Genomic DNA, 57,517 nt, shown 5'->3' with positions numbered 1-57,517 from the left:
GGGCTTACGGGCCGGCCAGGTTGCCGACCCTTGAGCAGGGCCGGATCAGCCTGGCCAAAAAAGCAAGATAACCTCGTTTTGTCAAGAATTAAGTTGCAAAGCGGTCTGGCCGGCAAAGCGGGCCGTTGCCCCCAGTTCTTCCTCGATCCGCAGCAATTGATTGTACTTGGCCACCCGATCGGTGCGGGAAGGCGCCCCGGTCTTAATCTGGCCGGTGTTGAGAGCCACGCTCAAATCGGCGATGGTGGTATCCTCGGTTTCGCCGGAACGGTGAGAGATCACGGCCGTATAGCCGGCTCGCTGGGCCATGCTGACCGCGTCGATGGTCTCGGTCAAACTGCCGATCTGGTTGAGCTTGATCAAGATCGAGTTGGCCACTCCCTGCTTGATTCCTTTGGCCAGAATAGCCGTATTGGTGACAAAAATATCATCGCCGACGATCTGAACCTGGTTACCCAGTTCCTCGGTCATGGTTTTCCAGCCGGCCCAGTCGCCCTCTGCCAGCCCGTCTTCTATGGAAACCAGGGGATATTTCTTGACCCAGGAAGCATAAAGCTTGATCAGTTCAGCGGCTGTTTTCTTCGGTTTTTGCTCGGCGGCCAGGACATAGCACTTGCCCTTGGCATCGTAGAGTTCGCTGGCGGCCACATCCAGGGCGATGGCGATATCCTGGCCGGGGCGGTAGCCCGCCTTGACGATGGCCTCCAACAGCGACTCCATCGCTTCTTCATTGGACCTGAGGTTGGGGGCGAAGCCGCCCTCATCGCCCACCGCCGTCTGGTGTCCCGCTTTTTTGAGGACCGCCTTCAGGGTATGGAAGGTCTCCACTCCCATCCGCAGAGCTTCTTTGAAGCTGGGGGCGCCCAGGGGCATGATCATGAATTCCTGCACGTCGACATTGTTATCGGCATGGGCCCCGCCGTTGAGGACATTCATCATCGGAACCGGCAGCACCTTGGCGTTGACCCCGCCCAGATAGCTGTAAAGGGGCAGGCCCACATCCTCGGCCGAAGCCCGGGCCACGGCCATGGAAACCCCAAGGATGGCGTTGGCCCCAAGCTTCTTCTTGTTGGCGGTACCGTCCAGTTCCAGCATAATCTGATCCAGCAGGACCTGCTCGGTGGATTCGAGGCCCACCAGGGCCGGACCGATCACGTTGTTGACGTTGGCCACCGCTGTTTCCACCCCTTTGCCGAGGTAGCGTTTCTTACGGGTGTCCCGCAGTTCGAGGGCCTCGCGGCTGCCGGTGGAGGCGCCCGAGGGAACCAGGGCCCGGCCGCCGACTCCCGTGTCCAGGTGAACCTCGACCTCCACGGTGGGATTGCCCCGCGAATCAATTACCTCACGCCCCAGAACTCCGATAATTTCACCCATCTCCTTCTCCTTGGTATTTAACTGCTTGTTTTTGCAAAATTAAGACGTTCCGCTTCTCGGACCGCTCAAATCCCACCACCTGACCGGCAGCGGCGGGAACTGCGAAGCAAAGCGTAAATCGGTCAGATCCTCGGGGATCAAACAACCCGGGCTCAGGGGTTTTAGCCAATGGCCGCGGCCATGCCGAAAATCGGCAGATACATGGCGACCACCAGGCCGCCGATCATCCCGCCCAAAAACACCATCATCAAGGGCTCGATCGAAGCGGTTAAATTATCCACCGCCTGATCCACCTCTTCATCGTAAAAATCGGCGATCTTGATCAGCATCGTATCCAAGGCCCCGGAGGATTCACCGACATTGATCATCTGAACCACCATCGCCGGAAAAACCCCGGTCTCGGCCAAAGGGTCCGCCAGGGGCCGACCTTCACTGATGCTGTCGGTCACCCGAAAGACCGCCTTTTCGACCACCTTGTTGCCGGCGGTGCGGGCCACCACTCTGAGGGATTCCAGGATCGGCACCCCGCTTTGCAGCATGGTGCCCAGGGTCCGGGAGAACTTGGCCACCGCCACCCGGCGCAGCAGGGTGCCGATGACGGGCATACGGAGCATTATTTCGTCGATCTTTTCCTGGCCCTTTTCGGTCCGGTAAACTTTTTTAAACCCGTAAATAGAGAGGAACAGCGCCCCCAGCATATAATGGAAATTGCTCTGGGCGAAGGCGCTCATGTTGACCACCATCTGGGTGGGGCCAGGCAGGGCCGAGCCGAAATCGGCGAACATTTCTTCAAACACCGGAACCACGAAGATCAGCATCACCGCCAGCACGATCAAGGAAATGCAGACACAGATAACCGGATAGGTCATGGCCCCCTTGACCTTTTTTTTGAGGGCCTGGCTTTTTTCCATGAAAGTGGCCAGGCGGGCGCAGATGGTATCCAGGATCCCGCCGACCTCCCCGGCCTCCACCATGTTGCAATAGAGGGTATCAAAAATAGTCGGATGCTTTTTCATCGCATCGGCGAAGGTGGAGCCGGATTCGACATCGGCGCGGATGGCCCGCAGCACCTTCTTGAAGGTGGGATTTTCCTGCTGTTCGCCAAGAATCTGCAGGCTCTGCACCAAAGGGAGGCCGGCATCGATCATGGTTGAAAGCTGCCGGGTGAAAATAACCACGTCCTTGCCGGTAACCTTGGGCTGAAAAAATGCAATATCAGCAAGCAGGTTCTTGGGCGCCTCCTTAAGCATGGAGGCGGTAACCCTCATCCTTTTAAGGTGAGACTGGGCAGCCGCTTCGCTGGGCGCTTCCAGCTTGCCCTTGCGTTTTTCCCCGTACGAATTGATCCCTTTCCAGACGTAAACAGGCATGGTTTCAATCTCCTGGCAGAATTTACCCCGGCCCGACATGCTGGACCGCTCCAAGAACCACCTTGCGATGCAATTGTTTCAGCCCCACCCCCGCCATGGCGCCTGGGGGTGCGGCCATTTCACCTTATAGCCCATGAGAAAAGGAAAAACAAGAAAGTAAACGGTGATTTGCGGATAGGCAACGCTTTTGGTTGACATCTCCCCGGTGATCATTTATATAATCGCGTTTCACGGCTTATCAGACTGATCTTATTACTTCTCGCCCCATCTGTTCGGAGGTTAAAGTTATGGCAAAGGCAGCGGCACAGCAAGACGACACCAGCAAATACAGCAGCGGCCAGTTTCAGGCAATCATCGATAAATGCGAAGGCTGCGGCCGGATCGTGGAAGTGGAAGCCAGCAAGTTCTGCCGGACCTTTGTGGCTCCCGCCGCCAAATGGCGGCTCGGCTTTTGCAATTTCGCCACCCACGTTAAACCGGAAATCGTCGCCGCCGCCGTCAGGGTCAATCCCTTGAAAGCCTCCAAGCGGGCAGCGGCCAAAAGCAAGAAAAAATAATAAGTCCTGCCTTGCTTTCTAACTCTGCAAAAACCGCCTTTCCCCTGGCCGGAAAGGCGGTTTTTTTGTCCCGTTTAGCCTGGCGACGATAGAACCAGCTAAGATGGTGGGTAATCAAATTTAAGCTTTTTTCTTGCCCCCGCCTCCGCTTTTAACCTCGATGCGGCGAACGTCGGCCTTGCGGGGAGCCTTGCGGGGCAGGGTCAGGGTCAATACCCCGTTTTTGAAGGCGGCCTTGACCGCCTGTTGGTCGGCATCACCGGGCAGAGAAAGAATCCGGCGGAACGAGCCGTAAGAGCGTTCCATCCGATGGTAATCCTTTCCTTTCTCCTCCTTTTCCTGCTTCTTCTCCCCGCTGATCACCAGCGTATCATCAACAATCTCGACGTTGACCTCATTTTCATCGACGCCCGGGACCTCGACCGTGATGGTATAGTCCTTGTCGCCGGCGACGATATCAAGCTTGGGCTTCAGGAAGCTCTCCAGGCCCTGCATGGTCGGAAAAGCCGGGCTGCCGAAACCTTTGAAGGCCTCGCTGAAAAGCCGGTCCATCTCCCGGTGCAAATGCATGACGGGATGCTCCCAGGCACCGCCGCGATAGCGTTGCGGCACCGGGGCACCGACGGCCTCTTCCTCTTTCTGGAACCAGTTCCACGGGGCTAGTTTCTTGATGTCCATGGTCCACCTCCTCAGTTTGTTTTGCTCAGCAAGCTGCCTGACAGGGACAATCACCCGGAGAACCCCCCTGCAGGGGGATAATATTGAGATGATAAACCAGTGTAGAGCCAGGTTCAGTTTTTTGTCAAGGTTCTTGAAATTGCTGATTTAAGGTTTATAAAAACCATCGGCGACAGCGGCATCAATCACCGATTTCTCCAGCCGGCCGGACCCTGCCGGCCTGCAAGCCTCCTGGCACTCTGCCTGACCGATCAAGGCGGAATCACTTCCCCAGCCGGCGACAGCTCTGTTGATATCCAGCTAGCTGGTTACTGCCTTGCCGGCCACCAGCTTTTTTTCAACCCCCTCTCTATTGCGGATATTGATATCCAGCCGGCGGAAAGCGATTTCAATCCCATTTTCCTGGAACAGCCTTTCTATTTCCCGGTTGATTTCATCGATCACCTGGTTCCGTTCGGACAATTCGCAGACATGAATCGACAACGCATGATCCAGGGTACTATCTCCGAAGTTCAGGAACAGAACGGTGGGTTTAGGATCCTTGAGCACCCGGGGATTTTTCCTGGCCACCCGGAGCAGCAGTTCCCGGACCTGGTCGAGATCCGTTCCGTAGGCCACCCCAAGCCTGATGGTCACCCGGATCACGTTGTCGGACAGGGACCAGTTGATCAACTGATCGGTGACAAAAGTTTTGTTGGGGACGATGATTTCCTTGCGGTCAAAATCGGTGATGGTGGTGGCGCGGATCCGGATGCGGTTCACCGTGCCGGACAGGTCGCCGATGGTTACCACGTCGCCGATCCGCACCGGGCGCTCCAGCAGGATTATCAGCCCGGAAACGAAGTTGGCGAAAATTTCCTGGAGGCCGAAACCCAGCCCGATGCCGAGGGCGGCAATCAGCCATTGCAATTTCTCCCAACTAACTCCCAGAAAAGACAAGCCGAAGATGAAGCCGATACTGATAATACCGTAACTGAGCAGAGTGGTGATGGCATAACTGCTGCCCCGCTTCAACGGCAGCCGTGACAACACGACAATCTCCAGCAGTCCGGGGAGGTTGCGGGCCAGGGTGACGGTAAAGGCGACAATTACCAGGGCAACCAGCAGATCGGCGGCACTGACCGCAACCAGGGCCGGATTTTCGCCACTGCCGCTGTTGTATTCCCACAGGGTAAAAGATTCCAGATAGGACACGGCACTGAGCAGATCCGCCCAGGTCAGATAGACCAGAACCCCGAACAACACCATGATGCCGAGCTTGGTCAGGCGCAGGGACTGCTGATTGATCTGCTGGATGTCCATGGCCGGAAGGTCTACGAGAACCTCGCCGCTCCCGTTATCCCGGCTTTGCTCCTCCTCGTTTTTGCTCAAGGCCAGTTGATAGGCCAAGCGACGCCCGGCAACTTTAAGATTGCGCACCATGGTTCCTTCCAGCAGTACCCACAAGAACAGAAGGTATAGGGTGTCGATAAAGCGCTCGGCCAACATGATCGAGGTATAGTGATAACCCCAGGCAGTCATGCCGGCCAGAACCCAGGGCAGCATGGTCAGCAGCATGATGGCTCCGGCATACAGGATCCGAGAGTGGTAGAGGGGAAAACTGCACCACATCATGCGACCCAGCAGGGCGCCCAGCAGGATCATGCCGACCAGCATCAGCAGCCGGCCCAATGCGTCATCGCCCATCTGTTCAGGACTGGCGCCGTTGAGGGCCACAATCAGCACCAGCGGCAGCATGACCACGGCCAGCTTGCCGGTAAGGCGCTGGAGATGCTCCACCAGTTCGCCATCCCAGCGAAAATGCCTGACGGCAATCCCGTCGCGAGGCGCCAGAAAAAGATAGAGCAGGTGCAGGACCAACCAGGCCAGCCCCAGCTGCAGCAAGCCATGGCCCAGGGCCGGCATGGCCGGGGCCTGGCCGGAACTCAGCGCCATCCCGGTAGCGGCCAGGACCGCCGGCACCGGGATGACCAGCAGGGCCGTCAGTGCTATGGCCATGGGAGTGTGCCGGACACTGTCGCGGGGAAACTGATCGATATCTTCATTGATGGCCAGCAGCCGCCGGCGCAAAACCGGGCGCCAGCGGATATGGAGGCCGAGCAGGACAGCCAGCAGGATCAACCAGGGCCACTTGGCCGGCAGAGCAGCGCCCAGGATTTTAAGCTGTTCCAGCGGTTGCAGCCTTTGCCATTGCTTGACCAGCTGGTCCGGCAGGGCCAGCAACCAGATCCGGTCAAGGGGCCGGTTGCTGGCGACCCAGAACAACTGGTTGTCTATGGTTTGCTGCAGTTCACGGCTTAACTGCTGAAGCTGGCGCTGGCCGAGTTGCAGGGTCACGGCCTGAGCGAGCAGGTTGTTGATATTGTTGCCCAGTTGTTCCACCAGATTAACGCGACTGGCGATGAGCTGCTCCATGTCGGGCCGCAGGCTATCCTGCTGATCGGAAGGCAGATGGCCGAGCAGGTCTCCCAGGTAGGCTTCCGGCTTGGTCAGTTGATCCCGCAGAGCATTGAGTTCGAACTGGCGCAGCCGCAGATCGGCGACCTGGTCGGCCACCCTCTTGTCGATCCGCACCGCCGGCAGGGTCTTTTTTTGTTGATGGAGAATCCGGGATAAAAGCAGGCTCCCTTCCAGCACGCTGATTTGCTGTTCCAGGGCCAGGTCGATCTGGGTCAGGCTGTCAATCTGCTGCTTGGTCTCGATGTTTCTGCGGGTCAGCTCGCCGACCCAGTTGGTGGTGCGCAGGAGTTCCTCGCTGAGATCCCGGTTCAGGCTACCCTGTTCGCGGAGCAGTTGATGGTTGCCGTTCAACAGCACCTGGGCGCTGGCATCACTGACTGCTTGCTCGGAAAGGCTGCGCCGCTTTTCGTTAATAACGTCCTGCAGGATCGATATTTTCGCATCAATCTCGGCGATCTGGGCGCTCAGCAAATCCCTTTTTTGGGCGGCCAGCTCCTGTAAGGTGCTGTTGGCGGCCAGTTGCTGGCTCAGCAGATCATTGCTTTTCTGCAAACTCCGCCGTTCGGCCCGGAGCATCTCCTGCCGGGCCTCCTGGACCCGACTCTCCGGTTGACGCAGCAAGGCCCGGAGTTCTTCCTCAACCGCCTGTTCGCGGTCCCGGTTGGCCGACACCCTGGCCTGGGTCCGTTCAGGGCGGGTCTGGGCGGCAATGAGTTCACTGTTAACGCCGGTGAGCTCGTTCTGCCAAGCGAACATGCGTTCAACCTTGACTTCCAGCAACCCTTCCAGCTCCTCCAAATCCTGGCGGTTGAAAGTGTTGCGCAGTTGGTCCGGGTCCGGCTTACTGATCCGTTCCCGCAGGCGCTGAATCTCCCGGAGTTGCTGGGGCGCCTCCTCGACCTGTTGACGCAAGGCTGCCTGCTCAGTCTTCAGGTCCCGACTGCGTTGCAGAAAGCTTAAGGTATTCTGATAGCTTTCCCGCAACTCTCCTTTTTCGCTTTCGGCCAGGCTGCCGTCACTGACCGCCTCGATCTTGGCCCTGACGGATTCGATGGTCGATTCGAGGCCGGCTTCCGCTCCGCCAGGAGCGGCTAAGCCAAGCTGACCGACCAGTATCACGCATAGCAACAACCGGCAAAGGCTGGGCTTAAACATAAGATATGATCCAGGAATAATTAGGAAGAGCTTGACCAGGCGGCTTTGGGCCCCGGGGGGAAAACAGGCCCTCGGCAAAACCGCCGCTTTCAGGCTGTCGGTTTTTCGTGTCAGGCGGGAGGAAAAACCGGCGGGGTTTGCATGGCGAGTTTATGCAGCGTCGTCTTGCCGCGCCGGGCCATGACGCCGATGCCGAAATATCGGACCATACACCGCCAGGCAAAAGGTTTGAGCGGGCTGCTTCTGCCTTTAAAAGAAAAACCAGCGTCGCTCCAGGCGGCTCCGGCATTGGTTGTACTGGCGGTCGTAACGTTCGGCCTGGGTCGCAACCCTCCGGGCCACATTCCTGACCTCTGGCTTGTTCTGGTAGGTGCGGCGATTAAACCCCCCATGCCCTTCATGGTAGGCGAGATACAAGCTGTAGGCGTCGTTTGGACGGATATTGCTCCGCCGCTGGCTTTTATGGTTGTACCAGCCGATAAAGTCGATGGCATCCCCGAACCGGTTCCGCCGGGCCAGGGTGTTGCCGCTCTCGCGGCGGTATTCGTCCCAGGTTCCCCGCAAGGCCTGGGAATATCCGTAGGAACTGGACGGGCGGGAGGCGGGAATCACCCCGAAGATTCGGTTGCGGGGCGGCTTGGCCCGGGCCTGGAAGCGGGATTCCTGGTGCATGATCGCCATCATCACCGGAATCGGCGAGTCCCACCTTTTCTCGGCCCGCTGCGCCTGCTTGTGCCAGCGCCGATTTTCTTCAAATATACTGCAAAGATCGCTGGTTCTGGCCGGTGATCTGGTGGCACAACCAGCCAGCAACAGAGCGGCCAGCATCACCAGCAGAAGCAGAAGCACACGGCTGTTCGTCACCATCAGTAACCTCCAGAGCGGCGATGAGATCTTTGGGAGCAAGCCCCCGAAACGCTTATGGCAGGGCGGGATTAAGCGGTGGCGGCCGATCTTAGGTCCAGACTGGCCGGATCAAACGGCGATAAGCGCTCTCCAGCAACCCCGGGTTTTTTATTAAAAAGGTTTATTTTTCTTAATGATTAGCGGACAGCCTGTCAACCGCTAATCGGCCGGGAAAGGCGGCAATAAGCTCGGCCCGGTCTCACTTCTGGCCCAATCCCGCCAGCCGGCTCTTCTGGCCGTTCTCCCGGCAGTTGCCGCCAACCAAACAGGCCGGAAATTCTGCGCCGCCAATCGGGCAAGCAAGATCCAGACTTAACATAACCTGACCCGGCTCCCCGAGAAAAGGTTCCCGCTCATTATAATTTTACATAAAGTATTCGATAAATTAACCCCTATTTGACGGCAACGGTTAAACAGGCGAAAGGACGCCTGTTATGTTGGCAGCCAACTGGGGACGGGCTCAAAATTGGCGGGGCGGGATTTAAAGATTTCGCTGGTGTGTTGGGTACCGATCAAAAAAAACGGCGCCGGAGGGGCCGGATGGCCAGCAGTAGCAAAATGATCAGGGCGGGATATTTAAGGGCCACCGGCAGCAGCTCCCGGGCGGCGCCGATCTGGGCGGAAAGATCAAGGGCTAAAGCGCTGATCAGGGCATCGGTAACCAGGCCGCAGAACACGGCGCTGCCGGCTACCCCGACCAGATAAATCAGCATGGCCCGGGAGCCGAACTCGTTACGGAAGACGGAAAGGGTGGCAATGCTGGTAATCGGGCCGGCCAGAAGCAGGACCAGGGCAGTGCCCGGCGAAACCCCGGCAATGATCAGGGCCGCCGCCACCGGGGTGGCGGCCTGGGCGCAGAGATACATGGGAATCCCGATCAGCGCCATCAGCAGCATGGCGGCGGGACCGGCGGCATAGTGGGCCAGCAGGCCGGGAGGAACCAAGGTCAGCAGTAAGCCGGCCAGGGCCAATCCCAGCAACAGCCACCAGGCAATATCATCCAAAACTTCACTGAAGGAATAGCGCAGGCCGGCAAGCATGGAACTCCACCCGCTCGCGCTCGCCGCTCCCCCCCCCTGCTCTACGATTTTTTCACCGGCGGGGGAGGAAAAACCCGGACCGCTCCCATCTGCCGCCCGACAGCCACAGGAAGCGGAACAGGAAGGAGCGGCCGGGAGCCGATCTTGAGCTGGTGGCGCTACCTCCCCGGAGCCGGGACGGCCGTCAGCGGAGGTCAAACCCACCAACAGGCCACTGACCACGGCGCTGAAAATTGCCGCCAAGGGCCGAATCACGGCCATCAGGGGGCCCATCAGGGCATAGGTTAGCGCCACCGAGTCCACTCCCACCCCGGGGGTGCCCACCATGAAGGCGGTGGTAGCCCCCCGGGAGGCCCCTCCCCGGTGGAGGGCCAGGCCCAGGGGAATGGCTCCGCAGGAACAAAGGGGCAAGGGGGCGCCGATCAGCGCGGCCCGAAAAACCGCCAGCAATCCGGTTCCTCCCAGCCAGCGCACCAGAAGGTGTTCGGGAATCCAGGACTTGATCAACCCCGCCACCGCCAGACCCAGCAGCAACCAGGGCGCGGCGTCCAGGGCGAGCCCCAGAGTATTGGTCAGATACGCACTGATCACGTTCAGCCGGCTTTACGAACCAGGACCGACCAGGCGCCATCCTCCAACTGGGTTTGGGCAAGCACGGTATGGCCTTCTTTTTTCACCGAGCCCGGCACGTTGTTGATGGGCGGGCCGTCATCGAGAATGATTTCCAGCACCTCACCCGGCTTGAGCCCGGCCATGGCGACCTTGGTGTAAACCAGGTTCATCGGGCAATTGACCCCTCGCAGGTTCTTGGTGGCGGTTATTTCGCCTTCGGCTTTCATGGTTGTTTTCTCCCTTGTTATTAGGCTTGCGGTCAGGCGCAGCGGTGCATTTGCTCCCGCCGGGCGGCATCCGGCCCGGGACATGCTTTCAGGCCGTCACCACCTCCAGGGGCAATTCAAGCACTTTACCCTGGTTGATCTTGAAGGCCCGGACCGGATCGTCTCCCCGCACCAGGCTGACGATCACATAAACCATGCCTGGGTCATGGGCCAGGCGGATATCTTCCTCCGAGGGCCGGGCCGGGGTTTCGGGGTGGGTATGATAAACCGCCGCCACCTGCAGGCCCGCCTCCCGCATCTGCCGCATGGCGGCAAACTGTTCGGCCGGGTTCATGGTGAAATGATCGGGGGCGGCATCCTGATTGGTGAGTTCAAAGTGCCGGCAGACCAGCCCTTCCCGGGCGGCCAGGTAACCGCAGGCTTCGTTGGGAATTTCGCGGCGGCCGTGCTCCAGCAGCGCGGTAAGGACCTTTGCTTCGATTTTCAAAGTCATGAATCAACCCTGTTTTTGCATCCAGACTTGCCTCCCGGCAACCGGCAAACAGCGGCCCGGGCCGCAATGTTCAGGAGCGGGGGGCCGGCCGTTTTACCTGAGGGCGCAAGCGGTTTGCTGATAATCGACCAGTTCGGTAATCGTCGGCGCGGTCCCGCAAATGGGACAATTTTCCTGGCGGCGCAACGGAACCCGGCGGAAGGACATGTTGAGGGCATTGAAGCTGAGCAGGGTATCGGTGAGCAACTGGCCGATGCCGGTGGCGTGTTTCAGCGCCTCGGCGGCCTGAATGGTTCCCAGCATACCGGCGATGGCCCCCAGCACTCCGGCCTGGGAGCAAGTGGGAACGGCATCGGGGGGGGGCGGTTGGCGAAAGGTGCAGCGATAGCAGGCCGACTGGCCCGGCACCACGGTCGTGGTCTGGCCGTCGAAACGGAGAATGCCGCCGTGGGAAAAGGGGATACTTTCCATCACGCAGGCATCGTTGACCAGAAACTTGGTGGGGAAATTGTCGGTGCCGTCGATAACGAAATCATATTCCCGGATCACGTCGCGAATATTGTCGGCGCAGAGCAGCATCTGATAGGTCCGCACCTGGACATCGGGGTTGATGGCGGTCATCTTTTCCGCGGCCGAAAGCACCTTCTCCCGCCCCACATCCTTGGTGTGATGGGCGATCTGGCGCTGCAGGTTGGAAAGATCGACCGTGTCGCCGTCAACGATGCCGATGGTGCCGATGCCGGCGGCGGCCAGGTAAAGGGCCGCCGGACAGCCCAGGCCGCCGGCGCCGACAATCAGCACCCGGGCGGCGGCGATTTTGTCCTGCCCCTCCACCCCCACTTCCTGCAGAATGATATGCCTGCTGTAACGTTCCAGTTGTTCGATCGAGTATTCCATAATTTTACTTGCTCCCGATGGCTTGGGCCAGATCCTCTTGCAGATCGGCGAGATCTTCGATGCCGGTTGAAATCCTGATCATCCCCTCCCCCACCCCCATGGCTTGCCGCTCAGCCGGGGAAAACTCGGTGAAGATGGTGGAGGCCGGGTGGATGGCCAGGGTTTTGTTGTCATTGATATTGGTCGCCCGCTTGATCAGGCGCAGCCTGTTCAGGCAGGCGAAGCAGCTTTCCCGGTCCTCCAGTTCAAAGGTGAGAATGCCGCCGTAGCGCCCGGCAAATTGGCGCTCGGCCAGGCGATGGCAGGGATGTTCCGCCAGACCGGGATAATTGACCGCCCTCGCCGCCGGCTGACTCTGCAGGAAACGGGCCAGTTCCAGGGCGTTCCGGCAGCTTTTTTCCACCCGCAGGGCCAGAGTTTCCAGGCCCAGGGTCTGGAGATAGGCATTGTGGGGGGCGAGACAGGCCCCGATATTGCGGGAAACCTCCCGGCGCAGGGCGACCATGAAAGCAAAAGGGCCGAAACCTTGGGCGAACTCCGCCAGCCGGGGAGAACGGGCCCAGGGGAAGCTGCCGTGATCGATGATCAGCCCGCTCACCGATGAACCGCCGCCGGACAGGTACTTGGTGCCGGAGATGATCTCGATGTCCGCTCCCAGTTCCCCGGCCCGGCAGAGATAAAAGGTGGTGGCGGTATTGTCGACGATCAGGGGCACTCCCCGCTCTCTGGTCAGGGCGGCCAGGGCCGCGATATCGGTAACCTCGAGCTGGGGGTTGGTGATGCTTTCGCAGAAAACCGCCCGGGTCCGGTCGTCGATGGCCGCCGCCACCGCCTCCGGGTCGCTCATCTCGACAAAGCGGGTCTCCAGGCCCCAGGGGGCCAGGGTATGGGCCAGCAGCGAGGTGGTGTTGCCGAACAGGGAGCGGGCGGCGACAATATTGGTGCCGGCGCCGGCCAGGGCCATGATCGCGGTGGTAATCGCGGCCATCCCCGAGGCCAGGGCAATCACCCCCCGGCCGCCGGCCAGGGTCTGAACCCGGGCTTCAAATTCGGCCACGGTGGGATTGGTGATCCGCGAGTAGGAATGAGCCGCTTTGCGGCCGGCGAAAGCGGCGGCGATATCTTCGGCGCTGGCGAAGGCAAAGGAGACGGTATCATAGACCGGCGGCCGCAGGGAGCCGTGGGGGTCTCCGGCGGGGCCACCGACGGGGCCATGCACGGCCCTGGTGGAAAATCCGCTCATGCCGGCTTGCCGACCTCCGCGCCGCCGCCCATAAAATAAAGGAACTCGACGTTGTCGCCATCCTGCAGCTGCAAGCTGTCAAAATCGCCCTTGTCAACGAAAGCGCCGTTGACCTGGACCGCCACCATGTCGGGAGATTCCACTTTCTGTTCCACCAGGACCGTGGAGACGTTGATCTCAGCGCCGGGAAAATCCCGCGTCTCACCGTTGACCGTTATCCGCATACCTTAGCTCCATCGGGGCGCCGCTGCCGGCGCAGTTTTTTTAATTTTGATTGGCTTTTGTTTGGCTCTCCCCCATGGGGAGACAAGGGCATATATGCCATGAGCACCGACATTTTTCAAGAAAAAACAGCCAGGAAATCATCCTGCCGGTGCCGGGTCGATTATGGAACAAAGTGGCATGAAGGAGGTTTGCTTCCGCGGGGTCACGGAAGTCCGCCCCGCCGGCCCTGATTCCCTCCCTCAGCCAGCGTCCGCCCTGCCGGGCTGATTCTGGCGAGGTATGGTTTTATTAGCCAGGCCAAACCAGAGTCGGCGTCGGTTGGCCAACGCTCCTGGATCCGGCAAATTATGTCTCCAGCGTCATTTAGGGCCCCCTGACCACAAAATACGGTTTACCGGCAACATCGAACCGGATATGATTCTGAATGTGTCAGGATAACTAACTTAGAACTGGTGCCGCCGCCCATTTAATCGGCTTGACGACCACCAGCCAAAGAGCAACACCCGGGAGAAATCCCGGCCTTACGCGCAGAGAACCGGATTTTTGGTCCCGCGGTCAACTGTTTAGGCGAGGGCCAAGGCTTGAGCCGACCCTCGCGAGAAAGAGGCTGCCATGAAAATCGCCACCGCCCACAGCAGCGAGTCCTCCACCCGGACTGCGGCTCTGGCGGCCTGTAATGATCTCCGGCGCAAGCTCGACGGGCCACCGGACCTTATTTTTGTCCACTGGTCGGTACTTTATGACGGGCAAGAGCTGCGGCGAATTCTGCGGCAGGAATTCCCCTCCTGCCGGATTCACGGGGCCAGTTCCTGCCGGGGGGCCATGACCGAACAGGGGGTAGTATCCCAGGACGGCCGGGGCCTGGCCTTGCTGGGGCTTGCCGATCCGGCCGGGGCCTACGGAGTAAGCGGCGGCGAGTTGGCGGACTCACCGCGGGAAAACACCGCCCGCACCGTCCTGGCGGCAATTAATAATGCCGGCAGGCCGGGGGAAACCCCCGATCTGATCCGTATTTCAGCCACTCCTGGCCGGGAGGACGAAATCATCGCCGGCATCGAAGACGTTCTCGGCCCCGAGGTGCCGATTCTGGGAGGCAGCGCGGCGGACAACGATGTCCGGGGAGATTGGGAAATCATCACCGCGGAGCAGCGTTGGCGGGACGGGGTAGTGGTTACGGTTTTCTATCCCTCGGTCACGGTGGCTTTCGCCTTTCATAGCGGTTACAGCCCCACCGCCAAGCGCGGCCGGGTTACCAAGGGCGGCGGCAGGGTAATTGCCGAGATCGACCGGCGCCCGGCCGCGGAGGTCTACAACCAATGGGGGGATGGTATTATCGCCCATGCTCTGGCGGACCAGGGTTCGGTGCTGGCCGCCACCACTCTCCACCCGCTGGGAAGCATGGTCGGTGAGATCGGGGGGGTTCCCTACTTCAGCCTGGCCCACCCCGCCATGGTTGTCCCCGGGGGCGGCCTGAGCCTTTTCAGCGGGATCAAGGTCGGGGAAGAGGTGGTGCTGATGCGCGGCACCATCGAGACCCTGATCTCCCGGGCCGGCCGGGTGGCCAGCTCGGCCATGGAGGCCGGCAGATTGACCCCGGGGGAAATCAGCGGCGCCCTGGTCGTTTACTGCGCCGGCTGCATGCTGACGGTGCAAGAACGAATCGATGAGGTGGTAAGCTCACTCAACCGGGCGATGCCTGGCAAGCCCTTCCTGGGGGGGTTCACTTTCGGGGAACAGGGTTGTTTTACCGGCGGGGAAAATCGCCACGCCAATTTAATGATATCCGTGATAGTTTTCGGTAAGGCAAGCGATGCGGGCAATGCAGACAGGCAACGATGAAATTCTGCGCGAGGCGCTGCTCGATCTGGCCAAGGCCCGGGCCCACGAGGAACGCCAACGGCGTAAAACGGAAGCCCTGCTGGCCGGTCTGCGGGTTTTGATCAAACCCATGGAGAGTTCCCGGATGTTTCGGGAACTGCTGGCGGTGATGCGGGAGATCCTCAACTTTGAGGAGGCTTTCGTGCTGATGCGCCGCCTTGACGGCTCCCTGATGTCCACCGTCAGCACCAGCGATGCTTTTCTGGCCGGCCGCTGGACTCCCCGGGCCATGTTCAACCGGGTACTCGAAGGTCATCCCGCTACGGTTTTCAACGTTGGCCTGATCGAGGAATGGCAGCAACAGCCGGCGGAAATCCTGGACCTGGTCAAATCGGCCCTCCATGTACCGCTCCGCGGCGGTCAGCAGGCTGCAATCCTGGTCTGCACCCATTCCCGCCCCAGCTTTTTCAGCCGCAACCATCAACGGCTGGCGGAAAATTTCTCCACCCTCGCCGCTCAGGCCCTGCTCAACGCCGAACGCCAGCAGATGGAAACCCAGCTCTTCCAGGCCCGCAAGATGGAGGCCCTGGGGATCCTGGCCGGAGGAATCGCCCACGATTTCAACAATATCCTCACGCCGATCATTATCCATTCCCAGATGGCCCTTCTGGAGCCGGATTCCCCCCCGGCCATCCGGCAAAACCTGCTCCAGATCGAACAGGCCGCCGAACGAGCCACCGGCCTGATTCGCCAGATTCTCGAGTTCAAAAGCCAGGGCCGCCATGAACCCCGTCCGATCCGCCTGGGACCGGTGATCAAGGAGGCGTTGCAACTCCTCCGTTCCACCATCGCCCCAAGCATTGAAATGGCCTACCGGCAACAGGCGGAAAACGATCTGGTGGCCGCCGATCCCACCCAAATGCTTCAGGTTATCATGAACCTGGCCCTCAACGCCGCCCACGCCATGCAGGAAACGGGCGGCCGCCTCGATCTCAGCCTGACCGCCGCAGACCCTCCCCCCACCCTGTCCCTCCTTGAAGCCGGGGAAAAAAGCTGGCTCAAGCTGGTGATCAGCGACACCGGTCCGGGTATCCCCCCGGAAAACATCGACCGGATCTTCGACCCTTTCTTCACCACCAAGAACAAGGGGGAAGGCTCGGGCATGGGACTGGCCGTGGTCCACGGCATCATCACCAAACACCGCGGCACCATCACGGTTTACAGTGAGCCGGAGCGGGGAACAAGCTTCGAAATCCGGCTGCCCGAAATCGCCGATCATGACCGGGAGGCTGGCATCGCCGCAAAACTGGCGACCTTGCCCGGCGGCCGGGAACGCATTCTTTTCGTCGATGACGAGTTGCCGGTGGTGGATGCCTTTGCTCCCATGCTCGGCCGCCTTGGGTACCGGGTCGACACCAGCACCAGCGCCGTTGCCGCCTTGGAAATCATTCGCGCCAACCCGGCGGGCTGTGATCTGCTGATCACCGACTACAACATGCCGGGCCTTGACGGCGGCGAACTGGCCCGGGAAGTGAAGCGGATCAAACCGCTTATGCCGGTCATCATTTGCACCGGTTTCATGGGCCCGGCGGATGAAGCCGCCTGCCGGGAAATGGGGGTTGCGGCTTATGTAACCAAGCCATTCAAGATGAATGACCTGGCCGTCGTGATCCGCCGAACCCTGGATGAGAACCAATTGCCGCAGGCTCCTGGGGACGAGCAATACCGCTATCAACGAAAAAAGTAAGATCACCCCGAAACACCAGGAATCGCAAGCCCGGCGGGAGAAAACCAAAAAATGGCCAGAATTCTTGTAATTGACGATGACAAAATGATCTGCGAGACCCTAAAGACCCTGGTCAACTCCCAGGGGCATCAGACCGAGAGCGCCCTGACCCTGGGCGACGGGTTGGCCCAAAACGCCGCCGCCCCCTTTGACCTGGTGTTTCTGGATATCAACCTGCCCGACGGCAGCGGAATGAATGCGGTGAGCGAATTGCGGCAGGCCCCTTCTCGGCCGGAAGTCATTATCATCACCGGTGAAGGCAGCCCCGACAACGCCGCCCTGGCGATGAAAAGCGATGCCTGGGATTATGTGTGCAAACCCCTCTCCATGCAGGCGGTGCTGCTGCCCCTGACCCGAGCCCTGCAGTACCGGGAAGAAAAGGAAAGCCAGAAGCCGGCCCAAGCCCTGCGCCGTTCCGAAATAATCGGCAACAGCCCGAAAATGCTGGCCTGCCTGGACCTGGTGGCCAAGGCGGCCGGCACCGGAGCGGGAGTGCTGATCACCGGTGAAACCGGCACCGGCAAGGAGCTTTTCGCCCGGGCGATTCACACCAACAGTGACCGGGCGGAAGAGAACTTCGTGGTGGTGGATTGCGCCGCCCTGCCCATCACCCTGGTCGAAAGCATTCTCTTCGGCCATGAAAAAGGCACTTTTACCGGGGCCGAAAAAGCCCGGGAAGGGCTGTTCCACCAGGCCCACCGGGGCACCCTGTTTCTCGACGAGGTTGGGGAGTTGCCCCTGGATGCCCAAAAAAGTCTGTTAAGAGTCCTCCAGGAACAGCGTTTCCGCCCCATCGGCAGCTCCCATGAAGTGGAAAGCAGTTTCCGGGTAGTGGCCGCCACCAATCGCAATCTCGAGGCAATGGCCGCCGCCGGCAGGTTCCGCCAGGATCTGCTCTACCGCCTGCGGGGCTTTGCCATCCCCCTGCCTCCTCTGCGGGAACGCGATGATGACGTCATCGAACTGACCCTGGCCCAGCTCGCCAAGCTCAGCAAGCATTATCGCGTTCCCATTAAGGGGCTCTGCCCGGGTTTCGTGGAAACCCTGCGGGGCTACGACTGGCCCGGCAATGTCCGGGAGCTCTTCAACGCGGTGGGGTCATCATTTGTCCAGGCCAAGAATGAACCCACCCTCTTTTCCATGCATTTGCCGGCCGATATCCGGGCCGGAGCCAAATTCAAGCAGGTAAGCGGAGAATCGGAATCATTGCCCGCGGTCAATTCGGCCCCAGCCCGGGTAAGGGTCAACGAATCCGGCGCGGTCCAGCCGCTCCCGCTGCAGCAAGTTCGGACAGAAACCTTGAACCGGGCCGAACAGCAATACCTCATCGACCTGTTGAACTTTGTTGACCGCGACATGACCAAGGCCGCTGCCATCTCAGGCCTTTCCCGATCCCAGCTTTACCGGGTCATGCAGAAACATGGGATAAAGCGCTAGCTCTCTTCCCCACCAGCGGACGCTATCGCCTAAACAGGATCCGCCGGCCGGGCCATAACCGGCTCGGCCGGAGCAGGATAGTCTGCCGGGCCACTCAGGGCTTGCCGGCCGGTTGGCTCCACTGGCGAATCAGTTCCACCAGGGTCCGGACCCCGAATCCCGACGGCCCTTTGGGCACATATGATTTTTCCGTAAAATTCCAGGCTGTTCCCGCAATGTCCAGGTGGACCCAAGGGGTATCGCCGACAAATTCCTGCAGAAACTCCGCCGCCAGGATGGTCCCGGCATCACGCTTGTCGACGTTTTTGAGGTCGGCGACCTTGGACTTGAGCTGTTTACGGTATTCCGGTCCCAGGGGCAACCGCCACAGGGGTTCCCCGGCCTCCTCGCCCGCCGCTTGGACCCGGGCGCACAGACCGTCATCGTTGCCCAGCAAACCGGCGTAGTGATGCCCCAGGCCGATGATAACCGCCCCGGTCAAGGTGGCCAGATCGATCACCGCCGCCGGCTCGAACTTTTCCACTCCGTAGGCCAGGGCGTCGGCCAGGATCAGCCGGCCCTCGGCGTCGGTGTTGATCACCTCAACGCTCTTGCCGCCGTACTGGCGAATGATGTCTCCCGGCTTGAGGGCCGCCGGCCCCGGCAGGTTCTCGGTGGCCGGCACCATGGCCACCACGTTGATTCCTTCAGGTTTTTCCCGCCCGATCACCGCCATGGCCGCCAGCACCGCGGCCCCGCCGCACATGTCGTACTTCATTTCCTCCATGCCGCTGCTGGGCTTCAGCGAAATGCCGCCGGAATCGAAGGTCAGCCCCTTGCCCACCAGCAACAGGGTCGGAACCTTGCCCGGGGAATCGGATTTGCGGTCGCGCCGACCGGAACGTGCCGTCTCGGCCCGGTATTCCAGGATCACCAGACGAGGCGGCCGGGCCGACCCCTGGTTGACCGCCAGAATTCCGCCCATGCCCAGCCTGGCCATGGCCGCCCGGTCGATGATCGTGGCCTTGAGATTATATTGCCGAGCCAGTTGCCGCCCGTAAGCGGCGAAATCGTCCGGCGTCCAACCATTGCCCGGCTCGTTGGCCATGTCCCGGGCCGTCCAGACCGCCGCCGCCAGAGCTGTCGCCTGGTCCACGGCACCAGCGATGCCCCGGGGGCCGGCAATAGAGACCCGGCGTAAAAGCGGCTCCCGCTCCTCGCTGTTTTCTTCCGGCTCGGTTTCCGGTTTAGCCGCGCCGCTGCTTCGATATTTGCGGAAGCGATAGGAGCCCAGCAACAGACCTTCGGCCAGGGCGCCCGCGGCAACGGGGGTCAGAGCTTCGGCCCCTTCCAGGTCCGGAACCACGATCGTCGCCTCCTCGGCCCTGGTTTTGAGGAGCTGGCCCGCCACTGCTCCCCCGGCCTGGCGCCACCCTTCCCGATCAATTGCGGCCGGACCCAGGCCGACCACCAGCAAGCGCCGGACCTGGCTGGCCGGCCCTTTTCCCGCCGCCGGATAGGCGATCAATACTTGGCCCTTTTTGCCCTCGAAATCCCCGCTGAGCCGGGCCTGCTCAATCAACGCCGCCAACTGACGATCGAGGTCGGGGCCGATCCGGGGAACGGAAGCGCCGCGGACCAGGCAAACCAGGGTGTCGCTTTTGCCTGAGATCTTGGTAACGGTGCTAATTTTGATCATATTTAACTCCTGGGTTGTCCAGTCTGATTAGTTTTGGGCCTCAATCCGCTTCCGCGGGCCTGGCAAGGGCCTCATGGTAACCGATGGGCGCTGGTTCCGTTGCTCAACCTTGCGTCCCGGCGCCTTTCAGCGCTCAGGATCAGCGACTTGGGCGGGCTCCGAATGAGGTGAGATACCTGTCCACCGCGGCCATTTCCGCCTCGAACCGGGGCACCAGGTCGGCCAGGGCCGCGCTGTCGCCACTCCTGCCCGCCTGCTCCAGCGCGGCGCACAGTTCACCCAGCGCCAGGGCTCCCACCGAACGGGCCGAAGACTTCAACTTGTGGGCCAAGGCCCCGGCCGCCGCGGCCTGACCCGCCCGGCAGGCGGCGCCCAGTTCGGCAGCGGTGCTGAGCGCACTGTTGCGGAATTCGGCCAGGAAATCATTAACTATCTCCTCATCGTCACCGACCAGGGCTTTGAGTACCTTAACATCCACCGGGACCGCTGGCGGCGCCGGGGCTGTTTCGGCCGCCGCCGGGGCCTCTGCAACCGGCCCGGGGCCAACGGCGGCCGGCAACCACTTGGCTAGCATTCCCTGGAGTTGGCCCAGCTGGACCGGCTTGCCCAGATAGTCGTCCATGCCTGCCTCCAGACAGTGCTCGGCCTCACCCTTGAGGGCATTGGCGCTGAAGGCAATGATCGGGATGCGAGCCGGGCCTTCAGCGGCACGGATGGCGGCCGTCAGGGCGTAGCCGTCCATCTTCGGCATGTGCAGATCGGTAAGCAGGAGGGCGTAATCGCCGTTTTGCCACATTTCCAGGGCCGCCTGGCCGTTGCCGGCAATATCCGCGGTATAGCCGAGCAGGGCAAGCTGCTGCAGAACGACTTTCTGGTTGATCTCGTTGTCTTCGACAACCAGGATCAGACGGCCCTGGCGGCGCGCCTCCGCGCGGGACGGCGGGGCAACGCCCCCTTTGGCACCCGTGGTCCTGGGCGGACCGGACACGGGGGGCCCTTCGGATATATTCGCCCGGCCGGCGGCGGCTGCCACCGCCTTGAGCAATGCCTGCCGGCTCAGGATATTGCCGTCCACCAGGACCAGGTCGGCATCCGCCAGCCGGGGCTCCCGGCGCCGCCCCCGGCGGATGACGACGAACCTGGTGTCCCGGTCCGGCCGGCCCCCGGCGGCGGCCCGCAGGACCTCCAGGAGCGGGTTTTCATTGGGGGTATCGATGAGCACGATGCCCAGGCCGGGAGATCGGCCGGTCAGCCATGGCTTGATCGCCGCCAGATCCTCCCCCCGCTCGACCTCGGCGCCGGCGTGGACCAGGTAAGCGGCAATATCATCGGCCAGGCCCGCCGGATCGCCCACCACCAGACAGGGTAATCCGGCGACCGGTTCGGCTTCCTCGCGACCTGCTGGTCCTGCGGCGGCTTCCGGGGCCAGTTTGAACGGCAGGCGCAGGCTGAAGACCGAGCCTTGGCCCGGTGCGCTCTGCACGCTGATTTCACCGCCCATCATCCTGACCAGGTGCCGGGTGATGGCCAGGCCCAGGCCGGTGCCCCCGAACTGCCGGCAGATGGAAGAATCCGCCTGGGAAAAAGGGGTGAACAGGCAAGCCTGGTGTTCCCGGTCCATGCCGATACCGTTGTCGCTCACCCGCAACTCCAGGGTAACCTGGTCCGGCCCGCCGGCACCAGGCAGAATCCGGACCGACACTTTGCCCTGCCGCGGCTGGCCGCTGGAAAACTTGATGGCGTTGCCGGCCAGGTTGATCAGCACCTGGCGCAGGCGTCCCGGGTCGCCGATGACCGCCGCGGGAATGGTCGGATCAACGAAGAGCATCAGCTCGACCCCTTTCTTGGCGGCCATGTGATCCAGGGCGCCACAGGCCGCCTCCGCCACTCCGGCGACCGACATGGTCACGTTGTCGATCTGGAACTTGCCGGCCTCGATTTTGGAAAAATCGAGAATGTCGTCGATAATGGCGAGCAGGGCATGGGCGGAATCGTGGATGATGTTGGCCATCTCCATCTGCGAGCCCGTTAGGCTGCTCTGCTGCAGAACATCGATCATGCCGATCACCCCGTTCATCGGAGTGCGAATCTCGTGACTCATGGTGGCGAGGAATTGAGACTTGGCCCGGTTGGCCTCTTCGGCTTCGCGGCGGGCCTGCTCCAGGGCGGCGGTGCGGGCGGCTATGCGGTTTTCCAGTTCCTTGTTGAGTTGCTGCAGCTCGGTTTCCATCTTTTTGCGTTCGGTAATGTCCTCCCCGATGCTGGCGGTACCGATCACCTCGCCGTCCGCCGACCGCAGCACCGAATTGTTCCAGTGGATGACCCGCCGTGCGCCCGCCCGGGTGAGAATCTCGTTCTCGTGATGCCATGCTTCGGGGGAATCGGCTAAAAGGGCTTCGAAAAAAGGCGCTTCCAGATCGGCCAGCTCGGGCGATACAAAAAGTTTGAACCAGTTTTTGCCGATGACCTCACCGGGCTGCCAACCGGTCAGGCGGAGCAGATAGTCGTTGCAATAGGTGATCCGTGCTTCACGGTCGAGCATTATGGAAACCATCTCCACGTTTCCCAACAGATCGGTAAAACGCCGTTCGCTTTCCCGGAGCGACTGGTTAAGCCGGGCAAGCTCCAGTTCCGCGACCTTGAGGTCATGAATATCGGTGCAGGTCCCCAGCCATCTTACGATATTGCCGGCGGCGTCCTGCTGGGGCGCGCCCCTTACCAGCCACCAGCGGTAAACCCCGTCCGCCCGGCGCAAGCGGCAGGTGACGGAGTATACGCCGCCGCTCACCTGCGCCTGCTGCCAGACGGTCAGAGCCTGGGTCCGATCATCGGGGTGGAACGCCTTGGTCCATCCCTTCCCCAGGCTCTCGGCATGACTTAGTCCGGTGTAATCCAGCCATTGTTGGTTGCAATGGATGTTGCGGCCATCCGGACGGGCGATCCAGACGAGCTGCGGCAAGGAGTCGACCAGGGAACGGAACTGAGCTTCCCGGGCGCGCAGGGTTTCTGTCGCGGTTTTGCGGGCGGTGATGTCGCTGACCGTGCCCAGTAGCCGCAGCGGTCTTTCCTGCTGATCGCGCAGGGTTTGCCCCTGAAACAGAATCCAGCCCCGGCTCTGGTCCGGCCGGACAATCCGGCTTTCGCACTCGAGGCGGCCGGTACGCAGGGCCTCGGCAAAGCAGCGGCCGAACCGGTCGCGGTCCTCGGGAGCCAGATGTCGCAAGGTCGTGGCCCGGCTCCAGGCCGGCTGCGGTGAGTCATAACCAAAAATCCGGTCATGCTGCGGGGTGCGCCAGGCGGTATCGCGTTTAAGGTCCAGATCCCAGACGCCGGTTCGACCCGGCTCCAGGGCCAGACTGAGCCGTTGTTCGCTAAGATGCAGCAACCTCTCCGCTTCTCTGCGGGCGGTGGCGACCAGGTTGAGCCTGAAGATCAAGGTTAGGCCAACCAGCAGACCGAGCAGTGTCCCGGCCGCGATGACGGCATAGAGGAACCGGGGCGCCCCGGCTGCTTGCCGGCTTGCCAGAACGCTGAATGATTGCTGCGCGTCGGTCAGCGGCGGGGATGCCTGCTCAAAGTGGTTGAGCAGGCCGGCAAGCTGCCCCATGGTTTCGCGGTTCAGTTGGTCCTGGCGGGACAAGCTCAGGTTGGCGCCCAAGCCGAGCAGAACCAGCAGAATCAGGCCGCCCGCTCCGGCCGCCGTGGTTGCCCGGCTCAGCGACCAGGGCAGCAATTCCTGCTGCCAGCTTATGGCCATGACGGCCAAACCCAGCAAGACCAACAGACCCAACGGATGCAGGACCGTGATGGCGAGGCCTGGCCACCCCCCGGTCCAGAACCACGGCGCGGGAGAAGAGAGCCCCGCCCCCAAGGCGAGCAGAACCGCCAGCAGGGCGCTGATCTCAGCGGCGAGCATGACCCGGCGGTTCTTCTCCGGATAGCCGGCAAAGCCCAGGGCCACTGCCAGCAGGACGAAGCCCAAAGCGGTCTCCGGCCTCAGCAGCTCCCAAGCGGGCCTGCCTAGGGAAGCAGCCGGCTCGCCCGGCAGCCACTGCTCCAGGCCGAAACGGCCTCCCGCCAGATATTCAGCCAGGTTCAACAGAGCGAATAGGCCGACCAGCAGGGCAGCAAACCGGGCCAGGAGACGAAAGCCGGCGGGCAAGCGGACCGTCACCAGCAGGGCGATCCCCAGCAGCATAAGGCAAATGGTGGCGGGCGCCTGCCCGATAACCGACTCGGGCAGGCGCTCCTGCAGGGCGGCAAGGTCAAAAACCCAGCCGAGCAGGACCATGCCGCCGGCAAGCATTGCCAGCATTGCAACCAGGACGGCGAATCCGCTTGCCGACCCGGCGGAGACGGGAGCATGGTCAGGGGACATGGGCGAACTCCTTGTTATCGCTGCCGCTAACGGCGGCATGATCCGGGTCTGACCGAGATCCAGGGCCCTCGGTGTCGCTCGGTGATCCCGCAATCCGGCCCTCTCTGGCCCATGGAGAAGCTTCGGGGAAAGTGCCCCGCTCCTCTCCCGCCGAGGGCCCCGGCAGGCCGGGCCGGCCGCCGGCGATCAGCGACCCGGGGCCTGGATTTCGACCCGGTTCCGGCCCTGCTCTTTGGCCCGGTAGAGCAAATCATCCACTCTCTTCAACAGGCCATCCAAATCATCCTGGGGATCAAAGACGGTGACCCCGAAACTGGCCGTCAGCTTGCCAACGTTGGCAAAGTGATGGCCGGCGATGATCTGCCGCAGCTTTTCGGTCACCCCGCCGGCGGTGGCCAGGCTGGTTTCCGGCATCAGCACCATGAACTCTTCGCCGCCCCAGCGCGCAACGACATCCACCCGGCGCAGGTTTTTTTTTACCAGCCCGGCAACCTCCTGCAAGACATAATCGCCCACGTCATGGCCAAAAGTGTCGTTCACCCGCTTAAAAAAATCAAGATCGTACATCGCCAGGGCCAGAGGGGTATCATACCTCTTGGCCCGCTCCAATTCCCGGGCCAGAATCGCGGCAAACTCCCGGCGGTTGATGAGGCCGGTCAGGCTGTCGGTGGTGGCCAGCAGATAGATTTCTTTTTCGGCCAGCTTGCGCTGGGTAATATCCCGGGCATAAACCCGGAGCAGCTCGAGTCTCTTGATGTAATGGGTATGCAGTTCGTAAATTGCCGGTCCAACCTCGACTTCAGAGATTGCGTGGGTCTGCTGCCTGCTTTGTCGCAGCGCGACAAACTCCGCCAATCCATGCAGCAAAGGGTGCGACCAGCCCTGGGAGACCAGGCCGGGGAAAAGTTTCTCGGCGGCCGGATTGGCATAGGTGACTTTGCCGGCGCAGTCAACTTCGATCACCGGGCTGGGATGCAATTCGGGGAATGAGGCCAGGCGCATGATCTCTTCCTGGGCCTGGTGACGCTCGATGCCGCGTTTGATCTTCAGCAGCAGATCACCGACCTGATAGGGCTTGAGCAGGTAGGAAAACGCCCCCTGGCCGGTGGCTTCAATGGCAGTATCGATGGAGGCGTAACCGGTCAGAATGATGGCCTCGGTCAACGGCGCCATGGCCTTGATGCGGGCCATCACTTCCAGCCCGTCCATATCCGGCAGCATCAGGTCGATCAGGGCCAGGCTGAATTCCTCCCGTTCCGCCGCCGCCACGGCCTCCGCCCCATTGGCGGTCATAACCGCTTCATAGCCCTTGATCTGGAGGATGTCGGCCAGCGTTTTCCGGAGGTTAAGGTCGTCATCCACTACCAGGATTTTTAATTTCTGACTCATCAGCAAAAGTCCTTCAGGCTGTCAATCCCGCCAGGGTTCGCCTGACGGACTTGGCGGAAGGGTTTCCGGGGCTCATCACTCCTCCAGCAGATTGCGCAGTTTTTCGACCTTGATTTCTTCGAGCAAGCGGAACAGATCATCGGTTTCAAAGGGTTTGTACAAACAGGCATAGGCCCCGATCCGCTGGGCCTGTTCGATGGAATCACCCATTTCCCGGCGATAGCCGGTTATCAGGACCACCGGCTTGTCGGGATACTTGGCCCGGATTTCCCTGAGGAGATCAAGGCCGGGTCCCGTCCCCAGCTTGAGGTCAAGGACGACGGCCAGTTGGTAGCCCTGCTCCAGCTGACCCAGTACTTTGCGGGGCTCGCTTTCGGTTTCCACCCGGAACCCCCGCAGGGTCAGTATTTCCTTCAGGGTCCGGCTGAAATCAGGGTCATCATCCACCACCAGGATGTTCTCCTCCTTGCGCAACAGGGCGAGAAAGGAAAGCACCGCCGGGAAATTGAGCGGTTTGCCCAGCACCGCGTAAGCACCGGTACGTTTCGCCTCCTCGATGTTCTCGCGGGTGGCGTAGGCGCTGACCAGAATCACCGGCAATCCGGGGACGATCCGCTTCATTTGCCCCATGGCCTCGATGCCATTGATGCCGGCCATCTTGAGATCCATCAGCACGCAATCCGGCGGGTCACTCTTTACCTTGGCCACTCCCTCCTCGCCCGAGCTGGCGGCAATGGGCTCGTAACCCTTGATCTGCAGAATGTCGCAGGTCGTCTTGACGATCCGCTGATCATCGTCCACCACCAGGATTTTCATGGCTGCCTCCCCTCGCCGCCGGCCAAACTTCCCAAGGCTGGAGCGTCGCCGGCACTGGGCAGCACCACGGTGAAGGTGGAGCCCTGGCCCGGCGCGCTTTCCACCCCCACGCTGCCGCCGTTGGCCCCGGTCAGATTCTTCACCACCATCAGCCCCAGCCCGGTACCGCGGGCCTTGGTGGTGAGCAGCGGCTCGAACAGCTGGTCCAATTGCTTTTCCGTCATGCCGATGCCGCTGTCACGCACGCTGATGGTAACGGTGCCCTCCGGCTGGGTTGCAACCGCGCTGATTTGCAGCTCTCCGCCGCCCGGCATGGCCTCCACCGCGTTAGTGATCAGATTACGGAACACCTGGTTGATCTGCATGGCATCGACCCGCAGCGCCGGCAGGTCATCCGGGAGTTCCAATTTGACTTTCACCGAGGCGGGAATCGTCAGCTTGTGCAGCGCCCGCGCAACCACGGTCCGCACCTCCACCGCTTCGGGCCGCGGCGGTTTGGCCCGCACCGAATCCAACAACTCGGAGACTATGCGTTCGGAACCGGCGATCTCCTCCTCGATCATCCCCAGGTATTCCTTGACCCGGTCATCGGCATCGACCAATACGGTTTGCAGGAAATAGACAGCGTTACTCATCACTCCCAGCGGATTCCGGAGCTCATGCCCGACGCTGCCGGCCACCTGCCCCAATACCGCCAGCTTCTCCTTGCGGACCAGTTCTTCCTGGGCTTCCATCAGTTTCCTGGTCCGCTCCTGGACCTTGGATTCCAGTTCTTCATTCAGTTTGCGGATTTTTTCTTCCGCCTGTTTGCGTTCGATAAAGATGCCGCGCATAAAGTAGGCGCTGCCGCATAAACAACCGATAACCCCGACCCCCAGCAAGCCGCTGATAATGATGTAGAGAGAGGGATCCAGCAGCATTTCCTCGCCGTGGACAAATACGGCGAAGGTCCGATCGATGGCCAGAAAGACCAGGGCCGCGGCAAACAAAAGCGACACCCTCACCTTGCCGACCAGGGGAATCAGGTAAAGGGCCAGCATGGCCGAGGCCAGGGCCAGAATGATACTGGTCAGGTGAAGATAAAAATCAAGCGAGGTCATCAGGTACATAGGATCGGATCCTGTTCTGCGCAACCCGCATCTCAGTTGGCGGTGATGCTGTTTCCTCTTGCGTTAATATCTTGATTTAATAGGCTTTTCAGCCAAGCCAGGGTGTTTCCGGCCATGATTTCGCCCGTAACCTGAAGGCTCCGGCCACCCCTCCCGCCAACTACCGGTACCGATTTTATCAAAAATCGGGAAATCAGGGCCGCCTTTGTCCCTGCCAGCGGGCGATCCAGTCGGGCAGGACCTCGGCGGACATCGGCCTGGCGATGAAGTAGCCCTGGGCGAAATCGCACTTGGTATGGCGCACAAAATCCCAGTCGTCCTGATCCTCAACGCCTTCGGCCACGGCCTTCATGTTCAATTGCCGGGCCAAATTAAGACTGGCCTCGAACATGGTCCGCGCGGTGCTGTTGTTCCAGGCGCCATGCACGAAACTCCGGTCAATTTTGAGCTCGCCAAAGGGGATATCGCGCAACTGGGCCAGCGACGAATGGCCGGTGCCGAAATCGTCGATGGAGAGCTGGAAGCGCCTGAGACCCAGCCGCGCCAGTATTTCCAGCGGGGCGCGCAGATCACGCATCAACTGGCTTTCCGTGACTTCCAGCACCACCTGTTCCGGCGCCACTCCCGCCGCCGCGGCCTGGGTGGTGACAAAATCGACAAAATCCAGCGAGGCCAGATTATCCATCGAGACATTAACCGCCACCTGCAACGAGAGCCCCATCTCCTGCCAGCGCCGGGCCTGGTTCAGCACTCCGGTCAGCACCACCCGGGTCAGGTCGTCGATCAGGCCATGGGCTTCCGCCACCCCGATGAACTGGCCGGGAAACACCATCCCATCGCCGGGATGCTGCCAGCGCACCAGGCTTTCCACTCCCATCACCCGGCCGGTGGCCGCTTCCACCTTGGGCTGGTAGTGATTGATCAATTCGCCGTTGACGATGGCGGCGCGCACATCATCGGCGCTGTAAATTTTTGGGGTTGCCGGCGGCGGCTGGTCCGGGGCCGGCGGCACCCACCTGGCCAGCAGCTCCCACAAACCCTCCGGGGTAACCGGCTTGCACAGGTAGCCGAGTACCGGCAGCCTGTGAGCCTGCACCAGCTTCACCGTCGTCTGCAGCATCCGCTCATCTTCGCCGCTGACCAGGATTAGGCTGCCGGCATAGCGCCGTTCCACCAGGTGGCGCACGAATTCGACCCCATCCATTTCCGGCATGTTCAGATCCAGCAGGATCAGGTCGGGATGGTTGCCGGGGCCGTCGAGTGAAGCCAGGGCGGCATGTCCGTTGGCGCTGGTGCTGACCGAGGTGAAGCCCAGGTTGGTCAGAATCCGGCCAAGCAACTTGAGCATCAGCGGCTCGTCATCCAGCACCAGGATATTGATCGCGGATTTTTCCGCCATGATTCCAGCTCCTTTTCCGGTATGGGCCCGGAGTTGATTGGACGGCCGTCCAGCCTTCCTGGGGCATAAGACAACCCCGGGTCCGCAACCCCGCGCTGCCGGGCCTGGGACCACAGCCGTGCTTGAGGCGGCGGCCGGCCTGGATGGTAATTAGCAATTTCGTATGTGCTTGTCTTTTTGAGACACTAAAGCACAATATATTATTTGAAGATTATCACAAAGAAGTAATCGAAAGACTCTGCGTGGATTGTCGTTGCAGGCGGGACAAACTCAGGCGCCCGGCTTGCGGAACAGGGGCGGTTGCGGGGCCTGTTCCTCGGCCTTGGCGGCCACGGCGTCGCTGACTTCCTCCACCCGGCGGACCGGCCGGGCCGCAAGGCGCTTGCCGATGGCCGCGACCCCCTTGATCAGGAAGTCGTCACAACGGAAAATTTCCCGGTTCCTGCGGGTCCGGGGCGACGGCGAGAGATGGGCGCGCAAGTTGATGCCCTCGCCGGTTTTGAGGAAGATGATCTCCGAGCGCCGGTGTTCATCAAAAAGTCGGTATTCCTTGTCGATGATGAATTTGGGGGTGTAAAAGCGCTTGAGATAGCAGATATTGCGTTTACCGTCCCGGTAGACCAGATTGAAAAGCGTCTTTTCCGCCACCCGGCCCCACCAGAGCAGATCATGGCCGATAAAGATCTTGTCCGGCACGTTGATCACCTTGTACCAGCCGCTCTTGTCGATCAACAGGATCTTGTCGTATTCGGAACAGGCCAGGGTGTGTTCCGGGGCGGCCTTGACCTGGGTGCCGAAAAAACCGTTTTCCCGATCGTATCCCAGGCTCAGGTTGCTCAGGGCCACCTGGCTGGCCTGGACTTCGGCAAAGGTGGCCAGCTCGGTGCGGCGGGGATAGTCCTGGCCGTAGCGGGTCAGCAGGTCGTCGAGGAAACGGATGGCAAAACCGGTCATGTCCTTGAGGCTGGTTTCGACTTCCTTGATCTGGCGCTGCACCGCCTTGATTTCCTTTTTCTTGCGCTCGATGTCGTAGCGGGAGATGCGCTTGATCTTGATCTCCAGCAGTTTTTCCAGATCCTCGCGGCTCACCGGCCGGACCAGCTCGGCGAGGAACGGCTGCAGGGCCTGATCGATGGTGCTGAGTACCGCCGCGTAGGTGGTGCTTTCCTCGATCTGCTTGTAAAGGCGCTCTTCGATGAAAATTCGTTCCAGCAGGTGGGCCTGGAGGCGTTCCTTGAGCCGGGCCAGCTCAATCAGCAGCTCCTTTTCCAGGAGATCGCGCAGGCGGAGGGTGTTTTCGCGCAAAACTTCGCTCACCGTCATGATCGCCGGGGTGTTGTCGCGGATCACGGTGAGGTTGGGGCTGATGGGAATTTCGCAGTCGGTGAAGGCGTAGAGGGCCTTGATGGTCTCCTCGGCCTTGAGTCCCCGGGCCAGCTTGATTTCGATCTCCACCTCCTCGGCGGTGTAATCGTTGATCGACAGAATTTTGAACTTGCCGCCCCGGGCCGCCTTTTCGACGCTTTCGATCAGGCCCTGGGTCGTGGTGCCGTAGGGGATTTCCCGAATGATAATGGTTTTGTCGTCCTTTTCCTCGATCCGGGCCCGGCAGCGCAGGCGGCCGTTGCCGTCATCGTAGGCGGCGACATCGAGCAGGCCGCCCTGGAGAAAATCGGGAAAGACGGCAAACTCCTCTCCCCGGAGGATCTTCTTCTGGGCCTTCAGCAGCTCGCAGAAGTTGTGGGGCATGATCTTGGTGGCCATCCCCACCGCAATGCCCTCGACCCCCTGGAGCAGCAGCAGGGGCAGCTTGGCCGGCAGGCGGACCGGCTCCTGCATCCGGCCGTCGTAGGAGTCGGTGAACTCGGTCAGATCCCGGTTGAACATGGTCTCCCGGGCCAGGGGGCTCAGCCGGCACTCGATATAACGGGCGGCCGAGGCTGAATCCCCGGTATAGAGATTGCCGAAGTTGCCCTGGCGATCGATGAGGTAACCCTTGTTGGCCAGGTTGACCAGGGCCGAAAAAATCGAGGCATCGCCGTGGGGGTGGAGCTTCATGGTCTCCCCCACCACGTTGGCCACCTTGTGAAAGCGGCCGTCATCCATGTTGTGCAGGGTCTGGAGCAGCCGGCGCTGCACCGGCTTGAGCCCGTCGGCGACATCGGGAATGGCCCGCTCCCGGATGACATAGGAGGTGTAGTCGATGAAGTTTTCATCGAATAGGCGGTGCAGGTTGCCGTATTGAGTCGTTTCCATCTTTGTTTCCGTTAAAAAGGCGCACCGGCCTCTGGTCTTGTAACCTGTTCCGGCCGTTATACCAGATGCGACATGATATAGTCCCGGCGGGCCGGGGTGTTTTTACCCATGTAGAATTCCAGGACCTTGGGAACCTCGCTCAAGGTGTCGATATCCACCTGCTTGAGCCGCATGTCCGGGCCGATGAATTGTTTGAACTCCCGCGGCGATATCTCGCCCAGGCCCTTGAAGCGGGTGATCTCCACCGGGCGGCGCACCTTGCCCCGGCCGGCCAGTTTCTTTTCCGCCTCGGCCCGTTCCCGGGCGCTGTAGCAGTAGATGGTTTCCTCCTTGTTGCGCACCCGGAAAATCGGGGTTTCCAGAATGTAGATATGTCCCCGCTTGACCAGGGATTCGAAATAGTGGAGGAAAAAGGTCAGGACCAGGTTGCGGATATGCAGGCCGTCCACATCGGCGTCGGTGGCGATGATGATCTTGTCGAAGCGCAGCCGGCCGATGGACTCCTCGATGTCCAGGGCCCGCATGATGCTGTACATCTCATCATTCTTGTAGAGCAGGGCCAGGGGCTGGCCATAGACATTGTAGGGCTTGCCCTTGAGGGAAAAAACCGCCTGGGTCATGGGGTCGCGGGCGCTGACGATGGAGCCGGAGGCGGACTGGCCCTCGGTGAGAAAAATCATGTTGCCCCGGCCCTCCGGCGAAGGCTTGCCGGGAGCGGGATGATACTTGCAGTCCTTGAGTTGGGGAATTTTCAGGGCCACCTTCTTGGCCTTGGCCTTGGCCTCCTTGCGGACATGCTGCAACTCCTTGCGGACCCGGGCGCTCTGCTGGATCTTATCGATGATCAGCTCGGCGACATCGGTGTGCTTGTATAAGTAGGCGCTGACCGCCTCCCGCACGGCGCCGACGATTTCCCCCCGGATATCGGTGTTGCCCAGCTTGTTCTTGGTCTGGGACTCGAAGATCGGCTCGCGGATCTTGACCGCCACCGCCCCCACTACTCCTTCGCGGACATCCTCGCCGTCGAACTTCTTGTTGGCAAATTCGTTTATGCCCTTGAGCAAACCTTCCCGGAAGGCGGAAAGATGGGTACCCCCCTCATTGGTGTAGGTGCCGTTGACAAAAGAGAAATAACTCTCGCCGTAGTTGTCGGTATGAACGAAGGCGAATTCGATGCTCTTGTCGCGGTGATGGATGGGCTCATAAAGCTGGGTGCCGCTGGTTTCGGCCTCCAGCAGGTCCAGCAGACCGTTTTCCGAGTAAAAAGTCTCACCTTCGAGGTGGAGTTTGAGCCCGGCATTGAGGTAGGCGTAGCGCTTGAGCCGTTTGCGGACGAAATCCCGGCTGAAACTGTATTCGGGAAACATTTCCGGGTCGGGCTGGAACTCCACCAGAGTGCCGTTTTTTTCTCTGGCAGCGCCCTTTTCTTCCCGCTGCAGAATCCCGCCGGTGAATTCCGCCCGGGCAAATTCACCGTCACGGTAGGAGGTCACCCGGAAACGGCGGGACAGGGCGTTGACCGCCTTGGTCCCGACCCCGTTGAGGCCCACCGAGAACTGGAAGGCATCGGTGTTGTACTTGGCCCCGGTGTTGATAACCGAGACGCATTCCACCAACTTGCCCAGGGGAATCCCCCGGCCGTAATCGCGCACCGTCACGGTTCCGTCCGCGCTGATGTCGATATCGATGGCCTTGCCGGCCCCCATGATATACTCGTCCACCCCGTTGTCGATGACTTCCTTGAGCAGGATATAGACCCCGTCATCGGGATGACTGCCGTTGCCCAGGCGGCCGATATACATCCCCGGCCGCATCCTGATATGTTCCAGCGAACTCAGGGTTTTGATCTTGCTTTCATCGTAAACAACCGGGGAGGAGGTCATGGCACGCAATGCGGGACAGGTTTGACAAACGACGTCGGCGACGCCCGCAAGCGGTCGCCGACCCCAAGAAACGAATTCGCCCCAAAATGACCAACAACTGCCTTCAGGGTAATAACAGCGCCCGAACAACGAGCTGCCGGCGCGCCCCGGGGCAAAGCTTTTGGGCGGCGCCGAAAAAATCGAATGCCTTGTATATCGCGCCTTTCCCATCCGCGCAATGACATTTTGCGCAGGGACCGCCGGCCGTCCCCCCACCGGCCGACGGCTCGGCCGGACCCGGAACTGTCCTGCGGCGACCCGTTTTGCCTGGGGGTCGTCCGACCCGGAACGGGGCTTGGCCGCTCCCTTGACCCGCCAGGACCGGCGATCTGGTTAAGCATTACTTTTTTACTTGACCGCTTGACGATATTCACCTATCCATTTTCGGCATCCCCCCGTAACCCAGGAAATAATCCGGCGGGCGCCAAGCCGGCCCGTCTGCTGCCGCAGGAGTAATTCCGATGAGTGAAAAATTGAACGCCGAACTGGGCACCGCCAACATTATCTGGCGCCTGGAGGATCTTTATCAGGACGAACATGATCCGGCCCTGGCCGCCGACCTGGCGTCCTGCGAGCAGGAAGCCAAAGCCGTGCGCGGTGAGTTTGCCGGCCGAATGGCCGACCTCAACCCCGGCCAATTGCTGGATCTGGTCCGACGCCTGGAAAATCTGGAGGCCCGGCTGGGCAAGGTCGCCACCTTCGCCTATCTCAATTTCGCCACCCGGACCAAGGATGCCGCCGCCGGGGGCCTGCTGCAGAAAATCCGCGAGGCGGGCAGCCGGATCGGCAAGGAAACGGTTTTTTTCGAACTGGAATGGAGCCGGCTCGAGACCGGCCGGGCCGATGCCCTGCTGGCCGCGGCGGAACTGGCTCCCTATCGCCACCACCTGGCCGGTTTGCGCCGCTATGCCCCCCACCTGCTCAGCGAGGCCGAGGAAACCCTGCTGATTGAACGGGCCCCCGCCGGTCGGGGCAGCTGGACCACCCTCTTCGACAAGATCATGGGCCACCTGCGTTTCGGCGAGAGCGGCCGCAGCGAGGAGGAGGTGCTGAGCGATCTCTACCTGCCGGATCGCGAGCAGCGGCGCCGGGCCGCCGCCGAGCTCACCGCGGGCCTGGGCAGCCAGCTCCATGTGCTGACCCATACCTTCAACACCCTGCTGGCCGACAAGATGATCGACGACCGCCTGCGCCGTTATCCCCATTGGCTGAGTGCGATGAACCTGCACAACGAGCTTAATGACGGCACGGTGGCAACCCTGGTCAAGGCGGTTACCGGCCGTTATGATATTCCCCAGCGCTACTACCGGCTCAAGCGCCGCCTGCTGGGCCTCGAGGAACTGACCGACTACGATCGCTACGCGCCCCTGCCCCATCTGCCCACCACCACCGTCGGCTGGGACCAGGGCCGGGAGCTGGTCCTGCAGGCCTTTGCCGATTTCAGCCCGGAAATGGCCCAAAGCGCCGCCCTCTTCTTCGAGCGGGGCTGGATCCACGCTCCCCTGCTGGATGGCAAACGGGGCGGCGCCTTTGCCCATCCGGCGGTGCCTCAAGTCCATCCCTATATCATGGTGAACTACACCGGCAACCTGCGGGATGTCTCAACGGTAGCCCACGAACTGGGCCATGGCGTCCACCAGCATCTCGCCGCCGCCCGGGGCTATTACAACAGCTCCACCACCCTGGTCCTGGCCGAGACCGCCTCGGTGTTCGCCGAGTTGCTGCTCTTCAACCGCCAGTTGGCCCTGCTCGACGAGCCCGCAACCCGCCGGGCCTTCACCTGCCAGAAGCTGGAATCGATTTTCGCCACTGTTTTCCGCCAGGTGGCGATGAACCGGTTCGAGGACCGGGTCCACAACGCCCGCCGCGAGCAGGGCGAGTTGAGCAGCGAAGAGATTTCCGTCCACTGGCGGGCCACCCAGGAGGAAATGTTCGCCGACAGCGTAAACTTGAGTGCCGACTACGACACCTGGTGGTCTTACATCCCCCATTTCCTGAGTACCCCTGGTTACGTCTATTCATACGCCTTCGGCGAACTGCTGGTTCTGGCCCTTTACAAGCTCTACCGTGAGGATCCGGCGGCGTTTGTCCCCAGGTATCTCGACCTGCTCCGGGCCGGCGGCTCCGCCACCCCCTATGAACTGGTCGCGCCCTTCGGGGTCGATCTCGACGATCCCGTCTTCTGGGCCGGGGGGCTGGCGGTAATCGACGAAATGCTGCAATCGGTGGAATAGCAAGAGCCGCAATAAGCTCAGGCCGGACCACCGCCGCAGGCCGGCGGGCCGCCGGCCATGAACCTGGCCGGCGGCCGTGGCCTCCGGCTCAGCGCGGCCCTAACCCGGCGTCGATCTTATATTCCTGCTTGCAAAGGGGCCCACCATACTGTAGAGTTGGCGGGTTTTACAACTACGCACATCCCCTGCCGACCCCGGCGCGCCGCCAGGCGCCGCCGGGCCGGATTTCCCTCTGGTGCCCGTGACAACAAAACAGAACGGGTAGGGAATGCGGGATGGAGGATCAACCAAAATCAGCAGTAAGGAGAAAACGATGTCCCATGTAAAGATGAAGGAAATGCTCGAAGCCGGCCTCCATTTCGGCCACCAGACCCGCCGCTGGAACCCCAAGATGAAACCGTACATCTTCGGGGCCCGCAACGGGATCTACATCATCAATCTCGACAAGACCCTGCCCCTGTTCAACCAGGCCTGCGACTTCGTCCGCGACATCGCGGCCAAGGGGGGCAACGTCCTCTTTGTCGGCACCAAGCGCCAGGCCCAGGAGATCGTCCGGGAAGAGGCGGCCCGCTGCGGGATGTACTATGTCGACCACCGCTGGCTGGGCGGAATGCTGACCAACCACCAGACCATCCGCAAGAGCGTCGACCGCCTCAAGAACTACACCACCATGCAGGATGACGGGACCATCAACCGTTACAAGAAAAAAGAAATCCTGATGATCCAGAAGGAAACCCTCAAGCTGGAGCGCAATATCGGCGGAATCAAGGAAATGAAGTCCCTGCCGGCCGCGGTTTTTGTCATCGATCCCAAGCGGGAAAGCATCGCCGTGACCGAAGCCAACCGCCTGGGCATTCCGGTGGTGGCCATCGCCGACACCAACTGCGATCCCGAGGGCATCGACTACCTGGTTCCCGGCAACGACGATGCCATCAAGTCCATTCGCCTGGTCAGCGGCAGGATCGCCGATGCCATCCTGGCCGGCAAGGAAAGCCACGCCATGGCCCAGCGGGCCGCCAGCGACAAGCAGGAAGCCGAAGCGGCCGCCGCCGCCAAAGAGCAAGAGGCGGCCCCGGCCGAATGATTGCGATCCTCGCGGGCTGACCCCGCGGAGAATCGCGCCCGGCTGTTTTAAACCGGAGAAACCCCGGAGAGTCCGGAGCTGAACTTCTGCATCGCCTCTCCGGGCCCTCCGGGTCCTCCGTGGCAAGTACCGCCAACCCCAAGCACCGCATAATTTCGCCATTTCTTAATGGTCTCCGTGTATTATTGAATCAATAAGCCCATGATTTATTAATTCGAGAAAGGTGACACCAGTGCAGATAACTTCCCAGATGGTCAAGGAACTCCGCGATAAAACCAACGCGGGGATGATGGATTGCAAAAAGGCCCTGAGCGAAACCGCCGGCGACATGGAAAAAGCCATCGATCTGCTCCGCCAGAAGGGCCTGGCCGTGGCCCGCAAACGGGCCGACCGGGCCACCAGTGAAGGGGTGGTCGAAACCTACATCCACGCCGGCGCCAAGCTCGGGGTAATGGTGGAAGTAGGCTGCGAAACCGACTTCGTGGCCAAAAACAGCGACTTCCAGGAGTTCGCCAAGAATGTTGCCATGCATATCGCCGCCTCCAGCCCCGTCGCCATCCGGCGGGAAGAGGTGCCGGAGGACGTCCTGGAGCGCGAGCGCAACATTTACCGCCAGCAGGCCCTGGACTCCGGCAAGCCGGAAAACATTGTCGAAAAAATGATCGGCGGCAAAATGGACAAGTTCTACGGCGAGGTCTGCCTGATGGAACAGAAGTACGTCAAAAACCCCGATCTCTCGATTCAGGATCTGCTCAACGAGCTGATCGCCAAGCTTGGCGAAAATATTTCGATCAAACGTTTCGCCCGTTTTCAAATCGGGGCTTAGGTTGTCCTGATGAGTGACGCAACCGCAAACAGCGGCGGCAGGCGCTGCCGGCGAGTTCTGTTGAAACTCAGCGGCGAGGCCCTGATGGGCGAACAGCCCCACGGCATCAGCCCGGCGATTCTTGATTACCTGGCCACGGAAATTCGCGCCATCAACCAGTTGGGCGTGCAGGCGGGCCTGGTGATCGGGGCCGGCAATATCTTCCGGGGCATGGCCGGTTCGGTGGCCGGCATGGACCGGGCCACCGCCGACAACATGGGGATGCTGGCCACGGTGATCAATGCCCTGGCCCTCCATGACGCCCTGGAGCGGCACGGGGTGGCGGCCCGGGTTCTTTCGGCCATCGCCATGCCCACGGTCTGTGAAACCTATTCCCGCCAGAAGGCTCATCACCACCTGGACAAGGGCCGGGTGGTGATTTTCGCCGCCGGAACCGGCAATCCCTATTTCACCACCGATACCGCCGCCATGCTCCGGGCCCTGGAGATCAGGGCCGACCTGGTCTGCAAGGCCACCCGGGTGGACGGGGTATACGATAAAGATCCCCTGCGCCATCCCGATGCGGTTCGCTTTGCCAGCCTCAGTTTCGCCGAGGTCCTGGGCCGGCAACTCAAGGTCATGGATTCGGCGGCGATTTCGCTGGCCATGGACAACGCCACCCCGATCATGGTTTTCGACATGATGGTCCCCGGCAACATGCTTAAAGCGGTCCGCGGCGAACGGATCGGCACCCTGATCGGCGAATAAAAACAGGCGCAGGGCGCATGGGCCGGAGCCCAGGGAGAGGGGCAACGACCTTTTGTCTCCCTTGCCCCTTGCAGCCTGTACCTTGAATCTTGAATCTCTGAAAGGTGCTAGCCATGGATGAAGTAATTCTGGAAATGTCCGACAAAATGGAAAAGAGCATCGAGGCCTATCGCCGCGAACTGACCAGAATTCGCACCGGCCGGGCTTCGCTGAACCTGCTGGACGGCATCAGGGTCGAGGCCTACGGCTCGGCCATGCCGCTGAACCAGGTGGCCACCCTGACCATCCCCGAAAGCCGGATGATCGTTATACAGCCCTGGGACAGCCAGCAGTTGAGCGCCATTGAAAAGGCGATCCACGCTTCCGATATCGGCCTCAATCCCAATAACGACGGCAAGGTGATCCGCCTGGTGATCCCCCAGCTCACCGAGGAACGCCGCAAGGAACTGGTCAAGCAGGTCAAGAAGATCAGCGAAGAATACCGGGTGGCAATCCGCAACTCCCGCCGCGAAGCCCTCGATACCCTCAAGAAGCTCAAAAACGACAAGCAGTTGCCCGAGGATGACTTTTTTCGGCTCCAGGATGAGGCCCAGAAGGAAACCGACCGCCTTATCCAGCAAATCGACAGCATCATGGCCGAGAAAGAAAAAGAGATGATGGCGGTCTGATGAACCTCGAGCCGGCCACCCTGCCCCGTCATGTCGCCATCATCATGGACGGCAACGGCCGCTGGGCCCGCCAGCAGGGCAAGCCCCGGATCATGGGGCACAAGGCCGGGGTCCGCTCGGTCCAGGAAGTGGTGCGCTGCGCCCGCGAACTGGGGATCGGCGTCCTGACCCTTTACGCCTTTTCCACCGAAAACTGGCGCCGGCCCGGCACCGAGGTGGAAAGCCTGATGGGCCTGCTGCAAACCTATCTCGAAAATCAACTGGACCAGATGGTGGAAAACCAGGTGCGTCTCCGCACCTGCGGCCGCCGGGATCACCTTCCGGTCAAGGTCCGCCAGGTTCTGGAAAATACCATCCGGGAGACCGCCGGCAACGACGGCCTGATCCTCAACCTGGCCCTGAGCTACGGCGGCCGCGACGAACTGGTCCGGGCCGCCCGCCAACTGGCCGCCCGGGCGGTCAAGGGCGAGTTGCGGCCCGAAGAGATCGACGAAGAAAAGGTGACCGCCGAACTGGACAGCGCCGGCCTGCCGGATCCCGATCTGCTGATTCGCACCGGGGGCGAAGCCCGCCTAAGCAACTTCCTGCTCTGGCAGCTCTCCTACAGCGAGCTTTATTTTACCAGGGTTCTCTGGCCCGACTTCGGCCGGGAGCATTTCCTGGCCGCGCTGGCCGACTTTCAGCAGAGACAAAGGCGCTTCGGCAGGACCGGTGGTCAGGTTGCGGGTGAAGAGTGAAAGGATAAGGCCGACCCCAACTTCCGGACGGTTGTTTCCCCCCAGCGGCTTACAGCCAGGGCGTTAAGCCATAAACAGAGGCCATGAAACGGATATTGACCGGCATAATCCTCGGGACGGCCTGGCTGCTGTTGCTGCTTTACAGCCCATTTCTCCTCTTCTGGCTGGTGGTCTGCCTGATCGCCCTTCTCGCCCTGCGGGAATACGGGGCTATGCTGCTGACCGGTCCCGGCGAGGCCGCCCTCCGCCCCCTGGTGATCCTGCTGGCTTTACTGCCGGTGCTGGCCGCCGGAACCAGGGAGCCGGCCCTGCTCGTCGCCGCCCTGGTCGCCGCCCTGGTCGGGCTGATCCTGCTGACCATCTTCCGCTACGGCGTCCTGGCAAGACCGTTGTTCTTTCTGCTGGCCTCCAGCTTCGGGGTTTTTTATCTCGGCCTGCTGACCGCCCATCTGCCCTTGCTGATGACCCTGGAGGCCGGCCGGGACTGGCTGATCATCGCCACCCTGATCACCGTGGCCGCCGACAGCGGAGCCTTTTACGCCGGCACCGCGTTGGGCCGCCATAAACTGTGCCCGGCCCTGAGCCCCGGCAAAACCGTGGAGGGGCTGCTGGGCGGGGTCGGAGCCGCCCTGCTGGCGGTGGGACTGGCCGTTTGGCTTTTTTTCCCGGCCATCAACCTGTTGCAATCGCTGCTCTTTGCCTTTATCCTTGCCCTGGCGGGGGTGGTTGGAGATCTGGCCGAATCGCTGCTCAAGCGCGGCGCCGGGGTCAAGGACTCCGGCGCCATGCTGCCGGGCCACGGCGGCGTCCTGGACCGGATCGATTCCCTGCTCCTGGTGGCTCCGCTGCTTTATTACCTGCTGCTGCTATGAGGGCCAAGGAACCTGACGCCAGGGGCAAGGGTTTATTCCTCCCAGCCCTGCTCCCGCCCCCCGCAAGCGTGCAACCTTGAACCTTAAGTAAGGCGGACAACCAGGTCATGACCAAAAATATTTCCCTGCTCGGCTCCACCGGCTCCATCGGCTGCAACGTGCTGGAGGTGGTGCGCCGCTATCCGGACCGCTTCCGGGTGGCGGCAATGGCGGCGGGCAATAACATCAGCTTGCTTAAAACCCAGATCGAGGCCTTTCAACCCCGGCTGGTCTCAGTGGCCGACGAAACCTTGGCGGGTGATTTGATTCAGAGCCTGCCCCCGGGTTGGGGGGAACGGGTACTGACGGGCCGGGCCGGCAACGAAGCCGTGGCCCGGCTGGCCGAGGCCGAACTGGTGGTTTCGGCCATTGTCGGAGCCGCCGGCCTGACTCCCACCATGGCCGCCATCGAGGCGGGCAAGGACGTGGCCCTGGCCAACAAGGAAACCCTGGTGATGGCCGGGGAACTGGTAATGAACGCGGTGGCCCGCCAGGGCGTGCAGATGCTCCCCATCGACAGCGAGCACAACGCCATCGCCCAGGCCCTCGGGGCCGGCCGCCACCAGGACATCCACCGCCTGATCCTCACCGCCTCCGGCGGCCCCTTTCGGGATACTCCGGCCCCTGAACTCTGGCAGGTAAGCCCCGAACAGGCCCTGCACCACCCCAACTGGTCCATGGGGCGTAAAATTTCCATTGATTCCGCCACCCTGATGAACAAGGGCCTGGAGGTCATCGAGGCCCATTGGCTGTTCAAGGTGCCGGTGGAAAAAATCGAGGTGCTGGTGCATCCCCAGAGCATCGTCCATTCCATGGTGGAGTATATCGACGGCTCGGTGGTCGCCCAAATGGGCATTCCCGATATGCGGATTCCCATCGTTTACGCGCTTTCCTTTCCGGAACGCTTGCCCCTGGGTTTACCCCGTCTCGACTTAACCACGGCCGGCAACCTCAATTTTTTCCCCCCCGACCGCAAGCGTTTTCCGGCCCTGGAACTGGCTTTCCAGGCCTGCCGGCAGGGCGGGACCATGCCGGCGGCTCTCAATGCCGCCAACGAAGTGGCGGTGGAGGCCTTTCTCGCGGGTAAAATCCGCTTCCCCGAAATTGCCCGGGTGGTGGCGGAAACAACCAACCGGGTGGAAGCCCGGCCGGCCGACCGGATCGCCACCGTCCTGGCCTGCGATCAGGCGGCCCGCAAGCTGGCCGCAACGGTGGTCGAAAGCCTGATGGCCAAGACCGGTACCCAAAGCATGAAGGTTGAAGCATGAACACCATAATATCTTTTGTCATCGTTTTAGGACTGTTGATCTTTGTCCACGAATTCGGGCACTTTATCGTGGCCAAACTCTTCAACGTCAAGGTCCTGAAATTTTCGTTGGGTTTCGGGCCCAAACTGGTGGGGCGCCGGATCGGGGAAACCGAATACCAGGTCAGCGCCTTCCCCCTGGGTGGTTACGTCAACATGCTGGGTGAAAACCCCGGCGACCAGACCGAGCCGGACGAGCAGGAGCGTTCCTTTGCGGCCAAGCCGGTCTGGCAGCGCTTTCTGATCGTCTTCGCCGGCCCCTTTTTCAACCTGGCCTTCGCGGTCCTGCTCTTTTTCCTGATTTTCGCCGCCATCGGCCTGCCCCAGCCGGTCCCCGGCACCAAGATCGGCGAGATCGCTCCGGGCTCCCCCGCCGCCGAGGCCGGCCTGGCCCAGGGCGACAGCATCATCGCGATCAACGGAGTCGCCACCCAGGACTGGGAGGACGTTTCCCGGTTGATCCGCGACAGCGAGGGGCGGCCGGTGGAGCTGGATGTCCGCCGCAACGGGGAAGTCATCAACGTGGTTGCCCTGCCGGAGAAGCAGGAAGTAACCAATATTTTCGGCGAGGTGGTGGGCCAGCGCTACATGCTGGGGGTGACCCGCAGCAGTGAAGTGCAGTACCAGTCCATCTCCCTGGTCACAGCCCTGGGAGCCGGCCTGGAGCAGACCTGGAGCCTGATCTGGCTGACCCTGGTGGCCATTGTCAAGATGTTCCAGCAGATCATCCCGGCTTCGGAACTGGGCGGGCCGATCCTGATCGCCCAGTTGGCCGGCCAGCAGATGGAAGTGGGCTGGATCAACTTTATCTATTTCATCGCCCTGATCAGCATCAACCTGGGCATCCTCAACCTGCTGCCGATCCCGGTCCTGGACGGCGGCCACCTGGTTTTCTTCACCGTCGAGGCCATAACCCGCCGGCCGGTGAGCATGAAGGTGCGGGAAATGGCCCAGCAGGTCGGGCTGTTTCTGTTGATCGCCCTGATGTTTTTCGTCTTCTACAACGACATCATGCGGCTTTTCAACAGCTAGCCGCGATTGGACACGGGCCGCGCAAAAGCTCTCAGGACCACCGGTATCGTAATGGTAAGGAAAATCCAAGCCAGCAGTTCTCCTCCGCCCCCCCTGATCCTGGCTTTGGAAACTTCAGGTACTTGCGGCAGCGTGGCCTTGGTGGACGGCGGCGGCTGCCGGGCCGAATACTCCCTGCAGTCCAGCCGGACCCACTCCCGCCGACTGCTTGACGCAGTGGCCGGTTTGATGCGGGAATGCGAAACGGACTGGGCCCAACTGGACGCCATCGCCGTCAGCCTGGGCCCCGGCAGTTTCACCGGCCTGCGCATCGGCCTGAGCAGCGCCAAGGGTCTGGCCCTGGCCACCGCCAAGCCGCTGATCGGGATCAGTTCGTTGGATGGGCTGGCGGTCCAGGGCGGCCAACAGCCCCTGCCGGTCTGCGCCCTGATTGACGCCCGCAAACAGGAGGTCTTTGCCGGTTTTTACCAGGCCAGTCCCGCCGCTATAGACAAGCCTGCAAGGCCGCCGGAAGCCGGGTCCATCGGCGGCCTGCGCCGTTGCCGCCCCTTCCTGGCCTTGCCACCCCGCGACCTCGCCGCCATGATCACCGAACCCACCCTGCTGCTGGGCAGCGGCGCCGAATTGTATCGCGATATGCTTGAGAAGGAGCTGGGGGCTCTGGCCCTTTTTGCTCCTCCCCAACTCTGCTTTGCCCGGGCCGCCGCCATCGGGATGTTGGCCCAGGCCCAGTGGCGGCAGGGCCAATTTCTTGATCCCGCCCGGGCTACTCCCATCTATGTGCGCTCCTCCGATGCCCAGCTGCCCTGAAGGAACCAAGGCCGGGGCCAACCCTGACATCCTCCGCTTGCTCCCCTTGCCCTCCGCCCAGTAATTTTACGTCTTAACCGATTTTAGGCTTCTGCCAGTCTCGACCAGCCATCACCTGTTGCAAAGCGGGCGAGAGTTGGCGGTCCCGCCACCCTTTTGCCCCCGCTACTGCTTGGCAAAACCACGGCCAGCAAGTAAAGTGGAGTCCGTTATGAATTTTCGGGAGCAAACTTCATGAGTGCTTATCGAGCCGTAATTTTTGATCTTGACGGCACCCTGCTCGACAGTCTGGCCGATATCGCCGACTCGCTGAACAAGGTTTTGGCCTCAATGGGCCTGCCGACCCATTCCCGCGACGCCTATCGTTACATGGTCGGCGCCGGCATGGACACCCTGGTCCAGCGGGCCCTGCCTCCCGGCCGGCAGGATCCGGCCACCGCAACCCGGGCCCTGGCCGCCATGCGGCGGGAATACGAACGCAACTGGTGCCGGCAAACCCGTCCTTACCCCGAAATTTCCGACCTGCTGGCCGCTCTGGAGCAACGCGGGATCGCCATGGCGGTACTCTCCAACAAGCCGGAAGAATTCACGCGCAAAAGTGTCGCGGCCCTGCTGGAGCCCGCATATTTCCAGGCCATTCGCGGGGCCCGGCCGGACACCCCCAAAAAGCCCGATCCCGCCGGCGCCCTGGCCCTGGCCGCCCAACTGGCCCTGCCGGTGGAGGAGTTTCTCTATGTGGGCGACAGCGGCATCGACATGCAAACGGCCAAGGCCGCCGGCATGTTCGCGGTCGGGGTGCTCTGGGGTTTTCGCTCGGAGGCGGAACTGGTTGAAAGCGGGGCTGCCGCCCTGATCGGCCGCCCACTGGAACTGCTGGAACTGCTGGGGGAAAAACGTTGATTTACGGCATCGGCACCGATATTGTCAGCATCCCCCGAATCGCGGCGGCCCTGGCCCGGCACGGGGATCTTTTCGCCCGGCGCATCCTGGCGGCCAGCGAGTGGGAGGAGTACCGTAACCTGCCCCGCCGCAGCCCCCGGCAGACGGTCGCCTTCCTGGCCAAGCGTTTCGCCGCCAAGGAGGCCGCCGCCAAGGCCTTCGGCACCGGCTTCCGGGGCGGCATCAGACTGGCTACCATCGCGGTCTATCATGATCAACGGGGACGGCCCGGCCTTATTTTCAGTGCCGGAGCGGCGGAATATTGCCGCGCCCATGCCATCGAACGGGGACTGCTGTCCCTGGCCGACGAAAGGGATTATGCGGTAGCCTTTGTCACCCTGTTGAGCAAAAGCTGAACCTTGATGAACCAGCAACCAAAGGGCTGCCTTGGAACTGAAATATTATCTTAGTATCGGCCGGCGCCGCTGGCTGGTGGTGGTCGCGGCCATCCTCATCCAGTTGTGCTTGGGCACCATATATGCCTGGAGTGTTTTCACCGGCCTGCTGACCCTGCCCTTGGCCGAAGGAGGGGAATACGGCTTCTCGGCCCAGCGGGCCGCCTGGATTTTTTCCGCCGGGCTGGCGGTTTTTGCCATCACCATGGTCGGGGCCGGCCGCCTGCAGAGCCGTTTCGGGCCCCGGCCGATCGCCGCCCTGGGAGGCATTATCCTGGGGATCGGCTATCTGCTGGGTGGAGTGCTGGGCAGCACCTTCTGGGGTCAGTTTGTTTTTATCGGCCTGATCGGCGGCGCCGGCATCGGCCTGGCTTACGTGGTGCCCCTGGCGGTGGGAGTAAAATGGTTCCCCGACCACAAGGGCCTGATCTCCGGCCTGGCGGTGGCCGGCTTCGGGTTCGGGGCCACCCTCTGGGTTAAGCTGGCCGGCAGCTGGTTCGGCGGGCTGCTTTACACCACCAGTATCTTCGGCTTGCCCGGCGTCCAAAGCGTTTTTGTTATTTACGGCATCGTTTATTTGGTTCTGGTCCTGCTGGGCAGCCTGGCCATGCTCAACCCGCCCCCGGATTTCCGCCCGGCAGGCTATAACCCGCCCCAGCCCGGCTCTCCCCAGGCGATCCACGACATCACCCACCAGGAATTCAGCAGCCCGGAAATGCTCAAAACTCCCCAGTTTTACCTGCTCTGGCTGATGTTTTTCAGCAACGCCCTGGCCGGCCTGATGGTTATTTACAGCATCAGCCTGTTCGGCATCGACTCCCTGCTGGCCGCCGGAGCTGTTGCGGGGGCCACCGAAGCGGCCATAATAGCAGGCACCGCCATGGCCTGGTACGCGATCCTCAACGGGCTGGGGCGCATAATCTGGGGTGGGGTTTCCGATTATCTGGGCCGCAAATGGTCCCTGTTCCTGGCTTCCAGCTTCCAGGCCTTTGTCATGCTTTCCTTTTTCGAAATGGGCTCGGCGGTCAGCAGCCTGATTTTGGCCGCCGCCATCATCGGCTTTAATTTCGGAGCCAATTTCGCCCTCTTTCCGGCCGCCACCGCCGATTATTTCGGGGCCCGGAATCTGGGCCAGAATTACGGCTGGATTTTTCTTGCCTTCGGGGTAGCCGGAATCGCCGGCCCCCAAATTGCCGGTTATTTCCGGGATCTGGTCGGGGCCGGGGATATTTCCACCTGGCAGACCTCGTTTGCCATCGCCGGCGGCTTCTGCGTTTTCGCGGCCCTGCTGTCACTGCTGCTCAAGGCCCCGACTAAACCGGCCGTCGGTTGATTGCTGCCGGGGCAACCGGCAAGACTCCCCGGCAAGGCCGGCAAAATACCGGCGAACCTCCCGCCGCAAAACTTGTTCTATGAAATAGACCAGCCAACCAAGCGAAGGAGCCTGCCATGTCCGGAACCAACACCGCCGCCGATTTCATCGAACAGGAACTGGCCCAGGGGAAAAAGCCCAACCGGCTGATCGACGAACAAAGCCCCTATCTCCTCCAGCACGCCTTCAACCCGGTGGACTGGCTGCCCTGGGGGGAGGAGGCCTTTGCCCGGGCCCGCCGGGAAGACAAGCCGGTGTTTCTTTCCATCGGCTACTCCACCTGCCACTGGTGCCACGTCATGGCCCGGGAATCATTTGCCGACCCGGAAGCCGCCGCCATCCTCAATGAGCATTTCATCGCCGTCAAGGTGGACCGGGAGGAGCGCCCCGACGTGGACCACCTTTACATGAGCGCGGCCCAGGCCCTGAGCGGCGGCGGGGGCTGGCCCCTGTCGGTTTTTCTTACCCCGGAGCGGCAACCTTTTTATGCCGGGACCTACTTTCCTCCCCAGCCCCGCCACGGCTTGCCCGGCTTCAAGCAACTGCTGGGGCTGATCGGCGATCTCTGGCGGGAGCGCCGGGAAAAGGTGCTGGAAGCGGCGGCGGTGGTCACCGACCATTTAAACAAGAGCGCCCCGGCCCCGGCAAGCGGCGGGCTTGACCCCGATCTGGCCGCCCGGGCCTATTCCCTGACCAGCCGGGATTTCGACGCCACCCACGGCGGCTTCGGCTCGGCTCCCAAATTCCCCCGGCCGGTACTCTTCAATTTTCTTCTCCACCATTACTGGCAGACCGGGACCGAGCCGGCCCGGGAAATGGTTCTCTTCAGCCTGCGCAAAATGGCGGCGGGAGGGATTTACGATCAGCTGGGGGGCGGCTTTCACCGTTACTCGGTGGATCGGGAGTGGCGGGTGCCCCATTTCGAGAAAATGCTTTACGACCAGAGCCAGCTGGCCGATCTCTACCTGGCGGCCTATCAGCTCAGCGGGGATGACTTTTACGCCGAAGCGGCCGCGGATATATTCGCCTATGTGCTGCGGGATTTGCGCGCCCCGGAGGGGGCCTTCTATTCCGCCGAGGACGCCGACAGCCCGGACCCGGTGAACCCGGAAAAACATGGCGAAGGGCTTTTTTACCTCTGGAACGAGGCTGAGATTCGGCAACTGCTGGGCCCGGCCGCCGGGGAGCTGGTCTGCCGCCGCTACGGCGTGCGGAAGGAAGGCAACGCCCCGGCCGATCCCCATGGCGAATTCCAGGGCAAAAACATCCTTTATCAGGCCGCCGGCCTGGAAGAAACCGCCGCCGCCTGCCGGCGCCCGGTGGCGGAAGCGGCCCGCGAGCTGGCCGTCGCCCGCCGGCAGCTCATGGCCGCCCGGGACCAACGGCCCCGGCCCCACCTGGACGATAAGATCATCACCTCCTGGAACGGCCTGATGATCAGCGCCCTGGCCCGGGGGTTCCAGGTCCTGAACCGGCCCGAATACCGGGAGGCCGCCGACCGGGCGGCCCGTTTCATCCTAACGGAACTGCGCGATCCCCAAACGGCCCGGCTCCGGCGGCGCTACCGGGCCGGCCGGGCCGGCCTGGCCGGCCAACTCGACGATTACGCCTTTCTGGTCCAGGGCCTGCTCGATCTCTACGAAGCCACCTTCGAGATCCGTTGGCTGCAGGAGGCGGAAGCGCTGACCGATACCCAGATTGCCATCTTTCATGATCCCGAAAACGGCGGTTTTTTTGACGGCCCCGGGGAGGACGGCACCATCCTGGTGCGGTTGAAGGCCGATTATGACAGCGCCGAGCCCACCGGCAACTCGATAACGGCTATGAACCTGCTGCGCCTGGCCGGTTTTACCGCCAACCAGGCCTGGCGGGAAATGGCCGGCGCGACCATCAAGGCCTTCGCCCACCGTCTGGCGGAGTACCCGCCCATTCTGCCCCAGTTGCTGGTGGCCCACGGCTGCGCCCAGCGCCCGCCGCAGCAAATCATAATTGCCGGCACCCCGGCCGAGGAAGAGACCCAAAAAATGTTGGCCGCCATCCATAGCCGCTATCTTCCCAACACCCTGGTGATGCTGGCCGACGGTGGTCCCGGCCAGGATTGGCTGGCCCGCCGGCTGCCCCTGCTGCAGGAAATAAGCCGGATCGACAACCAACCCACGGTCTATGTCTGCCGGGATTTTCGCTGCAGCCGGCCCACCAACGATCCGGCCGAATTGGCCCGGCTGCTCGATGGCGCCGGCCCGCAGGGGGCCAACTCGAACGCTTAGCGCCCCCAGCCGGCCTGCTGGGCCGCTATGACGATGCGGGCACAGGCTTCGGCGTCCGAATCCGCCTGGTGGTGCCGCAGTTCGATGCCGAGCCGGCGGCAGACATCAGGCAACCTGGTCGGCCGGATATCCCATTGTTGCCGGGCCAGCTGCACAGTGCAGACAAATTGCTGCCGGGGCACCGGCAACCCGTGGGCGGCGCAACAGGCGGCCAGAACGCCCCGGTCGAAGGCCGCATTATGGGCCGCCAGAAAATCAGCCCTCTCCAGGTCCCGGCCGATCCCGGCCCAGACCGCGTCAAACCGTGGCGCGTCCTTGACGTCCTGCCAGGTCAGGCCATGAATATAGGTGAAGGCGAACCAGCGGGAGGGGGGCTGGATCAATTGGTAGTGGCGCCGCACGATGCAGCCATTTTCAACCAGCACCACCCCCACCGCGCAAGCGCTGTCCCGGCCATAGTTGGCGGTTTCAAAATCAATGGCGGCAAACACGGTCATCAGCAAAATCCGGCGCTTGGTTCATCGCTCCGCCGCCCGGGCACAATCAATGCAGATCAGGATGCTGGGATCCACCCGCAAGCGCCCCTCGGCAATGGGTTCGTCGCAGAGCAGGCAATAGCCGTATTCGCCCCGATCCAGGCGTTTCAGGGCGGTGCCGATCCGCTGTCTTTCGGCTTCCGCCTGGCGCTCGGCGGCCTGGGCCACCGCCTGCTGCTGCATGGCGTCCATCCGCGACAGCCGGCCCACCCGGGTCTGGTCCAGTTCAACCGCCCGGGCCGCCTCGGCTTGGGAACTCCGCCCCTCCTCGAGAACCAGGGCCCGGCTCAGCAGGCATTGGCGGAAATATTGCAAATCCAGCTCGTCACGCATGGTTGTTTTCCCTGGGCTTCCAGAGCTTAAGGCATGGTTTGCCATTCATCGTCGATCCGCAACTGGTAAGGTTTGAAGCGGATCTTGTAGTTCATCGCCGAGACATTTTCAATCCAGTAGCCCAGATAGAGAAACTCCAGGCCCAGGTAGCGGCACAACTCGATCAGGTAGAGGATATTGAGGGTGCCAGGGCTGCGGTCGGCCTTATCCGGGTCAAAGAAGAAGTAAACGGCATTGAGAGCGGTGGGAGAAAGATCGATCACCGCCAGGCCCAGCAACTGGTCTTCCAGGCGGTAGGCGACCTCGTAGGTTTCGACAATGGAGTTGAGGAAGAACCCGCCGTAGTAGTCAACCGCCCGCCCTTCCCTTTCCTCGGGGGCGAACATGCCGGGCTGGTCGGGATAACGCCGGGCCAGGAAGCGTTCACAGAGAGCCAATTTTCCCTCGCTGAGCTGCAAGGGCCCCTGGCTGACCCGGACATCCCGGTTGCGGCGCCAGACCCGGCGCTGATTGCGGTTGGGCTTGAAGTCGGCCACCCTGAGCCGGATCGGCACACAGCCCCGGCAGTCGGGGCAGGCCATGGTGTACATGGTGTTGCCGTTGCGGCGAAAACCCGCCTGCAAAAAATTATCCAGCACCTCTCCGCTCAGGGGCGGGCAAGGGGCCTGCCGGTAAACAGCCCGCCGTTTCAGGCCGTAAGGGCAGGTGGCGGCCACATCGAAAAGATAATCACGCATGATAAGATCGCATCTCAGTAAAGCAAGTAAGCCTGGCGGCGGCGGGCGAAATCAGCCAGTTCATCCTGCCAGGAAGCTTCCAGTTCCATGATTGATTCTCCGGCCAGCAGCCTGGGCCAGAGTTCTTCGTTGCCCAGAACCAGGTGGATCGGCAGCCGCTCGTACTCATATTCATAGGGCGGCGGTTTAAGGGCAAAATCGGGATAAAGCCGGGCCAGGGCCTGCAACAGGGCCAGGCTGGTGCGGTAAGGGCGATAAGTTGCCGGATCGGTGACGTGGAGCTGAAATCCGACGCAAGGCCGCCCGGCCCACTTGCCGGCCACCGGCTCGAACACCAGGGGCCGCAGGTGGCAACCCGGCAGGGGGGTGGCGGCGATGCCGGCCAGAATTTCCGCGTGGCGGCAGAATGGCGCCCCGAACAGCTCGAAGGGCATGGTGGTCCCCCGCCCTTCGGAAATATTGGTGGCCTCCCAGATAACCTGGCCGGGATAGACCAGGGCGCTCCGGGGGGTGGGCATGTTGGGCGAGGGGAAAACCCAGGGCAGGCCGGTATCGGCAAAAAGCATCTCCCGCCGCCAGCCGGCCATGGCCACCACTTGCAACCGGCAATCAAGGCCGAATTCGCCCCTGATCAGCAGGGCCAGTTCGCCCAGGGTCATGCCGTGGCGCATGGGAATGGGGTAGAGGCCGACAAAGGACCGGCATGATTCCCGCAGCAGGTTGCCCTCCAGGGCCACTCCGCCCACCGGATTGGGCCGGTCCAGGACCACCACCTCCTTGCCCTGCTCCGCCGCCGCCTCCAGGCAATAGGCCAGGGTGTAGAGAAAGGTGTAGACCCGGGTCCCGACATCGACCAGGTCGACCAGCAGGACGTCGCAATGGTCCAGCATCGCCGCCGTGGGCTTGCGAACTTCGCCGTAGAGGCTGAAGAGCGGCAAGCCGGTGACCGGATCGGTCATATGATCGGACTCGATCATATTATCCTGCTTTTCGGCAAAAAATCCATGCTGGGGGGAAAAGAGACAGGTCAGGTCTGCCCCGAAGGCCCGGCGCACCAGGTCGCGGCTGTGGCGAAAACGGTGATCGGTGGAGGCCTGGTTGCAAAGCAGGCCCAGGCGTTTACCCCGCAGACCGGCAGGGGGATCCTGCAGCAAACGTTCAAGGCCCAGGGTGATCATCGGGCTGGCCACTCCTTGATATCGGTACGGGCCGCCACCACCTGGCCCTGCCCACTCGCCGCCGGTTGGGGCATAAGCTGAACTGAAGCCGGGCAGGTTGCTTGCAGCGACCCCGTCCTTTTTGATTGCGGTTTTACGGCCTTTCGTTACACTTTAATAGTTGGGCGAAATGCAGCGGCCAACCCTGATGCCCCGGCGGGGTTGCCCGGGGGCGTTACCGTTCCCTCGGGCTGCATGGTTGGCACCGAATGCTCAACATTAACCCGCCGGCGCCAAAAAATCACCCTCAATGGCAAAACAATAAGGGTAGCCGGCGCCGCGAGGGAAAAATAAACTCAACCTCCTCTCCCGCTCGCGGGGGGCGGAGAAAGCCGATCAACCGTGGAGAAAGTTAAATGAAAATTGCCATCAGCGGGAAGGGCGGAGTGGGAAAAACCACCATCATGGCCCTGCTGGCCCGCCAGTTCAAGGAGATGGGCCAGGAGGTCCTGGTGATCGACGCCGACCCCAGCCCCCATATGGCCCAGAGCCTGGGAGTACGTGAGGCGGATAAAATCCGGCCGATTTCGGAAATGGCGGAACTGCTCAAGGAACGTTCGGGTCGGGTCGAGGGTTCGGCCTTCTACAATATCAATCCCCAGGTTGATGATTTGCCGGCGCGTTTCATCGTGGAGGCCGACGGGATCAATCTGATGGTCCTCGGGGCCATTCAAAGCGCCGAAAGCGGCTGCGCCTGCGCCGAGAACACGGTTTTGAAAAGATTACTGACCAAGCTGCTGCTCAAGCCGGCCCAGGTGGTGCTGCTGGACATGGAGGCCGGGGTCGAGCACCTGGGCCGCGGCACCATCGTCGGGGTGGACCGGCTGCTGATCGTGGTCATCCCTTCCCAATCGGGAATCCGCACCGCCCTCAAGATTAAAAAACTGGCCGAGGAGTGCCGGATCAAAAATATTTCGTTTGTCGGCAACCTGGTCCAGGATCCCGAGGACGAGCAATTTCTCCGGGAAGGCCTGGGCGAAGCGCCCCTGGTCTGCTTTCCCGATTCTCCCGCCATCCGCCGCACCGAAAGAAAAGGGCTGGCGGTGACCGGCGCCTTAAGCGATGTCGCCCAGGTTACCCGTGACCTGGTGACGGCCCTGCAGGCCAAGTGAGCCATGGCCCGGATTCTGACCGCGGATATCGGCGGCACCAACAGCCGCTTCGGTTCTTTTGACCTCACTGACAGCGGCGAATTGACCCTCCAGGCGGTCCGCTGGCTGCCCACCGAACCGACCGGCTCCCTGGCCGGCCAATTGACCTTGCTGGGCGAAGGGGATTTTCCCCTGCACCCGGCCCGGGCCGATATCGCGGTGTTTGCGGTGGCCGGCCCGGTGGAGGCCGGCCGGCGAAGCAAATTGCCCCTGGCCGGGTGGGAAATCGACCTTGATCAACTGGAGCGGGAATTTCCCCTGACCCGGACGCTCCTGATCAACGATTTTTTCGCCCAGGCCCTGGCGGTGGGCGGCCCTCCCGGCCGCGACGCCCGCCTGATTCTGGCCGGCAACCCCGACCCTGCCGCTCCCCTGGCCGTGATCGGCGCCGGTACCGGGCTCGGCAAGGCTTTGCTGGTGGCCGACGGCCGAGGTGGTCACCTGGTGGTCCCCTCGGAAGGCGGCCACGCCGATTTCCCTTTCGGGGGCGGCCGGGAACAGCAGTATCAGAATTTTTTGCTGGAAAAATGCGGCGGCTCCTATCTTTCCGGCAACACCGTGGTTTCCGGTCAAGGCCTCAGTTACCTGCACGAATTTCTCGCCGGCGCCGAACTTTCCCCGGCCCAAGTGGTGCGGGAGTTCCCCGCCCATCCGGAATCCCATGCCTGGGCGGCCCGCTTCTACGGCCGGGTCGCCCGCAACTATGTGCTGGAAACCCTGGCCCTGGGGGGGCTCTATATCGCCGGCGGAGTCGCGGCCAAGGCCCCCGAACTACTTGAGCATCCGGCCTTCCGGGAGGAATTCCACCACTCCCCCACCATGGGGCATCTGCTCCGCCGGGTGCCGGTGCGGCTGATCAGCGACGAAAACAGCGGCCTTTGGGGGGCCGCCATCCAGGCCCGCCGCCTGCTAACCAGTTGAGCCCGGTCGGGTCGGGTTATAGGAAAGGATCTTTATGAATGTTTTACTGGGCTTGCTGGTCGGCTCCCTGCTGGTATACCTGCTGGCCTATACCGATTTCGTCCTGAGCCGGCAACTGAAGGAACGGATCGCGGCCGTCAACGCCCACGGCGAACGCTTTTATCATTATAAGCCGCTCAGCGCCGCCAAGGTGGCGGGCTTGAGCCTGCTCTACTGGGCGATTCCCTCTTTTTTGATCAGCCCGGCCCTTTACCTGGAATACCGGCTGGGGTTGACCCTGCTGGCCTGGGCCGGCCTGACCGCCGGTCTGTACTATTACCTGCGCCGGCGCACCTCGCGGCAAACCGCCCGCCAGGCTTTGCCCCTGCTGCTGGGCGCCGCCATTGCCGCCGGCCTGCTGTTGGGCCCGCTTCTGGCGGCCCTGCGCCGGCTGTTGATCGGTTGAGCACCCGGCTCCTCCGGTCGATCAAGCAAGCCCGCCGGATCGGCCGGGAAGCCGGGACAGCGGCCGGGGGAAATAATCACCGCCCGACCATAACCGCAACCACGGCCTTGCCATGACCATTCGCCAAGTTGAGCATTTCCCCGATGCCGCCGCCCTGGCCGCGGCGGCGGCGGCTTTCCTGCTGACTTCCGCCCGGGCAGCGGTCAAGGCCCGGGGCCGTTTTTCCCTGGTCCTGGCCGGCGGCCGCACCCCGGAAACCCTCTACCGGCTGCTCGCCGCACCGCCCCTGGCCCAGCAAATGCCCTGGCCGGACATCCACATCTTTCAAGGCGATGAGCGCTGCGTGCCCCCCGATCATCCGGCCAGCAATTATCGCCTGGCCGCCGCCAGTCTGCTCCGCCCGGGTTTGATTCCCGTCGCCAACATCCACCGGATGCGCGGCGAGGCACCGGATCCGAGCCAGGCCGCGGCCGACTACCAGCGCCAGGTGGAAGAATTTCTCGCCGGGGAGGGCTTTGACCTGGTCCTGCTGGGCATGGGACCCGACGGCCATATCGCCTCGCTTTTCCCCGGCTCACCCTGGCTGACCGCCCGGGACCGGCTGGTGGCGGCGGTAACCGAACCCACCGGCGACCCGCCCCTGCCCCGGCTGACCCTGACCCTGGCGGCCATCAACCGGGCCGCCACGGCCCTGATCATGGTCACCGGCCCGGAGAAAGCGCGGATCGTCGAGGAAATTATCCGCGACCGCCAAGCCGCCGCCGGCAAGTACCCCGCCGCCCTGGTCGCCCCCCGGAACCAGCTTTGCTGGCTGGTCGGCAGCTAAGGGAGCACGGCATGGATTTCAAGGCAAGCCATCGGGCCAAAATGAAGCCAATCGCCAGTCGGCTGCTCTGGGCAGCCGGCCTCGCTCTACTGCTGGCGCTGCTGCCTGGGCCGGGGGGCACCCAGGCCGCAAGTCCCGCCCCGGAAAGCGGAGGCTGGCCGCAAATCGAAATCGCCAGCGATCTGGCTCCCATTGAGGGCCTGCTGGCCGGCGGCAGCTTCCGCCTGGAACTGGGGCCACCCCCCGCCCCGCAAGGTGTCGTTGAACCTGATCCCGAATCCCCTTCGCCCCTGCATGGCCGCCTGGAAATGGAGCTGCGGCCGGACTTTACCGCCGCCGAAACCGCGCCGCTTGCCAAGCTCCAGCGGCTTACCGTGCTGGCCCAGGGCCTGATTGCTCCCACCCTGGACGCTCTGGACGATGGCAGCGCCGAGATCCTCCTGGATTTTGCCGACCAGCCGAGCCTTGCCCTGCGGGCCGGTTTCAGCCTGCGGCAGGATTCGACCGGCCTTAGGGCAGCCGTCGAACTGGCGGAGCTCAGCTTGCCGGAAGCTCAACCGCTGCTGGCCCTTATCCCCGGCTGGCCGCCATTGCTGACCCTGGAAAAGGGCCGGCTTAACCTCAATTTCGACCTGGCTTACGACGGCGGCCTGACCGGCGCCGGCCAACTTGCCCTCCAGGATAGTGGCGGCATCCATGCCACCGCCTTTTTCCGCGGCCTGGATCTGACTATTCCCTTCCATCTGGTTTCCCCGGAGGATGAAGGGGCGGAGAACGGTGGCCCGCTGCTCCGGGCCGGCATCAGTGCCACCATCGCCGAATTCAACCCCGGCGTCGCCCTCGCACCGGTTCGGGCCGAGCTGTCTTACCAGGTGCCGCTAAGCGACCCCGGCCAGGGCCGGCTGGTCATCGACATGCTGACCGCCGATCTGCTCGGCGGCCGGATTGCGGCCGAACCTACCGCGCTGGCGCTGGGCGCCCCGGCCGGTAAGCTGGACCTCGAAGTGGTCGGCATCGACCTGGAACGGGTGCTGGCCATCCACCCGGTAGAGGGGCTGCATGGCAGCGGCCTGATCGACGGCCGGCTGCCGCTGCGCTGGGGTCCGGACGGTTTCGGAACCAGTGCCGGAACCCTGGCCGCCCGCTCGCCCGGCGGCCAACTGCGCTACGACTCGCGAGCCGCCGCCGCCCTGGCCCAGCGCAATCCCGCCATCAAACTGGTGCTCGACGCCCTGGCCGATTTCAATTACAATGTCCTTACCGCCGGGGTCGACTACCGGGAAGACGGCACCCTGAACCTGGCCCTGCGCCTGGAGGGCTCCAACCCCGCGTTTGAACGGGGCCGGCCCGTTCACCTCGAGATCAACCTCGAGGAAAACATCCCGGCCTTGCTGGCCAGCCTGCAGTTGGCCAACCGGATCAGCGACACCATTCGTCAACGCATTGAGGAGCGCTACCGATGAACATTTTTTCGTCGCGGCATGCGAACATGAAAGTTTTGCCCGTCTGGGGGCTGATCGCCGCCAGCCTGCTGGCGTTGCTGCTGGCCACTGCCTGTTCTCCCAAGGTGCAGCTGATGGCCCCCACCGAGCCCATTCACATCAAGCTGGACGTTAAAATCGAACACGAAATCCGGATCAAGGTCGAGCAGCAGCTCGATCAGATCTTGAGCCCGGAAAGCGGTCTGTTTTAAGGAGGCAACCGTTATGCGCTGCACCAATCCGATTTCCGGTTTTTCCCTGCGTATCATCCCAATCCTGCTGCCGCTGCTGCTGGCCCTGCTGGTCCTGCCCGCCGCCGCCATGAGCCTTAAGGATGCCATGGATTCCCTGGGCGAGGCCAAAACCAGCGGGCTGGTCGGCGAGCAGGCCGACGGCTATCTCGGCGTGGTCCGGGATGAAGGCCAGGCTGCCGCCATCGCCCGCCTGATCAATGAGGCCCGCCGGGCCGAGTACCTGCGGCTGGCCAAGGAAAACAATATTGATTTAAGCGACGTGGAGGCCTTGGCCGGCAAAAAGGCGATCGAACGGACCCCGGCCGGCCAGTATGTGCGTCTGCCTTCCGGCGAATGGCTGCGCAAATAGAAGCCCAGGACGCCGATCAGGCCGCCGCCCTGATCCTGGCCGCCGGCGGCATCCTGGAAAAGACCGCCGGCCCCCTGACCCTGATCGCCGTGGTTCACCGGGAACGTTACGACGACTGGAGCCTGCCCAAGGGCAAGCAGGAGCCGGGGGAAACCCTGCAGCAAACCGCCCTGCGGGAAGTGCGGGAGGAAACCGGTTTTGCCGTCCGCTTTACCGGTTTTGCCGGCTGCGTCCATTACCGGCACGGCCGCCGGCCCAAGGTGGTGCTTTACTGGAAAATGGTGCCGGAGCAGGAAGCCGAATTCAAACCCTCCCCGGAAGTGCAGCGCCTGCTCTGGCTCACTCCCCCCCAGGCCCTGGCCCGGGTGACCTACGAGGACGAAAAAAAACTGCTGCGCCAGGTCTATCAGCTCTAAGCCGCGCCGGCCGGCGGCGGCCGGTGCGGAAAAACAACTGAACCCTGGCATTTGGCCCGGCCCACGCCTTTCACTCCACCCTGCTCTTTTTCTTGCTCTTGCCTCTTAACCGCAACCAGCTAAATTAACGTGACCCTGCGTCTGCCCGTTGAAGATATCCTGCCGGAACTGCGCCGCCGCCTGGCCGCGGAACCGGCGCTGATCCTGACCGCCCCGCCGGGCTCGGGCAAGACCACGGTGGTGCCGCCGGCCCTGCTGGCGGAGCCATGCGAACCAGGACCAGGGCAACCAGCAAGGG

At 62.2% G+C, this 57,517-nt stretch carries 49 protein-coding genes; 26 read left to right on the top strand and 23 right to left on the bottom strand.

Going from position 1 to position 57,517, the window contains the following annotated elements; genetic code table 11:
• Positions 1–81: 81 nt before the first annotated feature.
• Entirely contained in the window at positions 82–1,374 is a 1,293-nt protein-coding gene (gene eno, locus ACHHTY_RS01615; RefSeq protein WP_395492301.1) for a phosphopyruvate hydratase, read from the bottom strand.
• 161 nt (positions 1,375–1,535) lie between these two features.
• A complete protein-coding gene (locus ACHHTY_RS01610) occupies positions 1,536–2,744 on the bottom strand; it encodes a type II secretion system F family protein (RefSeq protein WP_395492300.1) in 1,209 nt (402 codons plus the stop codon).
• A 251-nt stretch (positions 2,745–2,995) separates the two neighbouring features.
• Between ACHHTY_RS01610 and ACHHTY_RS01605 the strand changes: the two genes are divergently transcribed.
• A complete protein-coding gene (locus tag ACHHTY_RS01605) occupies positions 2,996–3,301 on the top strand; it encodes a PxxKW family cysteine-rich protein (RefSeq protein ID WP_395492400.1) in 306 nt (101 codons plus the stop codon).
• Positions 3,302–3,421: 120 nt separating this feature from the next.
• Here the strand turns inward: ACHHTY_RS01605 and ACHHTY_RS01600 are convergent, their stop codons facing one another.
• From ACHHTY_RS01600 to thiS, 9 genes are all read right to left on the bottom strand, one after another.
• A complete protein-coding gene (locus ACHHTY_RS01600) occupies positions 3,422–3,979 on the bottom strand; it encodes an Hsp20/alpha crystallin family protein (RefSeq protein ID WP_395492299.1) in 558 nt (185 codons plus the stop codon).
• A gap of 300 nt (positions 3,980–4,279) precedes the next feature.
• Positions 4,280–7,594, bottom strand: coding sequence for a mechanosensitive channel MscK (gene mscK / locus ACHHTY_RS01595; protein WP_395492298.1), 3,315 nt, complete (start codon positions 7,592–7,594; stop codon positions 4,280–4,282).
• A gap of 249 nt (positions 7,595–7,843) precedes the next feature.
• Positions 7,844–8,461 carry a transglycosylase SLT domain-containing protein gene (locus ACHHTY_RS01590; protein ID WP_395492297.1) on the bottom strand — a complete coding sequence of 206 codons (618 nt, stop codon included), beginning with the start codon at positions 8,459–8,461 and terminating at the stop codon, positions 7,844–7,846.
• Positions 8,462–9,012: 551 nt separating this feature from the next.
• Entirely contained in the window at positions 9,013–10,131 is a 1,119-nt protein-coding gene (locus ACHHTY_RS01585; protein ID WP_395492296.1) for an SO_0444 family Cu/Zn efflux transporter, read from the bottom strand.
• Between the two features lie 2 nt (positions 10,132–10,133).
• Positions 10,134–10,379, bottom strand: a complete 246-nt coding sequence (locus ACHHTY_RS01580; protein WP_395492295.1) for a sulfurtransferase TusA family protein — start codon at positions 10,377–10,379, stop codon at positions 10,134–10,136.
• A gap of 88 nt (positions 10,380–10,467) precedes the next feature.
• The gene (locus ACHHTY_RS01575; RefSeq protein ID WP_395492294.1) at positions 10,468–10,872 is read right to left on the bottom strand and encodes a M67 family metallopeptidase; all 405 of its coding nucleotides are present in this window, start codon (positions 10,870–10,872) and stop codon (positions 10,468–10,470) included.
• Between the two features lie 93 nt (positions 10,873–10,965).
• Positions 10,966–11,769 carry a HesA/MoeB/ThiF family protein gene (locus ACHHTY_RS01570; RefSeq protein ID WP_395492293.1) on the bottom strand — a complete coding sequence of 268 codons (804 nt, stop codon included), beginning with the start codon at positions 11,767–11,769 and terminating at the stop codon, positions 10,966–10,968.
• Positions 11,770–11,773: 4 nt separating this feature from the next.
• Complete coding sequence (locus ACHHTY_RS01565) at positions 11,774–13,012, bottom strand: aminotransferase class I/II-fold pyridoxal phosphate-dependent enzyme (RefSeq protein WP_395492292.1); 1,239 nt, start codon at positions 13,010–13,012, stop codon at positions 11,774–11,776.
• Positions 13,009–13,236 (bottom strand): sulfur carrier protein ThiS, encoded by a 228-nt coding sequence (gene thiS / locus ACHHTY_RS01560; protein WP_395492291.1) that lies wholly within the window; start codon positions 13,234–13,236, stop codon positions 13,009–13,011. Before thiS ends, ACHHTY_RS01565 begins: the two co-directional genes overlap by 4 nt.
• 613 nt (positions 13,237–13,849) lie before the next feature.
• On the opposite strand from thiS, the gene ACHHTY_RS01555 reads away from it, so the two are divergent.
• Genes ACHHTY_RS01555 through ACHHTY_RS01545 form a run of 3 tightly spaced genes read left to right on the top strand, consistent with a single transcriptional unit; the run spans position 13,850 to position 18,278 of the window.
• Positions 13,850–15,076: an FIST signal transduction protein gene (locus ACHHTY_RS01555; protein WP_395492290.1), complete on the top strand. Its 1,227-nt coding sequence runs from the start codon at positions 13,850–13,852 to the stop codon at positions 15,074–15,076.
• Positions 15,057–16,802, top strand: coding sequence for a hybrid sensor histidine kinase/response regulator (locus ACHHTY_RS01550; RefSeq protein WP_395492289.1), 1,746 nt, complete (start codon positions 15,057–15,059; stop codon positions 16,800–16,802). The genes ACHHTY_RS01555 and ACHHTY_RS01550 overlap by 20 nt, the downstream gene beginning before the upstream one ends.
• A gap of 51 nt (positions 16,803–16,853) precedes the next feature.
• Positions 16,854–18,278 carry a sigma-54-dependent transcriptional regulator gene (locus tag ACHHTY_RS01545; RefSeq protein WP_395492288.1) on the top strand — a complete coding sequence of 475 codons (1,425 nt, stop codon included), beginning with the start codon at positions 16,854–16,856 and terminating at the stop codon, positions 18,276–18,278.
• Between the two features lie 94 nt (positions 18,279–18,372).
• Here ACHHTY_RS01545 and ACHHTY_RS01540 read toward each other — a convergent pair whose 3' ends face one another.
• From ACHHTY_RS01540 to ACHHTY_RS01505, 8 genes are all read right to left on the bottom strand, one after another.
• The gene (locus ACHHTY_RS01540; RefSeq protein ID WP_395492287.1) at positions 18,373–19,956 is read right to left on the bottom strand and encodes a leucyl aminopeptidase; all 1,584 of its coding nucleotides are present in this window, start codon (positions 19,954–19,956) and stop codon (positions 18,373–18,375) included.
• A gap of 139 nt (positions 19,957–20,095) precedes the next feature.
• Positions 20,096–24,334, bottom strand: a complete 4,239-nt coding sequence (locus tag ACHHTY_RS01535; protein WP_395492286.1) for a PAS domain S-box protein — start codon at positions 24,332–24,334, stop codon at positions 20,096–20,098.
• Positions 24,335–24,520: 186 nt separating this feature from the next.
• Positions 24,521–25,723 (bottom strand): diguanylate cyclase, encoded by a 1,203-nt coding sequence (locus tag ACHHTY_RS01530; RefSeq protein WP_395492285.1) that lies wholly within the window; start codon positions 25,721–25,723, stop codon positions 24,521–24,523.
• Between the two features lie 75 nt (positions 25,724–25,798).
• The gene (locus ACHHTY_RS01525; protein WP_395492284.1) at positions 25,799–26,539 is read right to left on the bottom strand and encodes a response regulator; all 741 of its coding nucleotides are present in this window, start codon (positions 26,537–26,539) and stop codon (positions 25,799–25,801) included.
• Positions 26,536–27,648, bottom strand: a complete 1,113-nt coding sequence (locus ACHHTY_RS01520) for a sensor histidine kinase (protein ID WP_395492283.1) — start codon at positions 27,646–27,648, stop codon at positions 26,536–26,538. The genes ACHHTY_RS01525 and ACHHTY_RS01520 overlap by 4 nt, the downstream gene beginning before the upstream one ends.
• Before the next feature lie 193 nt (positions 27,649–27,841).
• Positions 27,842–29,047, bottom strand: coding sequence for an EAL domain-containing response regulator (locus ACHHTY_RS01515; protein ID WP_395492282.1), 1,206 nt, complete (start codon positions 29,045–29,047; stop codon positions 27,842–27,844).
• A gap of 270 nt (positions 29,048–29,317) precedes the next feature.
• Positions 29,318–31,303 carry a DNA topoisomerase IV subunit A gene (locus ACHHTY_RS01510; protein ID WP_395492281.1) on the bottom strand — a complete coding sequence of 662 codons (1,986 nt, stop codon included), beginning with the start codon at positions 31,301–31,303 and terminating at the stop codon, positions 29,318–29,320.
• Between the two features lie 56 nt (positions 31,304–31,359).
• The gene (locus tag ACHHTY_RS01505; protein ID WP_395492280.1) at positions 31,360–33,186 is read right to left on the bottom strand and encodes a DNA topoisomerase IV subunit B; all 1,827 of its coding nucleotides are present in this window, start codon (positions 33,184–33,186) and stop codon (positions 31,360–31,362) included.
• Positions 33,187–33,686: 500 nt separating this feature from the next.
• Between ACHHTY_RS01505 and ACHHTY_RS01500 the strand changes: the two genes are divergently transcribed.
• From ACHHTY_RS01500 to ACHHTY_RS01435, 14 genes are all read left to right on the top strand, one after another.
• The gene (locus ACHHTY_RS01500) at positions 33,687–35,459 is read left to right on the top strand and encodes a M3 family oligoendopeptidase (RefSeq protein ID WP_395492279.1); all 1,773 of its coding nucleotides are present in this window, start codon (positions 33,687–33,689) and stop codon (positions 35,457–35,459) included.
• Positions 35,460–35,772: 313 nt separating this feature from the next.
• Positions 35,773–36,543 (top strand): 30S ribosomal protein S2, encoded by a 771-nt coding sequence (rpsB, locus tag ACHHTY_RS01495; RefSeq protein WP_395492278.1) that lies wholly within the window; start codon positions 35,773–35,775, stop codon positions 36,541–36,543.
• Between the two features lie 232 nt (positions 36,544–36,775).
• Positions 36,776–37,369, top strand: coding sequence for a translation elongation factor Ts (tsf, locus tag ACHHTY_RS01490; RefSeq protein WP_395492277.1), 594 nt, complete (start codon positions 36,776–36,778; stop codon positions 37,367–37,369).
• 9 nt (positions 37,370–37,378) lie between these two features.
• Positions 37,379–38,116, top strand: a complete 738-nt coding sequence (gene pyrH, locus ACHHTY_RS01485; protein WP_395492276.1) for a UMP kinase — start codon at positions 37,379–37,381, stop codon at positions 38,114–38,116.
• 113 nt (positions 38,117–38,229) lie between these two features.
• Positions 38,230–38,784: a ribosome recycling factor gene (gene frr / locus ACHHTY_RS01480; protein ID WP_395492275.1), complete on the top strand. Its 555-nt coding sequence runs from the start codon at positions 38,230–38,232 to the stop codon at positions 38,782–38,784.
• Positions 38,784–39,521 (top strand): isoprenyl transferase, encoded by a 738-nt coding sequence (locus ACHHTY_RS01475; RefSeq protein WP_395492274.1) that lies wholly within the window; start codon positions 38,784–38,786, stop codon positions 39,519–39,521. The genes frr and ACHHTY_RS01475 overlap by 1 nt, the downstream gene beginning before the upstream one ends.
• An 83-nt stretch (positions 39,522–39,604) precedes the next feature.
• A complete protein-coding gene (locus tag ACHHTY_RS01470; protein ID WP_395492273.1) occupies positions 39,605–40,393 on the top strand; it encodes a phosphatidate cytidylyltransferase in 789 nt (262 codons plus the stop codon).
• A gap of 107 nt (positions 40,394–40,500) precedes the next feature.
• Positions 40,501–41,700, top strand: a complete 1,200-nt coding sequence (locus ACHHTY_RS01465) for a 1-deoxy-D-xylulose-5-phosphate reductoisomerase (protein WP_395492272.1) — start codon at positions 40,501–40,503, stop codon at positions 41,698–41,700.
• Entirely contained in the window at positions 41,697–42,770 is a 1,074-nt protein-coding gene (rseP, locus tag ACHHTY_RS01460) for an RIP metalloprotease RseP (protein ID WP_395492271.1), read from the top strand. Before ACHHTY_RS01465 ends, rseP begins: the two co-directional genes overlap by 4 nt.
• A 51-nt stretch (positions 42,771–42,821) precedes the next feature.
• Entirely contained in the window at positions 42,822–43,580 is a 759-nt protein-coding gene (gene tsaB, locus ACHHTY_RS01455; RefSeq protein ID WP_395492270.1) for a tRNA (adenosine(37)-N6)-threonylcarbamoyltransferase complex dimerization subunit type 1 TsaB, read from the top strand.
• 234 nt (positions 43,581–43,814) lie between these two features.
• Positions 43,815–44,480: an HAD family hydrolase gene (locus ACHHTY_RS01450; RefSeq protein WP_395492269.1), complete on the top strand. Its 666-nt coding sequence runs from the start codon at positions 43,815–43,817 to the stop codon at positions 44,478–44,480.
• Positions 44,477–44,875, top strand: coding sequence for a holo-ACP synthase (acpS, locus tag ACHHTY_RS01445; RefSeq protein WP_395492268.1), 399 nt, complete (start codon positions 44,477–44,479; stop codon positions 44,873–44,875). The genes ACHHTY_RS01450 and acpS overlap by 4 nt, the downstream gene beginning before the upstream one ends.
• A gap of 31 nt (positions 44,876–44,906) precedes the next feature.
• Entirely contained in the window at positions 44,907–46,247 is a 1,341-nt protein-coding gene (locus tag ACHHTY_RS01440) for an L-lactate MFS transporter (protein WP_395492267.1), read from the top strand.
• 116 nt (positions 46,248–46,363) lie between these two features.
• The gene (locus tag ACHHTY_RS01435; RefSeq protein ID WP_395492266.1) at positions 46,364–48,553 is read left to right on the top strand and encodes a thioredoxin domain-containing protein; all 2,190 of its coding nucleotides are present in this window, start codon (positions 46,364–46,366) and stop codon (positions 48,551–48,553) included.
• Here ACHHTY_RS01435 and ACHHTY_RS01430 read toward each other — a convergent pair.
• From ACHHTY_RS01430 to ACHHTY_RS01415, 4 genes are read right to left on the bottom strand one after another with little or no spacing between them, the layout of a single operon-like run.
• Entirely contained in the window at positions 48,550–49,050 is a 501-nt protein-coding gene (locus ACHHTY_RS01430) for a 3'-5' exonuclease (protein ID WP_395492265.1), read from the bottom strand. The genes ACHHTY_RS01435 and ACHHTY_RS01430 overlap by 4 nt on opposite strands.
• A gap of 21 nt (positions 49,051–49,071) precedes the next feature.
• A complete protein-coding gene (locus ACHHTY_RS01425) occupies positions 49,072–49,422 on the bottom strand; it encodes a TraR/DksA family transcriptional regulator (protein ID WP_395492264.1) in 351 nt (116 codons plus the stop codon).
• Positions 49,423–49,448: 26 nt separating this feature from the next.
• Entirely contained in the window at positions 49,449–50,159 is a 711-nt protein-coding gene (locus ACHHTY_RS01420; RefSeq protein WP_395492263.1) for an arginyltransferase, read from the bottom strand.
• A gap of 14 nt (positions 50,160–50,173) precedes the next feature.
• A complete protein-coding gene (locus tag ACHHTY_RS01415) occupies positions 50,174–51,337 on the bottom strand; it encodes an exo-beta-N-acetylmuramidase NamZ family protein (RefSeq protein WP_395492262.1) in 1,164 nt (387 codons plus the stop codon).
• A gap of 395 nt (positions 51,338–51,732) precedes the next feature.
• Here ACHHTY_RS01415 and ACHHTY_RS01410 point away from each other — a divergent pair, with 395 nt between their 5' ends.
• From ACHHTY_RS01410 to ACHHTY_RS01375, 8 genes are all read left to right on the top strand, one after another.
• Positions 51,733–52,488, top strand: a complete 756-nt coding sequence (locus tag ACHHTY_RS01410) for an ATP-binding protein (protein ID WP_395492261.1) — start codon at positions 51,733–51,735, stop codon at positions 52,486–52,488.
• A gap of 3 nt (positions 52,489–52,491) precedes the next feature.
• Positions 52,492–53,448 carry a glucokinase gene (locus ACHHTY_RS01405; protein WP_395492260.1) on the top strand — a complete coding sequence of 319 codons (957 nt, stop codon included), beginning with the start codon at positions 52,492–52,494 and terminating at the stop codon, positions 53,446–53,448.
• 34 nt (positions 53,449–53,482) lie between these two features.
• The gene (locus ACHHTY_RS01400; protein ID WP_395492259.1) at positions 53,483–53,893 is read left to right on the top strand and encodes an MFS transporter; all 411 of its coding nucleotides are present in this window, start codon (positions 53,483–53,485) and stop codon (positions 53,891–53,893) included.
• Positions 53,894–54,005: 112 nt separating this feature from the next.
• Positions 54,006–54,719, top strand: a complete 714-nt coding sequence (gene pgl, locus ACHHTY_RS01395) for a 6-phosphogluconolactonase (protein WP_395492258.1) — start codon at positions 54,006–54,008, stop codon at positions 54,717–54,719.
• An 11-nt stretch (positions 54,720–54,730) separates the two neighbouring features.
• Positions 54,731–56,182, top strand: coding sequence for an intermembrane phospholipid transport YdbH family protein (locus tag ACHHTY_RS01390; RefSeq protein WP_395492257.1), 1,452 nt, complete (start codon positions 54,731–54,733; stop codon positions 56,180–56,182).
• 26 nt (positions 56,183–56,208) lie between these two features.
• Positions 56,209–56,412 (top strand): YnbE family lipoprotein, encoded by a 204-nt coding sequence (locus ACHHTY_RS01385; RefSeq protein WP_395492256.1) that lies wholly within the window; start codon positions 56,209–56,211, stop codon positions 56,410–56,412.
• 13 nt (positions 56,413–56,425) lie between these two features.
• A complete protein-coding gene (locus tag ACHHTY_RS01380) occupies positions 56,426–56,803 on the top strand; it encodes a YdbL family probable chaperone protein (protein WP_395492255.1) in 378 nt (125 codons plus the stop codon).
• Complete coding sequence (locus ACHHTY_RS01375) at positions 56,788–57,219, top strand: NUDIX hydrolase (protein ID WP_395492254.1); 432 nt, start codon at positions 56,788–56,790, stop codon at positions 57,217–57,219. The genes ACHHTY_RS01380 and ACHHTY_RS01375 overlap by 16 nt, the downstream gene beginning before the upstream one ends.
• Positions 57,220–57,517: the final 298 nt, after the last annotated feature.

Source organism: Desulfurivibrio nitratireducens (genome assembly GCF_044068515.1).
In the GTDB taxonomy this organism is placed as follows: domain Bacteria; phylum Desulfobacterota; class Desulfobulbia; order Desulfobulbales; family Desulfurivibrionaceae; genus Desulfurivibrio.
This window is presented reverse-complemented; position numbering and strand designations above follow the sequence as displayed.

Excerpts from the sequence above, each read along its gene's own strand:
- ACHHTY_RS01505 (WP_395492280.1), bottom strand. The coding sequence starts at position 33,186 with ATGACCTCCTCCCCGGTTGTTTACGATGAAAGCAAGATCAAAACCCTG.
- ACHHTY_RS01610 (WP_395492300.1), bottom strand. The coding sequence starts at position 2,744 with ATGCCTGTTTACGTCTGGAAAGGGATCAATTCGTACGGGGAAAAACGC.
- ACHHTY_RS01435 (WP_395492266.1), top strand. The coding sequence starts at position 46,364 with ATGTCCGGAACCAACACCGCCGCCGATTTCATCGAACAGGAACTGGCC.
- ACHHTY_RS01430 (WP_395492265.1), bottom strand. The coding sequence starts at position 49,050 with ATGACCGTGTTTGCCGCCATTGATTTTGAAACCGCCAACTATGGCCGG.
- ACHHTY_RS01420 (WP_395492263.1), bottom strand. The coding sequence starts at position 50,159 with ATGCGTGATTATCTTTTCGATGTGGCCGCCACCTGCCCTTACGGCCTG.
- ACHHTY_RS01540 (WP_395492287.1), bottom strand. The coding sequence starts at position 19,956 with ATGATCAAAATTAGCACCGTTACCAAGATCTCAGGCAAAAGCGACACC.
- ACHHTY_RS01380 (WP_395492255.1), top strand. The coding sequence starts at position 56,426 with ATGCGCTGCACCAATCCGATTTCCGGTTTTTCCCTGCGTATCATCCCA.
- ACHHTY_RS01600 (WP_395492299.1), bottom strand. The coding sequence starts at position 3,979 with ATGGACATCAAGAAACTAGCCCCGTGGAACTGGTTCCAGAAAGAGGAA.
- ACHHTY_RS01565 (WP_395492292.1), bottom strand. The coding sequence starts at position 13,012 with ATGAGCGGATTTTCCACCAGGGCCGTGCATGGCCCCGTCGGTGGCCCC.
- thiS (WP_395492291.1), bottom strand. The coding sequence starts at position 13,236 with ATGCGGATAACGGTCAACGGTGAGACGCGGGATTTTCCCGGCGCTGAG.
- ACHHTY_RS01385 (WP_395492256.1), top strand. The coding sequence starts at position 56,209 with ATGAAAGTTTTGCCCGTCTGGGGGCTGATCGCCGCCAGCCTGCTGGCG.
- ACHHTY_RS01470 (WP_395492273.1), top strand. The coding sequence starts at position 39,605 with ATGAAACGGATATTGACCGGCATAATCCTCGGGACGGCCTGGCTGCTG.
- ACHHTY_RS01535 (WP_395492286.1), bottom strand. The coding sequence starts at position 24,334 with ATGTCCCCTGACCATGCTCCCGTCTCCGCCGGGTCGGCAAGCGGATTC.
- ACHHTY_RS01500 (WP_395492279.1), top strand. The coding sequence starts at position 33,687 with ATGAGTGAAAAATTGAACGCCGAACTGGGCACCGCCAACATTATCTGG.
- rpsB (WP_395492278.1), top strand. The coding sequence starts at position 35,773 with ATGTCCCATGTAAAGATGAAGGAAATGCTCGAAGCCGGCCTCCATTTC.
- ACHHTY_RS01525 (WP_395492284.1), bottom strand. The coding sequence starts at position 26,539 with ATGAAAATCCTGGTGGTGGACGATGATCAGCGGATCGTCAAGACGACC.
- ACHHTY_RS01400 (WP_395492259.1), top strand. The coding sequence starts at position 53,483 with ATGAATGTTTTACTGGGCTTGCTGGTCGGCTCCCTGCTGGTATACCTG.
- ACHHTY_RS01415 (WP_395492262.1), bottom strand. The coding sequence starts at position 51,337 with ATGATCACCCTGGGCCTTGAACGTTTGCTGCAGGATCCCCCTGCCGGT.
- ACHHTY_RS01545 (WP_395492288.1), top strand. The coding sequence starts at position 16,854 with ATGGCCAGAATTCTTGTAATTGACGATGACAAAATGATCTGCGAGACC.
- pyrH (WP_395492276.1), top strand. The coding sequence starts at position 37,379 with ATGAGTGACGCAACCGCAAACAGCGGCGGCAGGCGCTGCCGGCGAGTT.
- ACHHTY_RS01520 (WP_395492283.1), bottom strand. The coding sequence starts at position 27,648 with ATGTACCTGATGACCTCGCTTGATTTTTATCTTCACCTGACCAGTATC.
- ACHHTY_RS01425 (WP_395492264.1), bottom strand. The coding sequence starts at position 49,422 with ATGCGTGACGAGCTGGATTTGCAATATTTCCGCCAATGCCTGCTGAGC.
- ACHHTY_RS01405 (WP_395492260.1), top strand. The coding sequence starts at position 52,492 with ATGGCCCGGATTCTGACCGCGGATATCGGCGGCACCAACAGCCGCTTC.
- rseP (WP_395492271.1), top strand. The coding sequence starts at position 41,697 with ATGAACACCATAATATCTTTTGTCATCGTTTTAGGACTGTTGATCTTT.
- tsaB (WP_395492270.1), top strand. The coding sequence starts at position 42,822 with ATGGTAAGGAAAATCCAAGCCAGCAGTTCTCCTCCGCCCCCCCTGATC.
- ACHHTY_RS01450 (WP_395492269.1), top strand. The coding sequence starts at position 43,815 with ATGAGTGCTTATCGAGCCGTAATTTTTGATCTTGACGGCACCCTGCTC.
- ACHHTY_RS01555 (WP_395492290.1), top strand. The coding sequence starts at position 13,850 with ATGAAAATCGCCACCGCCCACAGCAGCGAGTCCTCCACCCGGACTGCG.
- ACHHTY_RS01390 (WP_395492257.1), top strand. The coding sequence starts at position 54,731 with ATGGATTTCAAGGCAAGCCATCGGGCCAAAATGAAGCCAATCGCCAGT.
- ACHHTY_RS01590 (WP_395492297.1), bottom strand. The coding sequence starts at position 8,461 with ATGGTGACGAACAGCCGTGTGCTTCTGCTTCTGCTGGTGATGCTGGCC.
- ACHHTY_RS01510 (WP_395492281.1), bottom strand. The coding sequence starts at position 31,303 with ATGGAAACGACTCAATACGGCAACCTGCACCGCCTATTCGATGAAAAC.
- frr (WP_395492275.1), top strand. The coding sequence starts at position 38,230 with ATGGATGAAGTAATTCTGGAAATGTCCGACAAAATGGAAAAGAGCATC.
- pgl (WP_395492258.1), top strand. The coding sequence starts at position 54,006 with ATGACCATTCGCCAAGTTGAGCATTTCCCCGATGCCGCCGCCCTGGCC.
- mscK (WP_395492298.1), bottom strand. The coding sequence starts at position 7,594 with ATGTTTAAGCCCAGCCTTTGCCGGTTGTTGCTATGCGTGATACTGGTC.
- ACHHTY_RS01575 (WP_395492294.1), bottom strand. The coding sequence starts at position 10,872 with ATGACTTTGAAAATCGAAGCAAAGGTCCTTACCGCGCTGCTGGAGCAC.
- ACHHTY_RS01530 (WP_395492285.1), bottom strand. The coding sequence starts at position 25,723 with ATGAGTCAGAAATTAAAAATCCTGGTAGTGGATGACGACCTTAACCTC.
- ACHHTY_RS01410 (WP_395492261.1), top strand. The coding sequence starts at position 51,733 with ATGAAAATTGCCATCAGCGGGAAGGGCGGAGTGGGAAAAACCACCATC.
- ACHHTY_RS01465 (WP_395492272.1), top strand. The coding sequence starts at position 40,501 with ATGACCAAAAATATTTCCCTGCTCGGCTCCACCGGCTCCATCGGCTGC.
- ACHHTY_RS01375 (WP_395492254.1), top strand. The coding sequence starts at position 56,788 with ATGGCTGCGCAAATAGAAGCCCAGGACGCCGATCAGGCCGCCGCCCTG.
- eno (WP_395492301.1), bottom strand. The coding sequence starts at position 1,374 with ATGGGTGAAATTATCGGAGTTCTGGGGCGTGAGGTAATTGATTCGCGG.
- ACHHTY_RS01580 (WP_395492295.1), bottom strand. The coding sequence starts at position 10,379 with ATGAAAGCCGAAGGCGAAATAACCGCCACCAAGAACCTGCGAGGGGTC.
- ACHHTY_RS01475 (WP_395492274.1), top strand. The coding sequence starts at position 38,784 with ATGAACCTCGAGCCGGCCACCCTGCCCCGTCATGTCGCCATCATCATG.
- ACHHTY_RS01570 (WP_395492293.1), bottom strand. The coding sequence starts at position 11,769 with ATGGAATACTCGATCGAACAACTGGAACGTTACAGCAGGCATATCATT.
- ACHHTY_RS01550 (WP_395492289.1), top strand. The coding sequence starts at position 15,057 with ATGCAGACAGGCAACGATGAAATTCTGCGCGAGGCGCTGCTCGATCTG.
- ACHHTY_RS01515 (WP_395492282.1), bottom strand. The coding sequence starts at position 29,047 with ATGGCGGAAAAATCCGCGATCAATATCCTGGTGCTGGATGACGAGCCG.